Source organism: Mycobacterium gordonae, from assembly GCF_001417955.2.
Taxonomy (GTDB): domain Bacteria; phylum Actinomycetota; class Actinomycetes; order Mycobacteriales; family Mycobacteriaceae; genus Mycobacterium; species Mycobacterium gordonae_B.
The window spans coordinates 57,672-115,342 of sequence record NZ_LKTM01000002.1 but is presented as its reverse complement, the minus strand read 5'-3'; the positions used below and the strand labels follow the sequence as shown (position 1 = coordinate 115,342).

The following is a 57,671-nucleotide window of genomic DNA, read 5'->3' as shown; positions in this document are numbered from 1 at the left end:
CTGGCCGACCACGGGATCTGGCTGGCCATACCGGCGTTTCTGCCCGCGCTGATCGTCGTCGGGGTGGTGTTGTATGTCGCAATGCGAAACCGTCGCAGCTCTGACAAAAAGCAGGATTGACCAGCCCGGCATTTGGGCATTACAGGTTCGTCCTAGTCGGCATCGGCGGTGCGCAACGGGAGGCGATCGCGGTGGATTTGACAGTTGTTGCTGAGGCACCGGCGGCACGTGGGGCCGCCCTCAACCAGGTAATCGGGCTTTCCGTCGCCGCGCTGGTCATCACGCTAGCCATGCTGGCCATCGGCTGGGCGCACCGCACCCGCCGGATCATGTGGCTGGAGCGGTTCGCCGACTGGCTCGGGGTCAAGTTCAGGCGCCCGTCCTGGGTGGCGCTACCGGTGTTGGTGTACACCTCCTCGATCATCTGCGCGCTGTTCGGTTTTATCTGGGACGTCAGCTGGCATATCGGTGAAGGCCGCGACCCTGGTCCGCTGGCCAATCCGGCGCACTACTTCATCATCTTCGGGCTGTTCGGGATCTTCCTGGGCGGCATGACCGCGATCGTGCTGCCGTTCGACAGGCCCGGCCCGGCGCCGGTGCGCATCACCGACAACTGGCACGCTCCGGTCGGCGGGATCCTGATGGCCGGCTGCGGCATGTACGCCCTGTTCGGCTTCCCGCTCGACGACATCTGGCACCGCATCTTCGGCCAGGACGTGACGCTGTGGGGACCGACGCACCTGATGATGATCGGTGGTGCCGGTCTCTCGCTGTTCTCGGTGCTCATGCTGGAGTACGAAGGCGGCCGCGCGCTGCCGGACGCGCCGCCGGAGAAGCCGTTCGTGCGGCTCCTGCGCTACCTGTCCTGCGGCGGCCTGCTGATCGGCCTGTCCGTCTACCAGATCGAATACGACTTCGGCGTCCAACAGTTCCGCCTGGCATTTCACCCGATGATGATCGCCGGCGTCGCCGCACTGGCTCTGGTCGTCGCGCGCATGACGCTGGGCAAGGGTGCGGCGATCATCGCGGCCCTGTTCGCCATCGCGCTGCGCGGCGCGGTCGCGTTCATCGTCGGCCCCGTCTTGGGCGCCCCGATCAACTGGTTCCCGCTCTACCTCGGACCGGCGCTGATCGTCGAGTTGCTCGCCCTCAGTCCCCTGTTCAAGCGCCCGATCGCCTTCGGAGCGGTGTCCGGACTCTTGGTGGGAACGGTCGGTCTCTGGCTGAGTTCGCTGTGGGTAGGCGCGGTCTACCACTACCCGTGGCCGACCAGCATGTGGGGCGAGGCCCTGGCCATGTCGGTGCCCGTCGCGGTGTTGATGGGCATCTGCGGCGCGCTGACGGGCATGGTGCTGACCGGACAGCGGCTTCCGGCGCGTGCGGTCGGCATCTCGATCGTCGTGGCGACCGTCGTGGTGATCGGTGGCGCCGTGGCCAACGGCCTGCACATCAATGTCCCGAGCAAGAACACCGCGACCATCAAGCTCACCGAACTGCCCGGCGAGCCCGGCAAGCAGATGGTGTCGGCCGACGTTCAGATCAACCCTCCCGACCTGATCAAAGACGAGCCCGACTGGGTGTCGATCACCTCATGGCAGGGCAAGATGGAGAACCAGCGCGGTCTGGTCGTCGATCGACTGCAACGGGTCGGGCCAGGGCACTACCGCAGCACCCAGCCCATTCCCGTCTGGGGATCGTGGAAGACGCTGCTGAGGGTGCAAGACGGCTACACCATGACCGCCGTGCCGATCTACGCACCGGCCGATGAGGCGATTCCGGCTCCCGAGATCCCGGCCCAGCCCGTGATCACCCGGCCGTTCGTCCTGGAGAACACCATCCTGCAGCGCGAGCGCGACCCGAGTGCGCCGGAGTGGCTGTTCACCACGGGCTCGATTCTCGTGCTGATCTTCACGCTGATGGTGATCGCCGCCCTGACCTGGGGTGCGGGCCGGATCAACGGCGAGACGACCAAACCCCGACGGGTGGAGGAGGAAGAACATCCCCTCCCCAGGGCGGCCTGAGGCGATGACGGCACGCATTCTCGCCGCTGCGTGGGCGGCCGTGTTGGCCTGCGCACTGGTCGGTTGCGGGGGCAGCAAGCCGGGCAACACGTCCAGCAGCCCCGCGCCGGGGGCCGCGTCCACCAGCGCGCAGCCGGCCGGCCTGACGATCGAGGTCACGATCGCCAACGGCCAGGTGACACCGACCAACGCCACCCTGCAGGCCAGGGTGAAAGAGCAGATCACATTGCGGGTCACCAGCGACGTCACCGACGAGTTGCACGTGCATTCGGTGCCTGATCACAAGTTCGAGATCGCCGCGGCGCCCAACCAGACCTTCCAGTTCAGCGTCGACGTGCCCGGCAACGTCGACGTCGAGCTGCATCACCTCAAGCGCACGATCGCCACCATCCAAGTCCAGCCGTGACCAGTGCCGGCGCGGTGCTGGCGCACGGCCTCGGCGGGTCGAACGACCTCCCGGTTCCCTATACCTTCGCGCTGATCGGTGCGGCGTGGGCACTGACGTTCACGTTCGCGCTGGTCGCCCTGGCGTGGAAGCGGCCCCGGTTCGATCCGGCCAAGCCGGGACACGCCCTGCCGGACGTGGTGACGACGGTGGTTGACGCCCGCCTCACCCGCTGGTTGGTGGCGGGCCTGGCGTTGCTGTTCGCGGCGTGGGTGCTGCTGGCCGGGTTGTTCGGCCCGCAGACACAGGCCAACGGTCTGCTCGGCGCGTTCTACGTCCTGTTGTGGGTCGGGCTGGTGGCGCTGTCGCTGGTTTTCGGGCCGGTGTGGCGGGTCGTGTCCCCGGTACGGACGGTCTACGTCGTTTTGCGCCGGTGCCTGCCGGAGCGTTTTTCTCGGCCCCGGATCCGTTATCCCGAGAGCTGGGGTTACCGTCCGGCCGCTCTGGGTCTGTTCGCGTTCGTCTGGATGGAGCTGGCCAGTCCCGACTCGGCCTCGGTGTTCGCGGTGAAGGTCTGGCTACTGGTCTACGGCGTCGTGCTGTTCGCCGGCGCGTGGTTGTGCGGGCAGCGCTGGTTGGCGCGGGTGGACCCGTTCGGCGTCTACAGCATGGCCGTGTCCCGGTTGTCCCCGTTCTGGCGTAATCGCGAGACCGGCAAGATCGTCGTCGGCAACCCGTTCGACCACCTGCCGTCACTGCCGGTGCGGCCCGGTGTGGTGATGGTGCTGGCGGTGCTGCTCGGCTCCACGGCATTCGACAGTTTCTCGGCGTCGCCGACCTGGCGCAATTTCGCCGACGGGGTCGCGCGCGGAGCGCACGGGGTGCCGGAGACGGTGACGTCGTCGGCGCTGCGCACAGTCGGTCTGACGGTGTTCATTTCCATTGTGGCACTGACGTTTTCACTGGCAGCGCGGGCGACGGGCGGCGTAGACGCCGAGCAGCGGCGGGCCCTGCCCGGCCAGATGGCACATTCGCTGATCCCGATCGTGGTCGGCTACATCTTCGCGCATTACCTGACCTATCTGGTGGAGCGCGGCCAGCAGGCGGTGATCGCGCTGGCCGACCCGCTCAGCAGGGACTGGCAGGTCGCCTACATCCTGTCGATGCACCCCGCCGTCCTATCCACCATCAAGGTGACCTGCGTGGTCACCGGGCACATCGTGGCGGTCATCGCCGCGCACGACAAGGCGCTGCGGATGCTGCCATCGGCACATCAGCTGACCGGGCAGCTCACCATGATGCTGGTGATGGTCGGCTATACCTTCATGGGGTTGTACCTGCTGTTCGGGGGATGAACCGAAACACCGCATGACCGCGGGAGCGGGGCTACAGTTCGGTGTCTGAGTCCGCCTCGAAGCTACCGCGACGTATGGCTTCGTATGACCGCTTGGAGATTAGGGATGTCGTTGTTAAGCGCAGCGCCCGACGTGATGGCCGCGGTGGCGACAGATCTGACGAGCATCGAGTCGACGCTCAGCGCTGCTAACGCGGCAGCGACATCGTCGACGACAACGATCTTGACCGCGGCCGCCGACGAAGTATCGACGGCGATTACCGCAGCGTTCGGCGCGCACGCCCAGGAATACCAAAGAGTCAGCGCCCAAGCCGCAGCATTTCACGCGCAGTTCGCACGCACCCTGTTCGCCGGCGGCAACCTGTACGCCGCGGCCGAGGCCGCTAATGCCTCACCCCTGCAGGCCGCCCTGGATGTGGTCAACGCGCCGGCCCGGGCCCTGCTGGGCCGCCCATTGGTCGGTGACGGCAACAACGGCGCAACGCCGGGCCAGGCCGGTGAGGCAGGCGGGCTGCTCTTCGGCAACGGCGGTAATGGGGCGTCCGGCGGGGCTGGCCAGCGCGGCGGCAATGGCGGGGCCGCCGGACTCCTGGGCAATGGCGGTGCTGGGGGCGCTGGCGGAAGCAGTGCGCCGGGCGGCACCGGCGGCAACGGCGGGTTGTTCTACGGCAACGGCGGGGCCGGCGGCGCTGGCGGGGCCGCCACCGTGGCCGGGGGTTACGGCGGCAACGGCGGTGCGGGCGGCAATGCCGGCGTGTTGTTCGGCAACGGCGGGGCCGGCGGCGCCGGCGGCCAAGGCGCGACCGGTACGAGCGGCAACCCCCTGCCCGCTCTACCGGCCGGCCAAGCGGCGACTGGCGCCAACGGCACTAACAGCTCTACTGGCCCGGCGAGCAACGGGCAGGATGGCGCTGCGGGTAACGCGACCGGTGTAACCGGAGGCAAGGGCGGCGCAGGAGGCTATAGCGCTGAGGCGGGCATCGTCAACGCCTTCGCCGGCAATGGCGGTGCCGGCGGCCTCGGCGGACCCGGCGCACCCGGCGGCCAAGGCGGCGCAGGGGGCTTTGCGGAAGACTTGGCCGGTACCGGCACCGCGATCGCGGGTAACGGTGGTGCCGGCGGGTCCGGCGGCGCGGGCGCGACCGGCGGAGACGGCGGAAATGGCGGTGGGGGTTACTCCGCTAACCCATTGAGTTCCTCCGGCACCGGAGGCACCGGGGGCACCGGGGGCACGGGCGCCGCGGGCGGCAACGGAGGCATGGGCGGCCCGGGTGCGCTGTTCGATCCATTCGGGGATCCGAATCTCATCTTCGGTGGCGCGGGTGGCAGGGGCGGTACCGGCGGCGTCGGCGCGGCGGGTGGCACCGGTGGTTCCGGCGGGGCCGGCGGTGCTGGTGGTCATGGCGGGCTGTTGTTTGGCGACGGTGGTGGTGGCGGCGCCGGCGGACTAGCCGGCGACGGGGGCGCCGGCGCTTCTGGCGGCCACGGCGGTACCGGTGGGCAGGGCGGCGCTGACAGTGGCATCTTTCCCGGAGCCGGTGTCGGTGTCGGCGGCAGCGGCGGTGACGGCGGCAACGGCGGCGACGGCGGCGACGGCGGCAACGGCGGCAACGGCGGCAACGGCGGCGCGGGCGGCACCGGTGGACTGTTCGGGCACTCGGGCGGATTCGGCGCCGGCGGCGCTGCCGGCCACGGCGGTGGCGTAGGACTAGGCGGCGACGGAGGTGTAGCGGGCACGAAGGGCACCGGCGGCGCGGATGGACAGGCCGGCCAAAAGGGCGCCGACGGCTTACCGGGTGCGGTCGGCAAACCCGGCCAACCCGGCTGACGTCAGCCGAGCGGATACTCGACGCGCTGATCGCCGTCCCAGCGGCGCAACCCTGCGAGGCGGCCGTCGAACTGCGCCTGCCGGCCCGCAATGGCCAGCGCCGCAGCCAGATGCGCGGCCTCCATCCGGCGCGCCAGCGTGACATGTGCCGTCCACTGGCCGGGCAGGCTGTTGGCCATCGGCTCCGGCACCAGGTGCGGACCGCACAGCCGATGCACCTCGGCGTGCAGGTCCAGCAGTTCGCGCGAGGGCACGACCAACCGGGTGAGCACAACGTTGCCCCGGCCGAACAACACGGGTGCGCCGACCACGCAGCGCAACGGCAACTCGCGCGCCACCGGAGTCAGCAGTTCGTCGACCTCGGCGTCGATGCGCTGGGCCACCGCCACCGTCACATGCGGACGGCCGGGCGGGATCCGGATAGGCAGGCCCGCTTTTTTCAGCGCGCCCAAGTCGTCCCACATGCCCCGCAGCACGGCTTCGGTGTCGGGGTCGAAGAGCAGTTCGATGGAATGCGCCATCAGGACACCAGGGACCTCACCCAGTCACCGTCGAACGCCGCCGCACTGATTGCCGCGAAGTCACCTGCGGCGCCTGCGCCGGCCGGCAGCGCCGCCCGCACCGGGGCCAACCGTTCCAGCGCCGACCGGTTGGAGCTCTCGACCAGGCCCGGCCGATCCGGCCAGCTGCCGATCACCAAACCAGCGCATGAAATATTCTGTGCGGCAAGCGCTTCCAGGGTCAGCGCGGTGTGATTGAGGGTGCCCAGGCCGGCCCGGGCCACCACCAGCGCGGCCGCGTCGAGGTCCCTGGCCAGATCTCGCAGGGTGACGCCCGCCGCGGCGAGTTCCACCAGCAGCCCGCCGGCGCCCTCCACCAGCGTCAACCGCCCTGGCCGGTCCAGCCGGCGGATCAGCGCCAGCACCTCCTCGCGGCTGGGCAGCGACATGCCGGCTTGCCCGGCCGCGGCCACCGGCGACATGGGCAACGGATAGCGCGCCAGGCCGGCCAGCTCGGTGACGCCGGAGAGCCGGCCTACCTCGGCCAGGTCGTCGTCGCCGTCAGCGGTGCCGGTCTGGGCGGGTTTGCACACCGCCACGTCGACACCGAGTTGGCGGGCGCAGGACGCCAGCGCCGCGGTCGCGATCGTCTTTCCGACGCCGGTGTCGGTGCCGGTGACGACCAGGACCGTCAACGGCGGACGCTCGAGAGCACCTCGGCGAGCACGCGCCGCGCCAGGTCGAGTTCGTCGGCGCTCAGCGAGGCGCGCGCGGTCAGCCGCAGCCGGGATGTCCCCCTCGGGACGGTCGGCGGCCGGAAGCAGCCCACCTTGACACCCGCATCCAGGCAGGCGGTCGCCGCCGCCAGCGCGACCTCCGGGTCACCCAGAATGACCGACACCACCGCCGACTGCGGAACCTCGGCGACACCACAGACCCGGGCCAAATCGGCGGCATGGCCGAGCACCGCCGCGGGCCGCCACGGTTCGGCCTCCAGAATGTCCAGCGCGGCCAGCGCCGCGCCCACCGCGGCGGGGGCCAGGCCGGTGTCGAAGATGAACGGCCGCGCCGCGTCGATCAGGTGCGCCCGCACCTCGGCCGGGCCGAGGACCACGCCGCCCTGACTGCCCAGTGCCTTGGACAGCGTCGTCGTGACCACCACGTCGGATGAACCCGCCAGCCCGACCTCGTGCAACAGGCCGCGACCGCCGCCGCGCACACCGAGGCCGTGCGCTTCGTCGACGATCAGCAGCGCACGGTGCCGGCGGCACACCTCGTGCAGTTCGCGCAGCGGCGCCAGAGCCCCGTCGGCACTGAACACCGAGTCGGTGACGACGACGGCACGCTCCTCGGCACGCGACGCCAGGGCCGCATCGACAGCGGCCACATCGCGATTGGGCGTCACCACCACCCGCGCGCGCGACAGCCGGCAGGCGTCGACCAGCGAGGCGTGCGAGTAGGCGTCGGACACCAGCAGTGAGCCCGGGCCGGACAGGCTCACGACGGCACCCAGGTTGGCGGTGTAGCCCGAGGAGAACACCAGTCCCGCGGCGGCGCCGACGTAGTCGGCGAGCTCGGTCTCGAACTGGGCGTGCAGTTCGGTGTCGCCGGTGACCAGCCGCGAACCGGTGGCACCGGCACCCCAGACCCGCAGCGCCTGGACTCCGCCGTCGATGACGTCAGGGTGCTGTGACAGACCGAGGTAGTCGTTGGAGGCCAGGTCGAGTTCGGTGCTGACCGGGGGCCGTGGCCGCAGGGAACGGCGCAGCCCGGCCTCCCGGCGCTGCGCCTCCACCGCTTCCAGCCAGGCCAGCGGGGACGTCTCGGTTGACTTCATCGCTGATCAGACTACGAGCCGCGCAACCTGAACCATCGCCGAGGTGATCTGTGCGATCTCGCCGGGCGTGCAGATATAGGGCGGCATCGCGTAGACCAGGTTGCGGAACGGGCGCAGCCACACCCCACCGTCGAGTGCCGCGGGCGTGGCCACCGACAGATCGACCGGCCGGTCGCACTCGATGACGCCGATCCCCCCACACACCCGCACGTCGGTCACGCCCGGCAGCGCGCGGGCCGGTTCCAGTCCCTCGGTCAGCCCGGCGGCGATATCGGCCACGCGGGACCGCCAGTCCTGGCCCAGCAACACCTCGACGCTGGCCACCGACACCGCGCACGCCAGCGGGTTGGCCATGAACGTCGGCCCGTGCATCAGCGCACCGGCCGCACCTGTGCTGATGGTGTGGGCGATCTCCGTGCTGCACAGGGTGGCGGCCAGGCTGAGGTACCCGCCGGTGAGGGCCTTGCCGACGCACATGATGTCCGGGCTGACGCCGGCATGGTCGGCGGCGAACAGCTCACCGGTGCGACCGAATCCGGTGGCGATCTCGTCGAAGATCAGCAGCACCCGGTGCCGACGGCAGATATCGCGCAGATCGGCGAGGTAACGCGGGTCGTGAAAGCGCATCCCGCCCGCCCCCTGCACGACGGGCTCGAGGATGACGGCGGCCAACTCGGCGGCGTGTTCGGCAAGTTGGGCCTCGAATGCCGCGCTGTAGGCGGGGTCGTAGTCGCGCGGCACCTGCGGGGCGAAGACCTGCGGCACCAGCACGTCGGCCCACAGCGAGTGCATGCCGCCCTCGGGGTCGCAGACGCTCATCGGCGTGAAGGTGTCGCCGTGGTAGCCCCCGCGCCACGTCATCAGGCGATGCTTGCCCGGTTGGTCCAGGCTGCGCCAGTACTGCAGCGCCATCTTGACGGCGACCTCCACCGACACCGAGCCCGAGTCGCTGAAGAACACGGTGTCCAGCCCGGCCGGGGTGATCTGCACAAGCAGTTGGGCCAACCGGGCCGCCGGCTCGTGCGTCAGGCCACCGAACATGACGTGGTTCATGGTGCCCAGCTGAGCGGTCATCGCGGCATCCAGCACCGGGTGTCCGTGACCGTGAATGGCGGTCCACCAGGAGCTCATCGCATCCAGCACCTCGACCGGGTGGTCGTCGCGGACCAGCGTCAGCCAGGCCCCACGCGCCGCGACCGCCACCACCGGCGGTATCGCCTCGCTGCCGATCGTGCTGTACGGGTGCCACAGATGAGCGGCGTCGATCGCGCTGATCTGCGCGGGCGTCAACCCGGCTTTAGCTCGTCCGGCCGCTGCCACGAAAGCCGACCTTAGTCGGTTGCGGTCGCAGAAAACCTGTTCATCGGGAAGCATGCAGGGCATGACGGCACCGGATCAGTCCCAAGACTCGGACAAGGACCTGGAGGAGGCAGCCGGCCCGCGAGTCATCAGGCTGCGCCTGGTTCCCTGGGACGTCATCACCATGTTCGTGCTGTTGGGGTTGCTGATCGTCGTGGTCACCATGACCAGTTGGCCGACCCGCCTGTTTGCCTTCACCGACAACGTCTGCCAGGGCGATGACTGCCCGATGGTGCCATTCGGGTTGAACTACTACATCTACCCACTGGTGTGGGGCGGCATCGGTGCGGCCGGGACCGCCGCCCTGCTCGGCCCGTTCGTCTCGCTGGTGAAGGGCTGGTACATGTCCTTCTGGCCGATCGTCGCGGTCGGCGTGCTGAGCCTGGCTTCGGTGGCGGGCCATGCTCTGACCGATTTCAGCAACACTTTCGGGCGCTGACCCGGCTCGCGCAACATCACGCGGCAGCAACGTCTTTGAGATCGAAATCACAACTGCCGTCACGAGATTGACCCTCTCAATCACCGTCCGGTCACGTTCCTACAAATAATGTTTCGCCACTCTGGCGGTCACTTATCTCTGTTGTCAAAGTGTCTGTAGTGACTGGTGTGATTTCACCCGGGCTAACCCGGAGGGCTCACCCATCAAGTCCAGCGGCGCTCGGCCCCGAAGAGGCGGCCCTTCGCACCTGAACGGCGCGGATGCGCGCGGTCACCGCGCTGAGGCACAGAGGGGCCATCCGGCCCCAGGAAACGAGGGAACGAAATGAAACGCGTCTACGCCTTCGCGATCGGGCTGGTGATGTTCGTGGCGCCGATGGCGACTGTCGCGGGGATCGCCTCCGCAGATCCGTACACCCGAACCAACGACTACCAACAGATGGCCGACACCGTCATCGCGCGGGGACTCTCGCAGCGCGGCGTGCCGTTCTCCTGGGCCGGCGGCGGGGTCACCGGCCCCACCCGCGGCACCGGTTCGGGCATCAACACCGTCGGCTTCGACGCCTCGGGCCTGATGCAGTACGCCTACGCCGGCGCCGGGCTCAAGCTGCCGCGCTCCTCGGGTCAGATGTACCGGGTCGGCGAGCGGGTGTTGCCCCAGCAGGCCCGCAAGGCCGACTTGATCTTCTACGGGCCCGAAGGCACCCAGAGCGTGGCGATGTACCTCGGAAACGGCCAGATGCTCGAGGTCGGCGATGTGGTCCAGGTTTCGCCCGTGCGCGCCACCGGTATGTCGCCGTACCTGGTCCGGATCCTGGGCACCAATTCGTTGCAGACGGGACCGGTGCAGCCGGCGCCGCAGGCTCCGGCTCAGACGGTGCCGGGCCAACAGGCCCCGGCCCAGACCGTCCCCGGCCAGCAGGCCCCGGCCCAAGCGGTGCCCGGCCAACAGGCCCCGGCCCAGACCGTCCCCGGCCAACAGGCCCCGGCCCAGACGATCCCCGGCCAGCAAGCCCCGGCCCAGACGATCCCCGGCCAACAGGCCCCGGCCCAGACGATCCCCGGCCAGCAGGCACCGGTCCAGCAGGCACCATTGCAGCAACAGGCGCAGGTGCCACCACTGCAGCAGGTGATCCCCCAGCCGGCGGCCCCGCTGGTTCCGACGCCGCAGCCGCCGCTGCAGCTGATGCCGGCGCAACCGGCGCCCGCCGTCACCGCTCCGCGGTAAACGCCCGGGCTTTCCCGGGATCTCCCCAACCGCCGCTTGCTCCGCAAAGGAGCAGCGGCGGTTTTCGGTAAGTTAGCGATGACCATGCCGACACCGACGCTGCCCCGGACCCCGGCTGCCTCCGCGCAGTCCGGCGGCATGGGCACGCGCTCGTCGGGGTTCTACCGGCACGATCTCGACGGTCTGCGCGGCATCGCGATCGCCCTGGTCGCCGCCTTCCACATCTGGTTCGGCCGGGTGTCCGGTGGAGTCGACGTCTTCCTGGCCTTGTCCGGGTTCTTCTTCGGCGGCAAGGTGCTGCGCGCGGGGCTGGGGGCGAAGTTGTCCCCGGCAACCGAGGTGGTCCGGCTGATCCGCCGGTTGCTGCCGGCGCTGGTCGTGGTGCTGGCTGCCTGCGCTCTGCTCACCGTCCTGATCCAGCCGCAGACCCGCTGGGAGGCGTTCGCCGACCAGAGCCTGGCCAGCCTTGGCTACTACCAGAACTGGGAGCTGGCCAACTCAGCCGCGGACTACCTGCGCGCCGGCGAAGCTGTCAGTCCGTTGCAGCACATCTGGTCGATGTCGGTGCAGGGCCAGTTCTACCTGGCGTTCCTGCTGGTGATCGCCGCGGTCGCCTACTTGTTGCGCAAGCCCCTCGGCAGGCACCTGCGGACCGTCTTCGTGGTGCTGCTGAGCGCGCTGACCGTGGCGTCGTTCGTGTACGCGATCATCGCCCACCAGGCCTATCAGGCGACCGCCTACTACAACAGCTTCGCGCGGGCCTGGGAACTGCTGCTGGGCGCTCTGGTGGGTGCGGTGGTCCCGTACATCCGCTGGCCGATGTGGCTGCGGACGGTGGTCGCCACGGTGGCGCTGGCCGCGATCCTGTCGTGCGGCGCCCTGATCGACGGCGTGCAGGAGTTCCCCGGCCCCTGGGCGCTGGTGCCGGTAGGCGCGGCGATGCTGATGATCATGGCCGGGGCCAATATGGCCGCCGATCCTGCCACCCGAGGCCGGATGCCCCTGCCCAACCGGATGCTGGCGGTGGGACCGCTGGTGACCCTCGGCGCGATGGCCTACTCCCTGTATTTGTGGCATTGGCCGCTGCTGATCTTCTGGCTCTCCTACACCGGTCACCGGCAGGCCAACTTCTTCGAGGGGATGGGGGTGCTGCTGGTATCGGGGGCACTGGCGTACCTGACCACCCGCCACGTCGAAGACCCGTTGCGTTACCGCGCATCCACGGCACCGGCTGCGCCGGTTTCGTGGCAGTCGAGGTTGCGCCGGCCATCCATCGCTTTGGGATCGGTGGTGGCGCTGCTCGGCGTCACCTTGACCGCGACGTCGTTCACCTGGCGCGAACACCTGGTCGCCGAGCGCGCCGGCGGCAAGGAACTCAGTGGACTCAGCGCGGCCGACTACCCGGGCGCGCGCGCCCTGGTCAACCACGTGCGGGTGCCCAAACTGCGGATGCGGCCCACGGTGCTGGAAGTCAAGGAGGATCTTCCCGCCTCCACCAAAGACGGGTGCATCAGCGACTTCGTCAACCCGACGGTGGTCAACTGCACCTACGGCGACACCGATGCGCCCCGGACCATTGCGCTGGCGGGCGGATCGCATGCCGAGCACTGGCTGCCCGCGCTGGACCTGCTCGGGCGGTTACACCACTTCAAGGTGGTGACCTACCTCAAGATGGGCTGCGCGTTGTCGACCGAACAGGTCCCGCTGATCATGGGCAACAACGCGCCCTATCCGCAGTGCCGGGAGTGGGTCGAGACGACGATGGCCAAGCTGGTCACCGATCGTCCGGACTACGTGTTCACCACCTCGACCAGGCCCTGGAACATCAGGTCCGGTGACGTCATGCCCGCCACCTATATCGGGATCTGGCAAACGTTGTCCGACAACAACATTCCGATCCTCGGGGTACGCGACACGCCGTGGCTGGTAAAGGACGGGCAACCCTTCAACCCGGCGGACTGCCTGGCCAAGGCCGGCAACTCGGAATCCTGCGGGGTCAAGCGATCCGATCTGTTGTCCGATCACAACGGCACCCTCGACTTCGTGGCGCAGTTCCCGCTACTGAAACCGATCGACTTATCGGATGCGATCTGCCGGCCCGACACCTGTCGCGCGGTCGAGGGAAATGTGCTGATCTACCGGGATCCTCATCACCTGACGCCGACCTACATGCGGACGCTCGCGCCGGAACTGGGGCGGCAGATCGCGGCGATCACCGGTTGGTGGTGACAGGCGACCAAGGGCAGCCCACACGGATAAGGTCTAGTGATGTCGTCGACGGAGCGCGGGAACCAGGGTGCCTACGACGGTGCGGACGGCTCACCCGAATTGGCGACGGTGTGGCCCGGGGCGCCATTCCCGCTGGGCGCGACTTACGACGGTGCCGGTACCAACTTCTCGCTGTTCTCCGAAGTCGCCGACAAGGTCGAGTTGTGCCTGATCGCGCGCGACGGCAGCGAAACCCGGATCAATCTCGACGAAGTCGACGGTTACCTGTGGCACTGCTACCTGCCCACCGTTACTCCGGGACAGCGCTACGGGTTTCGGGTGCACGGGCCGTTCGATCCGGCCGCCGGTCACCGGTGCGATCCGAGCAAATTGTTGCTCGACCCGTACGGCAAATCCTTTGTCGGTGACTTCGATTTCACGCAGGCGCTGTTCTCCTACGACCTGGAAGTGGCGGCCGAGGACCCGTCTGAAACCGGTACTCCCCCGATGGTCGACTCGCTGGGCCACACCATGACCAGCGTGGTGATCAACCCGTTCTTCGACTGGGCATCCGACCGGGCACCCTGCACGCCCTATCACGAAACGATCATCTACGAGGCGCACGTCAAGGGCATGACCCAGACCCATCCGGGCATCCCGCACGAACTCCGCGGCACCTATGCCGGGCTGGCGCACCCGGTGATCATCGATCACCTGAAGTCGCTGAACGTCACCGCTATCGAACTGATGCCGGTCCACCAGTTCCTGCACGACCACCGGCTGGTCGATATGGGACTGCGAAACTACTGGGGCTACAACACATTCGGCTTCCTGGCTCCCCACTACCAATATGCGGCGACCCGCAAGCCGGGTGGTGCGGTCGCCGAGTTCAAGTCGATGGTGCGCACCTTCCACGAGGCCGGCATCGAGGTCATCCTGGACGTGGTCTACAACCACACCGCCGAGGGGAACCACCTCGGCCCGACGATCAACTTCCGCGGCATCGACAACGCCGCCTACTACCGTCTGGTCGACGGTGACCTTCGCCACTACAAGGATTTCACCGGCACCGGCAACAGTCTCAATGTGCGGCACCCGCACACCCTGCAACTCATCATGGATTCGCTGCGCTACTGGGTGCTCGAGATGCACGTCGACGGCTTCCGGTTCGACCTGGCAGCCACCCTGGCCCGCGAGTTTTATGACGTCGACCGGCTGTCAGCGTTTTTCGACCTGGTCCAGCAGGATCCGGTGGTCAGCCAGGTCAAGTTGATCGCCGAACCGTGGGATGTCGGCGAAGGTGGTTACCAGGTCGGGAATTTCCCAGGTTTGTGGACCGAGTGGAACGGGAAATACCGCGACACTGTGCGCGACTACTGGCGGGGCGAGCCCGCAACCCTCGGCGAGTTCGCTTCCCGGCTGACCGGGTCGTCGGACCTTTACGAAGCGACCGGCCGGCGGCCCGGCGCCAGCATCAACTTCGTCACCGCGCACGACGGCTTCACCATGCATGATCTGGTGTCCTACAACGAAAAACACAATGCGGCCAACGGCGAGGACAACCGCGACGGCGAAAGCCACAACCGGTCCTGGAACTGCGGCGTGGAAGGCCCCACCGACGACCCGGACATCATCGCGCTGCGCTGCCAGCAGATGCGCAACTTCTGGGCGACGTTGATGGTCAGCCAGGGCACCCCGATGATCTCCCACGGCGACGAGATCGGCCGCACTCAGCAGGGCAACAACAACGTCTATTGCCAGGACTCCGAGTTGTCTTGGATGGATTGGTCATTGGTCGAGAAGAACGCCGACCAACTGGCCTTTGCGAGCAAGGTGACGCGGTTGCGCAGGAAACATCCGGTGTTTCGCCGGCGCCGCTTCCTTCGGGGCCGGCCGATCCGCAGCGGTGAAGCCGACATTCACGACATCGCCTGGCTGACACCTTCCGGCCAGGAGATGACCGAGCAGGACTGGGACAACGACTTCGGCAAGAGCATCGCGGTGTTCCTCAATGGCCAGGCCCTGCCCGAACCGAATCGCCGTGGCGAACGCATCGTCGATGACTCGTTCCTGCTGTGTTTCAACGCCCACGACCAGGAAGTCACATTTGTCATGCCGCACGGCGACTATGCACAGCAGTGGACAGTGGAGCTGGACACCACCAGCCCGACCGGCGTCGCCGAACGGGTGGTCGATCAGGGTGACCAGGTGGCACTGCCCGGCCGCTCCGTGCTCATACTGCGTAAGACGCTGTGACATATGCCTTTTCCGGTCTCGGCAACCTACCGGTTGCAGCTACGCGGCGCGTCCAGTGGCTTCGCGTTCACCCTCGGCGACGCTGAAAACCTGCTGGACTACCTCGATGAGCTCGGGGTGTCCCATGTCTACCTGTCCCCCGTCCTGACCGCCGTCGGCGGATCGTCGCACGGTTACGACGTCACCGACCCGACGACGGTGTCCTCCGATCTCGGCGGGCCCGAGGGGCTGGCCCGGTTGTCGGCGGCGGCGCGCGCCCGCGGCATGGGCGTGGTGATCGACGTGGTGCCCAATCACGTCGGAATCGACCAGCCCCAGCAGAACGCGTGGTGGTGGGACGTACTGCGGCACGGGCGGGATTCGGAATACGCCGGCTTCTTCGACATCGACTGGACGTTGGACGATGCGGGCCGAATCGTGTTGCCGTTGCTGGGTTCCGATGACGACGCGGCCGATCTGACGGTGGACGGCGACCTGTTGCGACTGGGGGATCTGGCGCTTCCGATCGCCCCTGGCACCGGCGACGGCACCGGGCCTGAGGTGCACGAACGTCAGCACTACCGGCTGGTGGGCTGGCGCAACGGCGTCGTGGGATATCGCCGGTTCTTCTCGATCACCTCGCTGGCCGGGTTGCGCCAGGAGGACCGTAGCGTTTTCGACGCCAGCCACGCCGAAGTCGCCCGCTGGTTCAGCGAGAGCATCGTCGACGGCGTGCGGATCGACCATCCCGACGGATTGGCCGACCCGGCAAGCTATTTGATCTGGCTGCGCGAGTTGGTCGGACCCGACGCGTGGATTGTGATCGAAAAGATCCTGGCCGTCGACGAGGCGCTGGAGCCCACCCTGCCGGTGGCCGGAACCACCGGCTACGACGTGCTGCGGGAGGTGGGCGGACTTTTCGTCGACCCGAGGGGTGAAGCCGCGCTCACCGAACTCCTGGAGTCCGCGGGTGTGGACTACGGCGCGATGCCGGATATGCTGGCGCAGCTCAAGATTCGTGCCGCGACCGACACCTTGGGCAGCGAGTTGGCCCGGTTGCGGCGCAGCATCGTAGCGACCGCGGGTGCCGATGATCCGCTGTTGCCCGACGCGGTGGCCGCACTGCTGACCCACATCGATGTCTACCGCAGCGACTACCAGTCACTGTCGGCGATCCTGTCCACCGCACTGGCGAAAACCCAGGCGGCGCAACCGGAATTGGGGCCCGCGCTGGCCGTGGTGGCCGCGGCGCTGGCCCACGGCGGTCAGCCCGCAACCCGCCTGCAGCAACTGTGCGGCGCGGTGACGGCCAAGGCGGTCGAAGACTGCCTGTTCTACCGCGACGCCCGCCTGGTGTCGCTCAACGAGGTCGGTGGTGAGCCGCACCGGTTCGGCGTCGGGGCCGCCGAATTCCATCAGAGTTCGGCCACCCGGGCACGGCTGTGGCCGGCCGCCATGACCACGCTGACCACACACGACACCAAGCGCGGCGAGGATGTGCGCGCCCGGATCGGAGTGCTGTCGCAGGTGCCGTCGCTGTGGGCGGAATTCGTCGGCAGGTGGGAGAACCATGCCCCCTCCCCCGATCCCGCGACCGGACAGTTCCTGTGGCAGAACATCTTCGGCGTCTGGCCGGTGAGCGGCGAGGTCACCGGGGAGTTGCGCGACCGGCTGCATTCCTACGCCGAGAAAGCGATCCGGGAGGCGGCCTGGCACACGTCGTGGAACGACCCGGACCAGGAGTTCGAAGGCGCCGTGCACGGCTGGCTGGACTCAGTGCTGGATGGGCCGGTGGCCGGTGAACTCACCAAACTCGTCGGCCAGCTCAACCCGCACGCCGCCAGCGACGCGCTGGGCCAGAAGCTGCTGGCTCTGACCGTGCCGGGCATCCCCGACGTGTACCAGGGCACCGAGTTGTGGGACGACAGCCTGGTCGACCCGGACAACCGCCGCGAGGTCGACTATGCGAGCCGGCGCAGCGCGCTGAAAGACCTGCAGCACCCCAAGATTCGGGTGGTCACCACGGCGCTTCGACTGCGGCGCTCGCGGCCGGACTGCTTCCTGCACGGCGACTCCGTGCCGGTGCTCGCCGCCGGTCAGGCCGCCGACCACATCGTCGCGTTCCGCCGCGGTCCCGGCATCCTGGTGGCGGTGACCCGCTGGACGGTAGCGCTTGCCGACACCGGCTGGGGTGACACCGTGTTGCCATTGCCGGACGGGTCGTGGACCGACCGGTTGACCGGCGCCATGGCCAGCGGGCCGACGTCGGCCGCCCAACTGTTCGGAGAGTTGCCCGTGGTGCTGCTGGAGCGTCTTGATGACTGAATTCAAAGTGTGGGCACCGAAACCCGGGCTGGTGCGGCTTGATGTCGACGGGGCGGTGCACGACATGATCCGCTCCGACGACGGCTGGTGGCACGCCGATGTCGACGCACCGGCGGATGCCCGCTACGGCTTCCTGCTCGACGACGACTCCACCGTGCTGCCCGACCCGCGGTCCCCCCGGCAGCCCGACGGCGTGCACGAACGCTCCCAGCTCTGGGACCCGTCGGCAGCGGCCTGGACCGATGGCGACTGGGCCGGTCGGTCCGTCGAGGGCGCGGTCATCTACGAACTGCACGTCGGCACCTTCACAGCCGAGGGCACTTTCGACTCCGCCATCGAAAAACTGGACTACCTGGTGGATCTCGGCGTCGACTTCGTCGAGTTGATGCCGGTGAACTCCTTTGCCGGCACCTACGGCTGGGGCTACGACGGCGTCCTGTGGTACAGCGTGCACGAGCCCTACGGCGGTCCCGACGGGCTGGTCAGGCTGGTCGACGCCTGCCACGCCCGCGGTCTGGGGGTGCTGATCGACGCGGTGTTCAACCACCTCGGCCCGTCCGGCAACTATCTGCCGAAATTCGCGCCGTATCTGTCCTTGGCCAGCAACCCGTGGGGCGAAGGCATCAACATCGCCGACGCAGACTCCGACGAGGTGCGCCGCTACATCATCGGATGTGCGCTGCGGTGGATGCGCGACTTCCACGCCGACGGCCTGCGCCTGGACGCGGTGCACGCGCTGGTGGACCTGACCGCGGTACACCTGCTCGAGGAACTCGCCACCGAAACAGACTGGTTGTCAAGGCAGTTGGGCCGCCCGCTGGCTCTGATCGCCGAAAGTGACCTGAACGATCCGCGCCTGATCACCCCGCGGGACCACGGCGGTTACGGCCTCACCGCGCAGTGGGCCGACGACATCCATCACGCGATCCACACCGCGGTGTCAGGCGAGCGGCAGGGCTATTACGGCGACTTCGGCTCCGTGGGCACGCTGGCTCAGACGTTGCGGCACGGCTTCTTCCATGCCGGCACGTATTCGTCGTTCCGGCGGCGCAGGCACGGGCGACCGCTGGACACCACCGAGGAAACCGGGATTCCGGCGACCAGGCTACTGGCCTACACGTGCACGCACGACCAGGTCGGCAATCGCGCGCTCGGGGACCGTCCGTCGCAGAACCTGACCCCGGGTCAGTTGGCGGTGAAAGCCGCACTGGTGATTGGATCTCCCTATACGGCAATGCTTTTCATGGGCGAGGAATGGGGAGCATCCACCCCGTTCCAGTTCTTCAGTTCTCACCCAGAACCCGAGCTGGCCCAGGCCACCCGGGATGGGCGCAAAGCCGAATTCGCCGAGCACGGCTGGGACGCCGACGAGATCCCGGACCCCCAGGACCCGCAGACGTTCGAGCGTTCCAAGCTGAGATGGGATGAGATCCTGGGCGGCGAGCACGCCCGGCTGCTGGCGGTGTACCGGGAGCTGATCCAGCTGCGGCACAACGAGCCCGACTTCGCCGACCCGTGGCTGGACCACCTCGTCGTCGACTACGACGAGGATCAACGCTGGATCGTGCTGCGCCGCGGGAGTCTGGCGATCGCGTGCAATCTCGGCGCCGACGCGGTATCCGTGCCGATCACCGGTGAGCTGGTGCTGCCCTGGGACGCGCCGGAGGTGGGTAAAGCGACCCAGCTCCCCGGCCACTCGTTTACGATCCTCCGTGTTGCGCGAGCAGACGCGAACTCGCACTAATCCGGCCCGTTTTGGGTGAGTTTGCGTCTGCTCAGCGGGTCAGCTGCCGCGGAAACGACGACGGTCAGATCATTTCCGGCGCGCTCAATCCGCAGACCGGCCCTGCGGGCGACGGCAGCGACCGCGGCCGCATCGGCGGGCTCCGCGCGGGTGACAGCGAGAGCACGGGCCAGCCGACCCTTGTGCGCCTTGTTGAAATGGGTGACCACCGACCGCCGGCCATCGGGGTACTCGGCGAGCACATTGACGCCGACGGCGCCGGGGGCTCCGCCCAGCCCGACGTACGAACCCGAGCGGAGATCGACGATCAGGTGATTTTCGGCCAGTTCTGCGAGCAACGGCTCCAGTAGGGGACGCCAGCGCGCGGCCAGCGTGGGTCTGCCGGGGAGTTTCGATGTCGCGGAGAGGCGATACGCGGGCACCTGATCGTCGGCGCGAAGCAGCCCGAACAGGGCCGACGCGACGAACAACCGCGCCGAAGCGCGCCTGGCCTCCGCCCCGCGCAGCGAGTCGATATCCAGCGCGTCATAGAGGACCCCGGTGTAGCGGCGGATGGCCGGCAGTGTGGGTGCCACTTGCAGTGCCGCATTGCGCTCGATCTCGGCGACCTGCTTGGCCGACACGCCCAGTGCCGACATGCTCGCCAGCGGGTCCGCCGCAAGATCGACGAGCTCCCCCACCAGCGCTGACCGCAGTGGATTCAGTTCCGGGAAGTTCAGGACGCTGAGTTGCAGGGATGGGCCGTCGCCTCCCGCGCGCTTCGTCTCCGACGGCGGTAGCAGCACGATCACGGATCCAGACGATAGTCGGCGGGCCTCACCTCCCCCGCGCGAGCAGACGCAAAATCACCCGGGAGCGTACGCTCCGAGGTGATTTTGCGTCTGCTCACCAGCCGCTCGCCATCCGAAGGCTCCAAGAATCCTTCAAGCGCCATGCCCGACGCTGTGCACATGACGACGATCGCCCCGCAGTTGGCAGCCCCCACCCTCGCAGTCAAGCGTGCTACCGGCCCCAAGATCAGCGGCCTCGCGGTGATGAGCGCGGTATTGGGCGTCCTGCAGTACGTCGTTGTCTTCATCCCGTGCTGGCTCGTCACGATCCCGTTCGGAATTCACGCGCTGCATCAGACCGACAAGGCCAACGTCCCCGGTCGGGTGACGGCGATCGCCGGCCTGGCGCTGTCGGTCATCCATTTCGCCATCTACACGTTCGTCTTCATCTGGTTGCTCACCACCAGCTAGCTCACACGCTGGCGGGCCCGGTGCCATGGATGGCCTCCGCGACGGCCTCGGCCAATGGTTCGATCTCGTCGTCCTGCAGATCGGCAATCGTGATCCGCATGCCCGGCGGAGTGTCCATCCGGAACCGCGTTCCCGGCGCAGCCGCCCAGCCCGCGTTGAGCAGTCGGGTGATGGCGACCGTCTCGTCGGGCACCGGAACCCAGACGTTCAGCCCGGACCGGCCGTGCGCGACCACGTCCCGCTCAGCAAGCGCGTCACGCAACGCCTTGCGGTTCTTCGCATAGCGCCCTCGGGCCTGGTGGACCAGTTCGGTCGCCGCATCGTCGGACCACATCCGCACGGCGAGATCCTGCAGCATCCGGCTGACCCACCCCGGCCCCAGCCGCAATCGTCCATGCACCCGCTCGACGGTCCGGCGATCTCCGGCCAGCACGGCCAGCCGCAGATCCGGACCGTAGGCCTTGGACACCGACCGGACGAAAGCCCAGCGTCGCGTCGCCCCGGCCAGGGTGTGCAGCGGCACACCGGAGATCCTCGCGCAGTGGTCGTCCTCGATGACCAGCACGTCGCTCGTCTTGCCGGCCAACAGGCTGCGCAGCGCCTTGGCGCGGTCCTTGGACAACGCCGCCCCGGTCGGGTTCTGCGCGCGCGTGGTGACGATGACGGCCTTCACTCCGCGCCGCAGCGCCCGCGCCATGCTGAGCACCACCGGCCCGTCGTCGTCGACCTTCACCGGTTCCGGCGAAAGGCCCAGCGCCGCAACCAGATCGAGCAGGTTAGCCCAACCCGGATCCTCGACCGCGACGCGGTCGCCCGGTCGCAGGTGGGCACTGAGCACTCGCTCGATTCCGTCGAGCGCACCGCTGGTCACCGCGAGATGCTCAGCAGGCACCCCGTCGGCACCCAGGTCCGCGCGGGCGCGCTCGACCAACTCGGCCGACATCGCGGACTGCCCGTAAAGCAGCGGCCGGTCCTGCCGGGCCGGGGCCAACTGCGCGGTGGCGATGGGCAACAGCGCGGGATCCGGATTACCCGTCGACAAGTCGCGGGCTCCCTCGGGAACTGCGACCCCGAGCAACGACCGCGGGGTGGTCGCCGGCCGGTTGCGCACCCTGGTACCGCGTCGGCCCGCCGTCTCGACCGCTCCGCGATCGCGCAACAAACGGTACGCGGCGGCCACCGTGTTGGCGTTGACCCCGAGTTGGGCCGCAACCTCCCGGATCGACGGCAGTGGATCACCCGGCGCCAGGGCTCCTTGGGAGATGCCCTCCTCGACGCTGGCGGCTATTGACTCGGCACCGGTGCCGGATATGTTGTATTGTACTGGCACGGTTTCAATTATGTACTAGAACAATAGTGAAGGCAAGCTGATGAACACGGCGTACCAGCCCACCGAACGCACCACGCCGACCCGCTACCGGGAACGGGCGCACTACGACCGCGAGACCGTCCACCGGATCCTGGACGAGTCGTTGATCTGCCATCTCGGCTTCGTCCGTGACGGCCGGCCGGTGGTGCTACCGACCATCCACACCCGCATCGACGAGACGCTCTACATCCACGGGTCGTCGGGCAGCGGACCCATGTTGGCGGCCCGGTTATCCGGCATGCCGATCTGCGTCACCGTCACCCTGGTCGACGGACTGGTGCTGGCCCGATCGGCGATGCACCACTCGATGAACTACCGCTCCGTCGTCGCCGTCGGCACCGCTCGCATTGTGGAGGACGCCGCCGAGAAGCAGCGGGCGCTGCATGCGGTGGTGGACCACATCCGGGCCGGGCGGGCCGACGACTGCCGAGCGCCGAATGCGCGCGAACTCGCCGCCACTGCTGTGCTGGCGCTGGACCTGAACGAAGTCTCGGCGAAGGTCCGCGAAGGCGGGGTGGCCGATGACGCCGAAGACCTGTCGCTGCCGTACTGGGCCGGCGTGGTGCCGCTGCGGTTGACCGCCGGCGCGGCGGTTGCGGATTCCGATCTGGATCCCGCTACCCCGCTGCCGTCATACCTACGCTAAGCGTGGCCGAACGTGCGCCCCGGTACAGCGACACGCCGCTGGCACCGGCATTATGCGCACACTCGCGGCCCAGGCGAACCCCCGACAATCGCCGAGCGTGCACTCGCGTACAGCGACACGCCGCTGGCACCGGCATTACGCGCACACTCGCGGCCGACAGAACTCAGAGCAGCAGGTAGCGGTAGGCCGGCGACCCGGGCAGCAGCGTCTCGACGTGCATCTCGGTCGCCCGCATCCGGGCCAGCAGCCCGTCCAGGTCCGCGGCCGATCCCAGTTGAATCCCGACGAGCGCCTCTCCGGTCTCCCGGTTGTTGCGCTTGACGTACTCGAACAGGGTGATGTCGTCGTTGGGACCGAGCACCTCGTCGAGGAACCGCCGCAGCGCACCCGGCTCCTGCGGAAAGTCGACCAGAAAATAGTGCTTGAGGCCCAAATGGACCAGCGAACGCTCCAGCACCTCGCCGTAGCGGGACACGTCGTTGTTGCCGCCGGAAATCAGGCACACCACGGTGGAGCCGGGTTCGACATCGGCTTCCAGCAAACCCGCCACGGACAACGCGCCGGCGGGTTCGGCGATGATGCCCTCGTTCTGGTAGAGGTCGAGCATCGCGGTGCACACCGCGCCCTCGTCGACCGTGGTGATCGACACCATGTCACCGGCGGCGGCCAGCGCGGCATAGGGCAGCGTTCCCGCCCGCGCCACGGCGGCGCCGTCGACGAACTGATCCACGTGCTCCAGAGTCACCGGTTCGCCGGCTGCCAGCGCGGCCATCATCGCGGCGGCCCCGGCCGGCTCGATACCCAGCACGGCGGTATTCGATGTCTGTTCGGCCAGGTAGCTGGTGATGCCCGCGATGCAGCCGCCGCCGCCGACGGGCACCACCACCAGGTCCGGTTCGTCACCCAGGGCGTCCAGTATTTCGACGGCGATGGTGCCCTGACCGGCCATGGTGCGCAGGTCGTCGTAGGGCGGCACCAGGGTGGCGCCGGTGCGCTCGACGTCATCGCGGGCAGCGGCGGCGGCCAGGTCGTACGTCGAACCGCCCACGATCAGCTCGATGAACTCACGGCCGTGATAGCGGATGCGGTCGCGCTTCTGCTTGGGGGTCTTGGCCGGCACATAGACGCGGCCGTGCACGCCCAGCGAACGGCACGCGTAGGCGAAGCCCTGGGCATGATTGCCCGCCGAGGAACACACCACGCCGGCGGCCAGCTCCTCATCGGAAAGCTGGACCAGCAGGTTGTAGGCGCCGCGCAGCTTGTAGGACCGCACCACCTGCAGGTCCTCGCGCTTGAGGTAGACGTTCGCGCCGGTGATCTCCGACAGCCGGTCGCTGTACTGCAGGGGCGTCGGGGTGACCACCGGAGCAATTCGCTTGGCCGCACCGTCGATGTCAGCCGCGCACAGCGGCAACTCGCGAGGGTTCTGGCTCAGTTCGGCGGACACCGGTTAATGGTGCCATGCCGCCGGGAGCAGCGTCTCAGCTGCTATTCCTGGCGCCGCGCCAGCTCCGCGATCACATTGACCCGCCGGGACGCCGTCGCGATCTCGTCAGCGAACTCCCGGCGCCGCTTCGCAATGTCGGCCTGGTCGGCACCGTCGACGAGCTCGCGGTGCCGGGCGAGCCGCAGCGCGGTCTTGAACAGCTCCATCGACCGTGACTCGGCGTTGGCGATCCGGCGCTGCAGTTCCCACTGCTTGCCCACCTCCAGACACTCGGTGAGAAACGCGTCCTCGTCCAGCGCCTCGTCCTCGAGAGCCGCCAGCCGGTCGGCCACGATGTGGTAGGCGTCCAGGAACGGCCGCAGCACCAGATGCGCCAGCAGCAGATCCGCCGACTCCAGCAGTTTCCGGACGTCGGCCGCGATGACCTCCTTGGACGTGTCCTCCACCGGCCCGATCAGCTTGACCTCGTCGGCGAGCTCCCGCTCGAACTGGGCGCGCGCCGAGAACAGGAACTCGAATTTCAGCAATTCGCGCAGGCCGAGCGCCTCGTCCCGGACGGCCGCCGGGGACACGAAGCCGTCCCCGGAGCTCTCGGCGCTCTCCGAGGCCGCCAGCAACGCCAGCTCCGCAATGGCCCGATCGACCAGGATGTGGATGGCGGTGTTGCGGTAGAACGCCGCGACCAGATGCTGATCGGCGCCGATCCCCCAGACCGCTTCGGTGCCGGCGTCGTAGACGCTCACCACCCCGGAGTTCACCATCTGGTGCAGGGTCCAGCGGATCGTCGAGCGGTTCGTCAGATCCGCCGCCCCGGCCACCGCCCAGTTACGGGCGTTGATGTATCTGGCCAGCGGGCTGACAGTCGACAGCACCTCGCTGATTGACAACGAGCGGTCGGCTCCCAGCAACGCCAGGCTCACCACCGCGGTCGGCGTCACCGGGGTGGCGCGGTTGATCCGGTGCTCGACGTCCAAAGCGATGCGTTCGACCACCGTCTCGGTTCCCGACGGGTCGGCCCGCAATTCCTCCAGGCGTTTGCGCAGCGGAAGTGGCTCACCGAAATCGAGGTAAGCCCGGCCCAGCCGCTCCCCCTGCTGCCGGGACAGCCGGACCAGGAACCGCAGGTCCTCCGGTCGTTTGGTCGCCCCGTAGGCCTCGGTGGTCATCGCCTCCACCTCGTGCAGCTGGTCGTAGACGATCGATGTCGGCACCAAATACACTTCGGGCCCGTCGATTTCGTCGACGGCATCGGTGAGGTAGCGCAGGATGCCGAACACCGGCGGACGCAGTTTTCCGGTGCGGGTGCGCCCACCTTCGATCGACCAGGTGAGGTTGGTGTGGTTCTGCACCAGTTGAGCGGTGTAGGCGCGCAACACGAACCGGTAGACGGGAATGTCCTTGGTCTGCCGACGGATGAAGATCGTCCCGGTGCGCTTGGCCAAGCCACCCATCGGGAAGAAGTTCAGATTGGCCCCGCCGAAGGTGAATGCCGACGACAGGCGGTTGGCGGCGATCTCCTCGGGTAACAGCATCCCGTCCAGATAGGACCGGTGCGAGAACGCGAACGCCAGCGTTGCCTTGCGGTCCAGCGACCGCAACTGCGCGATCTGGTCCTCGTCGACCAGCACGTCATACGCCCGCATCAGCCACCGGCTGAATCCCCGCCAGGCCTGAACCGCGCGTTCGTCCAGCGACGCCGCAATCTCGCGCAGATAACCCGCGGCCTCCACCCGCACGCTCTCGGGGTCGCGCCCGAGTTCCCCGGCCAGCGCCTCGAGCCGCTCACCGAACCAGTCCGCATCCAGCAGCTGGGTCACCGCTTGCGGATCGGTGCCCAACGCCGTCGTCGACTCGTCAACTAATCCGGTGCGCTGCAAGAGCTTTCGGACTCCGCTGCGACCGACCTCCCGTGCCGTCATCGCCCCTCCCTATGCCGGCTGCGGCGCCGGTGCGGCGCTCGGCTCGTAGGCGCGTGGTTCGTGGACGTGCGGTCCGGGTTCACTCACGTAGAGCTCCTCAATATCGGCGGCATACTTGGCGTGGATCGGCTTGCGTTTGAGCTTCATGGTCAGCGTGATCTCGTCACCGCCGGGCTCCCACAACGCCGGCAGGATGCGAAACCGCTTGATCTGCTCCACCCGCGACAACTTGCGGTTCCCCTCGGCCACGCCCGCCGCGATCTCCGCGATCACGTCAGGATGCGACGCCAGGGCCTCCGGGGAGGGATCGAGCCCTCGCTGGGCCGCATACGGGCCGACCGAGTCCGCGTCGAAGACCATCAGCGCGGTGTTATAGGGCCGGCCGTCGCCGATGGCGATCATGACGCCGACCATCCGGCAGGCGGCGACGATGGTGTTCTCGATGTTGGCCGGGGACATGTTCTTTCCGGCCGCGTTGATGATCAACTCCTTCTTGCGGTCGACCACCCGCAGGTAACCCTCGTCGTCGACGTCGAAGATGTCGCCGGTGTGCAGCCAGCCGTCCTCGTCGATCGCTTCCGCGGTCTTGGCCGGCTCTTTGCGGTAGCCCTTCATCACCAGTGGCCCGCGGACCAGGTATTCGCCGTCGTCGGCGATCCGGCCCTCGAGTCCAGGCAGCAGCTTGCCGACGGTGCCCAGCTTGACGTCGCGCGGATGACTCGCGGTGGCAACGCAGCTCAGCTCGGACATCCCCCACACCTCCGAGATCGGGATGCCGATGCCCAGGAAGAACGCCAGCGTCTCCCTGGGGATCGGCGCCGCGCCCGAGACCGCCCAGCGCAGCTCGCCGAACCCCATCCGTTCACGCAGCTTGGACAACACCAACTCATCCGCCGTGGCCCATTCTTCCGCCAGTTCGCCGGACATCGGCTGCCTGGCCAACTCTGCGGCCGCGCGCTTGGCCGCCACCGACATCGCCCACTGCAGGGCCTGCCGCTTGGCTTCATCGGGCTCGTGGCTTACTGCGAATTCGATTCCTGCTCTGAGCTTTTCCCACACGCGCGGCACCGCGCCCCAGACCGTGGGCCGGACGTCGGGCAGCACGGCTGCGATCGTGCGGACATCGGGGACCACGGTGACCTGGATGCCGAACATCTCCTGGGAGTACAAGCCGGTCATCCGGTCGGCGATGTGGGCCGAAGGCAGAAATGAGGTGACGCGGTCGCCGCGCTCGACTCCCAGCACGCTGTCCAGCGCGTACCCCTCAAAGAGCAGGTTGTTGTGAGTCATCTCCACGCCCTTGGGGTTTCCAGTGGTACCGGAGGTGTAGATCAGCGTGACGACGTCGTCGGGTCGCACGGCCCGCCAGGTCGATTCGAAGTCGAAGTCCAGCGGCGCGGCCGCGTACAGGTCCTCGACCGACAGCGTGCCCGCGGGGTTGCCGTCGATACAGATGATGTGCTCGATCGCGGCGCCGCTGGCCAAAATCCGGTCCACATACTGTTCTTCACACATCACCACCCTGGTGCCGGCGTTGCCGAAGACGTAGGTCAGCTGCTCGGCCGGCAGGGTGTTGTACACCGAAAACGACGTGGCCCCAACATGTTGCGCGCCGATCTCAAGGGGGTAGAACTCGACGCGGTTGGCCATCATCAGCGAAACGGTGTCGCCGCGGCGAACCCCCAGGCCGGTGAGGCCGGCGGCGACCTTGCGCACCTGCTCGGCGTAGTCGCGCCACGTGAGCTCCCTGGCGCCCCCTGCGGTGCGCAGCGCCACCGCGTCCGGGTCGACGACCGCGGTGCGCTGAAAGGCCTCACACATGGTTCGCGGACGTTCGGTTGGGCTCATTTCCCGCTCCCGTTGGCATGTAGGAAGGCACCAGATCGCTTCTCATCGCTGAGCCTACGTCCGAACTCACGGCCCACGGAACACAGGACCGGGCGTACGTTGGCGCTTATGGGGCGGAACACGGGTATTGACGTCAGCAGTCTCTCGCCGCTGGAGCAGACGGCGCTCCTCACCGAATATGCGCGGGCGTTGGACAGTCGTTGGGCGCGGCCAATTCTCGGCGATGCGCTGGCCGACCGGGTGGTCGGCATGATCGACTACGACTTCGCCGGACTCGGAGTGACCGCCAGCGTGGTGTGCCAATCGGCGCTGCGCGCCAAGATGCTCGACGACCGGGTGCGGGCATTCACCGCCGAGCATCCCGACGCCGTGGTCGTCGACCTCGGCGCCGGAGTGGACTCGGGTCCGCTGCGGGTTAAGCCGCCCGCTACCGTCGACTGGTACAGCCTCGACCTGCCGGGCGTGATCGCGCTGCGCGACCGGGTGCTGCCACCCAGCAAACACGCGCATTCGGTCGCGGCGTCGGTGGCCGACCACGACTGGCCTGCGACCATCCCCACCGACCGGCCGACGATATTGATCGCCGACGGGCTGTTCGCTTTCTTGACCGAGTCGGTGATTGTCGGCGTCTTCCGACGAATTTCCGAGTATTTCGAGTCGGGTGAAATCGCGTTCAACGACTACGGCCGGATTGGCTGGTTCAGTCGACTCGCCGTAAAGCTGGCACCGCAGAAAATGTTCAGCAGCGTCGGGAATCAATGGGGATATGCCGGCTTCAAGGATGCGCGGGTACCCGAGACGTGGAACCCCCGGTTGACGCTCGTCGAGGCGGCCAGCTTGGCGCACGCTCCCGAGGTGGAGCTCTTTCCGAAGTGGATCCGGGTTGCTACCAAGGCATCCGGGAAATTCGAGGCCGGTGCCCGCAAGGCCCGGATCCTGCGCTACCGGTTCTAGGGTTTGGCGGCGGGCAACGCCTGGTGAATGCCGCACGTGCACGCGTCAATTGACGGACAGGTGCAGCGCATCCCCCACTCGATGACCTCTCGCGCCCGCGCCAACGATGCCATGTGTGCGTCAATTTCGGCGAGCTTGGCCTGCGCGAGCGCGCGACTGGCGGGGCGCCCCGGCACATCGTCAGCGAACAGCAGCTGGATCTCCTCCAACGCGAATCCCGCGGACTTGCACAGCCGGATCACCTCCAGTCGAGCAAGCACCGCATCGTCATAGCGACGCTGGCCGCCTTGTCGGGCGGGCGCCGGGATCAGGCCGATCTGCTCGTAGTAGCGCAGCGTGGTTGCCGCGATCCCGGCTTGGCGGGCCACCTCTCCGATGGTCAGCCGCATTGGCACCTCCCAGTCTTGACTTCGAGTCAACTCTAAGTCGTTGACTGTGAGCCATGCACACACTCCAGAAACTGGGCACCTCGCGGTACGCACTGCTGAGGTCGTTCCGCCGCGACGGCACGCCTGCCGACACCCCGATCTGGTTCGCGTTCGACGGCGACGCGGTGGTGTTCCGAACCAAGGTCGGACCCAAGACCAAGCGCCTCAGTGCCCGCCCCGACGTCGAACTTGCCGTCTGCGACTATCGCGGCCGGGGTGCCACGGACTGGTCGCCCGGCCGCGCCACAGTTTTGACCGGCGCCGACGCACAGCGCGCCAACCGACTGCTGCACCGGCGTTACGGATGGCAGTGGAATATTGTGCCGCTACTGAAGATTCCGGGCGTGACGAATGTGCACCGCGACCTCGGGCTGCGGGAGAAGCTGCGGCGCGCCCGCGACCGCGGCGTCTGGGCCGACAGCGCCATCGTCCGGGTAGACCCGGCTTAGCGGTCTTATCGAGTGTGAGGCTGGCCGCACAGTCGCTGCCGAACGTGAAGCCAGCCGCACATTCAGCTGCCCAAACACCCCGGGCCGAGCAACTCCTTGAGATCGCCCATCAACGCCGGCGACGGCGTCACCCGCAGTGACTGATCCAGTTCCAGCGTGGTGATCCGGTCGCCGCTGATGAGTCGCAGATGCACCTGCGAGGTGCCCGGATGGCGCGCCAGCACCTGCTTGAGAGCGGTCACCTTGTCAATGGTGCACTGCCGGGTGGGCAGACTGACCGCCAGCGGCCGATTTGGCTGGGCGTTGGAGAAGTCCGGCACCACAAGCTCGTTGGCGATCAGGCTGATGCGGTCATCACGGATGGCAACCTTGGCGTTGACCAGCACGACCACGTCGTCAGCAATCTCGGCCCCGTAGTTCGAATACGTGTGGGGGAAGAACATCACCTCGATGCCACCGGTCAGGTCTTCCAATTGCGCTGAAGCCCAGGGCATTCCGTTCTTGTTGACCCGCCGGTTCACTGAGGCGAGGATGCCACCCACCCGCACCTGGGTCTCGTTGGCGACATCGCCGTCGAGGATCGCCGGGATCGCGGTGTCGACTTGTGTGGCCAGAAGGTGCGCCACCCCGTTGAGTGGATGCCCGGAGACGTAGAGACCCAGCATCTCGCGTTCCAGGGCGAGTTTGTGTTTGTCTTCCCACTCGTCGTCGGGCACCTTGATGGTGAAGACCGCTTCGGTGCACCCGTCGTCGCCGCCGAACAGGTCGAACTGGCCCATCGCTTCGGCCTTCTTGGTGCCCAGCACCGAATCGACGGCGTCGGTGTGCACCAGGAACAGGCCCTTGCGAGCGTGCTTGAGCGAGTCGAAAGCACCGGCCTTGATCAACGACTCGGTGACCTTCTTGTTGCAGGCCGAGATGTCGATCTTGTTCAGGTAATCCGAGAAGTCGGTGAACTTGCCCTTCTCGTTGCGGGTCTTGATCAGCGAGCCGACGACGTTGGCACCGACATTGCGTACCGCGCCCAACCCGAAGCGGATGTCCTTGCCGACCGAGGCGAAGTTCACCAGCGACTCGTTCACGTCGGGCGGCAGCACGGTGATCCCCAGCTTGCGGCAGTCGGCCAGATAGACCGCGGCCTTGTCCTTGTCGTCACCGACGGAGGTGAGCAGGCCCGCCATGTATTCGGCCGGATAGTTGGCCTTCAGGTACGCCGTCCAGTAGGAGACCAGGCCGTATCCGGCGGCGTGCGACTTGTTGAATGCGTAACCGGCGAACGGAAGAATGGTGTCCCACAACGCTTTCACGGCTTTTTCGGAGAAGCCGTTGGTGGTCATGCCCTCGTAGAAACCCTTGTACTCGGCTTCGAGCACCTCGAGCTTCTTCTTGCCCATGGCCTTGCGCAGCGCGTCGGCCTTGCCCATCGTGTAGGAGGCGACCTTCTGGGCGATGAACATGATCTGCTCTTGGTAGACGATCAGACCGTAAGTCTCCGAGAGGATCTCGCGCAGCGGCTCCTCGAGCTCCGGGTGGATCGGCTTGATCGCCTGCCGGCCGTTCTTGCGGTCGGCATAGTCGTTGTGGGCGTTCATGCCCATCGGCCCGGGGCGGTACAACGCCAACACAGCGACGATGTCGTTGAATTCGGTGGGCTGCATGCGGCGCAGCAGATCTCGCATCGGGCCACCGTCGAGCTGGAACACACCTAAGGTATCGCCGCGGCCCAGTAGCTCGTAGGTGGGTTTGTCGTCCAGCGGAACCGATTCCAGGTCGAGGTCGATTCCCCGGTTGGCTTTGATGTTCTCCAGCGCGTCGCCGATAATCGTCAGGTTGCGCAGCCCCAGGAAGTCCATCTTCAGCAGGCCGATGGCCTCACACGACGGGTAATCCCAGCCGGTGATGATGGCGCCGTCCTGCGGCCGCCTCCACAACGGGATGGCCTCGGTGAGCGGCTCGCTGCTCATGATGACCGCACACGCATGCACACCGGCGTTGCGGATCAGGCCCTCCAGGCCCCGCGCGGTCTGATAGATCGTGCGCACGTCGGGATCGGTTTCGATCAGGCCGCGCACTTCCGCGGCCTCCTTGAACCGCTCGTGGGCCGGGTCGGTGATGCCGGACAACGGAATGTCCTTGGCCATGATCGGCGGCGGCAACGCCTTGGTGATCCGGTCGGCGATCGCGAAGCCGGGCTGGCCGTAGTGGATGCGCGCCGAATCCTTCAGCGCGGCTTTCGTTTTGATCGTGCCGAAGGTGATGACCTGGGCAACCCGGTCCTGCCCCCACTTGTCGGCGGCGTAGCGCACCATTTCACCGCGGCGACGGTCGTCGAAGTCGATGTCGATGTCTGGGGCCGACGGGCGCTCGGGGTTGAGGAATCGCTCGAACAGCAGGCCGTGCGGAATGGGATCGATGTTGGTGATACCCATCGCGTAAGCCACCAGGGAGCCCGCAGCCGAGCCACGCCCCGGCCCCACCCGGATGTCGACCGAGCGTGCGTGGTTGATCAAATCGGCCACGATCAGGAAGTACGCCGGAAAACCCTTGTCGCAGATGACCTTGATCTCGTACTCGGCACGGTCGATGTAGTCCTGGCCGACGCCGTCGGGAAAGCGCCGCGCCAGGCCCGCCATCACCTCGTGGTGCAGCCACGACCCCTGGTCGTGCCCGTCGGGCACCGGGAAGATGGGCATCCGGTCGCGCGGGGTCCACACGTCGGCGTAGGACTGGACCCGCTCGCCGATCAGCAGGGTGGAGTCGCACGCTCCGGGAACCTGGCTGTCCCAGAGCTGACGCATCTCGGCGGCCGACTTGAGGTAGTAGCCGTCGCCGTCGAACTTGAACCGGTTGGGGTCCGAGAGCGTCTTGCCGGTCTGCACGCACAGCAGCGCCTCGTGGTTATGGGATGCGTCGCGGGTCACGTAGTGACAGTCGTTGGTGGCCAGCGGCGGGATGCTGAGTTTGCGGCCGATTTCCAGCAGGCCTTCGCGGACCCGGTGTTCGATGGAGATGCCGTGGTCCATCAGCTCGAGAAAGAAGTTCTCGGCGCCGAAGATCTCCCGCCATTTGGCGGCGGCCTCCAGCGCCTCGCGCTCGTGACCCAGCCGCAGCCGCGTCTGCACCTCCCCCGACGGGCAACCGGTGGTGGCGATGATGCCCTCGGCGTGTTCGGCGATGAGCTCGGCATCCATGCGCGACCACTTGCCGAGCTGGCCTTCGAAGGAAGCCAGCGACGACAGCTTGAACAGGTTGCGCAGGCCGGTCGCGTTCTCGGCCATCATCGTCATGTGCGTGTACGAGCCGCTGCCCGACACGTCGTCGGACTTCTGGCTGGGATCACCCCAGGTGATGCGACGGGTGTCGAATCGCGAGCCGGGAGCGATATACGCCTCGACGCCGATGATCGGCTTGATGCCGACCTTGGTGGCTGAGTTGTAGAACTCGCTGGCGCCGAACATGTTTCCGTGGTCGGTCATGCCGATTGCGGGCATCTCCAACCGTTGCGCCTCGGCCAGCATCGGCGAGATCTTCGCGGCACCGTCGAGCATCGAGTACTCAGTGTGGTTGTGCAGGTGCACGAACGACGATTGGTTCATAGGGCAGCCAGTCTATGACTGGGCACCGACGTCTTTCGGGCGTGTCGCGAAGTGTGTCTCGAAGGTGTTCAGGCGTAGCGCTCGACGAACAATTGCAACGACTTTTCTACGTCGCCTTTGACCGCCCGGGCCGCGGCCGAGCCGACCGGGCCGAACAAGGCACGCCCGCCCAGCTCAAGGCGCAGACCCATGGTCGAACCGTCCTCATGGGGCGCGACGGTGACGGTCACGCCGTACTTTGCTCCGCCTTTGCCCGACCCCGACATCGCGACCTCGTGGGGCGGGTCCCACTTGGTCACCGTCCACGTCACCCGGTTGCGCAATCCCTTCGATCGCGCCACGCCGATGATCTCGGTTCCCACCGTGATCTCGTCGGGGATGTCGCTGCGCCACCCCTCGTGCATGACGAGCCATTCGCCCAGCTCGGAGAGATCCGACACACGCTCCCACATGTCCTGCGGGGCCATCGGGACGTTTGAGGTCAACTCAACGGAAGCCATCGGTTGAGACTAGCGAGGGTCGCAAGGCCGGCGCAGCCGGCCGCCGCGGGCCCGAGCAATGCTCGCCGCGGGCCCGAGCAATGCTCCCGGCCGCCGCGGCATGGTTCGCGCTCCCGTTACGCTCAGCAACAGAGGAGGGGCGAGTGGTCGAGGATCGGGCGGGTTCGCAGTTCGGGCCGTATCGGTTGATCCGACTGTTGGGTAGCGGTGGGTTCGGCGAGGTCTACGAAGCCGAGGACACCGCCATGAACCGTGTCGTCGCGCTCAAGTTGCTGAGCAACACCTACTCGCAGGATCCGGTCTTCCGCGAGCGTCTGTTCCGGGAGGCCCGTACCGCCGGACGTCTTCGCGAGCCTCACGTGCTGCCGATTCACAGCTGTGGGGAGATCGACGGCCAGGTCTACATCGACATGCGGCTGGTCCGGGGCGTGGATTTGGAGACCCTGCTCAAGCGGGAGGGGCCGCTCGACCCGACCCGCGCGGTGAAGCTGATCCGCCAGGTCGCCGCCGCCCTGGATGCCGCGCACGCCGAAACGGTGCTGCACCGCGATGTCAAACCGGCAAACATCCTGCTGTCCGGTGACGACTTCGCCAGCCTGGTCGACTTCGGACTGGCCAGCGCGGCCGGCGACGCCCGCCTCACCAAGACCGGGAAGGCGGTCGGCACCTTCGATTACGTTGCCCCGGAACGACTTTCGGAAGCACCGGTGGATCACCGCTGCGATGTGTACGCGCTCGCGTGCGTTCTCTACGAACTGCTTACCGGCAAGGCGCCGTACGAGGAGCACCGTGACCTTTCCGCCCTCATGACCGCGCACCTGACCGCGCCCATACCGCGACCCAGCCAGCAGCGCCCCGGCATCCCGGCCGCGCTGGACGACGTCATTGCACGAGGTATGGCGAAGAATCCCGACGCGCGCTACCGCAGCGCCGGCGAATTGGCCCAGGCCGCCGAGAACGTGCTGAAACCCGCCGCCCCGACCCGCGAATGGGGCATCGAGGCACCGGCGCCGCCGATCCCCCATGCGCCGCCACCTCTCCCCCCGCCGTCCGCGCCCCGACCGCCGTGGGCCCAGCCACCCGACCGCAAGCGGCGCCATCGCGTTGTGTTTGTGGTGGCCGCCATCGCCCTGGTGGCCGTCGCGATCACCGTCGGGATTGTCGCGATCGTGCACCGACACGACGGCGCGCGCCCCGCGGCCGCCAGCACACCGAGGCCGTCCTCGACGGTGCCGACCGTGCTGAAGTTCCCCAACCTGGTGAAACCGCGCGGAGTGGCAGTCGATGAAGCCGGCAACGTCTACGTCGCCGAGTTGACCAACCACTCCCCGGAAGGCCGCGTGCTGAAACTGCCTGCCGCGCAGTCCTCTCCCACCGAATTGGCATTCGGGGAGGTCTACGGCTTGGACGTGGCGGCGGACAACGAAGGCAACGTCTACCTCGCCGACATTCACGCGCCCGGCGTATGGAAACTCGCCCCGGGCGCCCGCGGCCCGATCCTGCTGCCGTTCGGCCACGTCGGCAGGCCGGCGGGTCTGGCGGTGGGCAAGGACGGCAGCGTCTACTTGACCGACAACGCGCTCAAACAGGTGCTGAAGCTGGCCCCGGGGGCGACCAGCGCGACCCAGCTGATGCCCACCGTTCCGATGAGCGGGCCGGGAGGCGTCGCGGTGGACAAGGATGGCAACCTCTACATCGCCGACAGCGATGACCGCCGCGTGCTCAAGCTGCCCGTCGGCGCTGCAACTCCCACCGAGTTGCCGTTCGCCGGCCTCCAGGCGCCTTACGGTGTGGCGGTGGACCCGGGTGGGAACGTCTATGTCTCCGATCTCGAGGGGCACGGAATTTTCAGATTGGCCGCCGGCGCCACCAGCGCCACCCGCCTCGCCTTCCCGGGGCTCAACTACCCGCTCGGGATCGCGGTGGATAAGGACGGCGATCTGTTTGTCGTCGACTGCCATCGCACGGACGACTGCGCGACCGGCAAGGTGCTGGAACTGGGACCGCCCCGATGACCGACGATCCCACGATCCGACACTCCTCGCGCTCGCGCGTCGGCACCCGCTTCGGGCCTTACCTACTGCGGCGACTGCTCGGCACCGGCGGGTTCGGCGAAGTCTATGAGGCCGAAGACACCGTGATGCACCGAGTGGTGGCTCTGAAGCTGTTGTCCAGCAGCTACTCTCACAATCCGGCGTTCCGGGAACGGCTGTTCCGGGAGGCCCGTACTGCCGGGCGGCTGCACGACCCTCATGTGGTGCCCATTCACGGCTGTGGCGAGATCGACGGGCAGCTCTATATCGACATGCGGCTCATCGATGGCACCGACCTGCAAAGCACGCTGGAGCGCGACGGCGCGCTCGGCCCGGCGCGTTCGGTGAACATCGTGCGTCAGATCGCGGCCGCGCTGGATGCCGCGCACGCCGAAACGGTGATCCACCGGGACGTCAAACCGGCCAATATCCTGCTCGGCAAAGACGATTTCGCCTGCCTGGTCGACTTCGGGTTGGCCAACGCCGCCACCGACACCAAACTCACCAGCGAAGGCACCACCATCGGTTCGTTCGCCTATCTGGCTCCGGAACGTCTTGCCTCGGGAGAGGTCACACCCGGCGCCGACATCTACGCACTGGCCTGTGTGCTCCACGAATGCCTGACCGGAGCCTCGCCCTTCGAAAACCGCACCGAGATACCGGCATTGGTCGCCGCCCACCTGACCTCGCCGCCGCCGCGTCCCAGTCAGCAACGGCCCGGGATCCCGGTCGGTTTCGACGAGGTGATCGCGCGCGGCATGGCCAAGGAACCCGAGCGTCGCTACCGGAGCGCCGGCGAACTCGGTGCCGCCGCCCAGCGCGCCCTGGGCACACCGGTGCCCAACCCGTCGTGGACGCCCCAGGCCGCCCCACCGACGCAACCCTGGAGCCCTCCGGCACCGACTGCGACGCCGACCCTGCAGCGGCCCCCGCCCGTCCGGCGAAAGTCCGGCCGCCGCGTCGCGCTCATCGTCGCGGCCATGGGCGCCGTTGCCGTCATCACCGCCGTCGGGGTGGCGGTCTCGGGCACACCGAACTCATCTCAGCCCTCCCGCAGCACCACGACCGGCCCAGCTACGCCGACCGCCCCGATCGCAAACGCCGCGCCACCACTCAACGCCACCCCGTTGACGACAATCGGATACGGCGATCTGAGCGGCGTGACAGTCGACGGCGCCGGCAACGTATTCGTCGTCGACACAGGCGGCAAGAAGGTGTTCAAACTCGCCGCGAACTCGAACGCACCCACCGAGATCCCAATTCGCGGGCTCACCAAGCCCAAGGCCGTGGCCGTGGACTCCACCGGCAACCTCTACATCACCGACTGGTCCACCCCCGGGACCGGCCAGGTGTGGAAACTTCCCCCAGGTGCCACGTCACCCGTCGAACTGCCCTTCGGGGCGATTCTTCCCTCGGGTCTAACAGTCGACGGCGCCGGCAATGTGTACGTGACCGCGCGGGACCAGGTGCTTCGGCTCGCGGTCGACGCGCCCGCCCCCACGGTGCTTCCGTTCGGGGCCGGCTTGTTCGAGAGCGTCGCGCTGGACGGCGCCGGCAATGTCTATGGCCTGCAGATGGGCCGCGTCCTGAAACTGGCACCCGGCGCAACCAGCCCCACGCAGCTGCCCTTCTCTCAGCTCGGCCGGGCACAAGGCATTGCCGTCGACGCCAAGTCGACCGTCTACGTGATCGACAACTCCGACAACCTGGGCAAACTCCTGAAGCTCCCCGCCGGTGCCATGACGTCGACAACACCCACCGTGCCCGAGAACCAGTCTTTCGGCGGCATTGCCGTCGATGCGGCGGGCGCCGTCTACCTGACCGAGAACAACCGACTGCTCAACGTGGGGGCCGGTTGATGAGCGACCTGAAAACCCAACTGGCGCAACATGGCCCCCTGAATCCGGGTCATGCGGTCGAGGTGGTGCGCCGTATCGCCGCGGTGATCGACGACAGCCATGCTCAAAAGACCGTCCACCGCGACGTCACGACGGCCACCATCCTGCTGGGCGACGGCGGGTCGGCATATCTGGCGGATGCAACCGGCGCCACTCCGTCCACGGAGCGCACCCGCGCACTGGTCACCAACACGGAAGCCAGCTACCGCGCCGACATCACCGCGTTGGCCGCGGTCCTGTACGAGTGCCTGACCGGGCGCCCGCCGGACGCTGCGGCACCACCGCCGAGCCGGCAGCGGCCGGGCATCCCCGCCGGTCTGGACGCTGTCATTGCCAGGGGTCTGGCCGACAAGCCCGATGACCGGTACCGCACCGCCGCCGAACTCGCCGAAGCTGCGCAAGGTGCCCTCGCGGCGGCGGCCACGCAGACAATCCAGCTGCCCCCGCCACCCAACCCTTCACCGCCACAATGGAATACCGGACGAACGGTGTCCTACCCGCACACGCATCCGGTGATGCTGCCGTCGCCGCAGCCACGACGACGGCGGCTGGGCCCGGTGATTGCGGTCGTAGCGATCGTGGTGGCGGTGGCGGCGGCCGCCTTCGCGATTCCCAAACTCGTTCACCACCCGGGCAAATCCACATCGGCAGCGCCGACCACGACGACCACCCCGTCCAAGCGCAGCTACACCGCACTGCCCACCGCGCTGCCGTTTCCCGGATTGGGCGTGACGAAAAGCGTTGGCGTCGACGGGGCCGGCAACGTCTACGCGCTGGCTTCTCTGATCGGCGAGGGGTCATTCGATTCCTTGCCAACGATGCTGTTCAAGCTGGCGCCCGGCGCCGGGGACGCTGTCGCCGTTGACATTCCGGGTGTCAATGTGCGCTCGGCAACGGACCTGGCGGTCGACCAGACCGGCAACATTTATTACAGCGAGGGCAGCCAGGTCTGGTTCCTGGAGGCCGGCAAAACCAGCCCGATGCGGTTGCAGTTCCGCGGCTTCTCGCGGATCGATGCCATCACCTTCGATGGAGCGGGCAACGTCTATGCGGTCGGCGGCATCATGTCGTCCGACCTCAAACTCAAATACGGGGTGAAGAAACTCGCCCGCGGCGAAAACCGGCCGACCGACCTGTCCTTCAGCGACCTGTACGTGCCCAAAGGCATCGCGGTCGACAAAGCCGGCAATGTGTACGTCAGTTCCGGCATCGAAAACACCGGCCACGGCAAGGTGTTGAAACTGGCCCCCGGCGCCACCACTGCCACCGCGTTGCCCATTCCCGATGTCTTGGAGCCTCGCCAGATCGCTTTCGACAGCGCCGGCAATATCTTCGTTGCCGACGGTTTCGGCAGACGATTCTTCGAATTGCCGGCTGGGGGCGGCAGTGCCATCTCGCTACCGATTCCCGCAAGCTCGCACGGTGTCGCTGTCGACTCGGCCGACAATCTCTACGTACTGACCGGCGCGGTGGCCAACCAATCAGACAAGACGGTGCAACCGGGTCAGGTGCTCAAGGTCGTCCCGGAGAAGTAGCCCGCCCGAAACCGGATCAGTGGCTGGGACCGCCGCGCAGCTTGTTTCCGATCCGGATCGCCGGCAGCAGCACACTGCGCGGTAACAGCCGGCCGCTGGTGCTGGCGACCTTGGGCACCAATCCCGGTACCACGCCACGCTTACCGGACAGCATGCCCCGGATGGCCTGTTCGGCGACTTCTTCCGGTGAGACCTGCGCGAGCGGGACGCTGAACCGCTCGGCACTGGCGATCTCAGCCCACTCGGTGGGAACCGGCCCGGGACACAGCGCCGTAACCGACACTCCCGTCCCGTGCAACTCCTCTTGAACCGCCTCCGAGAAGGTCAGCACGAACGCCTTGCTGGCCGAATACACCGCCATGAACGGAAGGGGCTGGAACCCGGCGATCGACGCGATGTTCAGCACGGCGCCTGCGCCCCGCTCCACCATGCCGGGCAGCACGGCCCGGGTGAGCTCCATCAATGCCAGCGCGTTGAGGGTGACCTCCTCGCTCTCGCGTTCGGCCGGTAGCTCATAGAAGCGCCCGCTGGTACCGAATCCCGCGCTGTTGCACAGTCCGGCAATCGGATCGGTGCTCAGCCGCTGCGCGAGCTCGGCCCGCGAATCGGCGTCGGAAAGGTCCAGCGGCAGCACCTCGACTGCGATCTTGTCGCTGTCGCGCAACCGGTCGGCCAGCTCGTCGAGGCGCTCGCGGCGCCGGGCCACCAGCATCAGCGGATACCCGCGCCGCGCAAGGCCTTTCGCGAGTTCGGTGCCGATCCCCGACGAGGCGCCCGTGATGACTACAGTGGTCCGCCCGGTGGGTTTGGGGAGACTCACCAGTGGATCCCTCGGGTCGCCTGCAGGAAGGTCTCGCTCCGCTTGTCGAGATCTGTTTGCTCGCTTGGCTTTTCGCTCCCCTTTGCGGCCGAGGAGTCGTCAAACATGCCGAACGCCCGGTTACGCACCCGGTCCATCACCGCCGGGTTGACGGCATCGGCGACCGCGGCGAACTGGCCGAACGGCGAACTCGCCCGACGGGGCCGGTGGATCAGCGCGTCGGTGATCACCCCGGCCGCCTGATCGGGCGTCAGCGTCGGGAAATGGTCGTACATCGTCGTCGGGCTGATCATCGGCGTGCGCACCAGCGCCATGTGCACGGTGGTGAACCGGACGTTGTCGCTCACGGTCTCCGCCTGCAGCGCGTCGCACAGGCTGTCCAGCGCGGCCTTGCTGGCGATGTATGCGCCGAACCGCGGCGCGCGCGTCTGCACGCCGACCGAGGACACGTTGACGATGTGCCCGAAGCCGCGTTCGCGCATACCGGGGATGAACTTGAGAATCAGCTGGACCGCGCCCAGGTAGTTCAGCTGAATAGTGCGTTGGTAGTCGTGGATCCGGTCGTAGGACAGTGCCAGCGAACGCCGGATCGAGCGGCCCGCGTTGTTGATCAGGATGTCGACCCCACCGAGGTCCTCGAGCACCTTGTCGGCCATCGCCGCAATCGCGTCGGTGTCGGACAGATCGCACGGGTACACGTGTGCGGTGCCGCCATTGGCTCGGATGTCGTCGGCAACCTTCTCGAGGTTTTCCAGGGTGCGCGCGATCAGCACCACTGTGCCGCCCGCCTCGGCGATCTTGTGAGCAGCGGCTTCTCCGATGCCTGACGACCCGCCCGTGATGAGCACTACCCTGCCCTGGACCGCGTCGCTGAGCTTGCGGCCCTGGACGGCGTCGAGCAGATTCCTCAGGTAGAAAGGCCGGTACCGACCCGCGGAGTTCGGCGTGTTGATCATGTTCGACATCGCCGCGAAAGGCTTTTCGACCAGATGCGTGAGGTCACCGAGATTCATCGACAGTTGCTCCTGATGGCGGTGTGGAAGGTGTGACGGACGGTCATGAAGCCAACCTAGGACATCGGCCGGTGAATAGATACACAGCTCAGGACAAGATGACGCGCCGCCGTGCGCCGGGCTGCCCGCCCCGGCGAGCGCCCGCATGTCGCCAACGACACGCCGCCACGCCCGACACTTTGCGGCCCCTCGCCAACGACGGCGCCGCCCGCAACAACAGCGGCGGCGAAAGTATGACCGCCGTCCACGGCGTGTCGCGGCGCCGCTGCCGTCCACGACCCGGTAGTCAGCAGGTATGAGACTGCTGGTCGCCATCCTGGCCGTACTGCTCGTCAGCGCCTGCGACGGCGGCGGGTCCGGCGCGTCCCGGTCCGCGGCGTCCTCCAGTACCACGTCCTCTTCGACCACCACCCAGCCTGCCGCCCCGGCGATGACGTTCGACTGCGCCAAACCGGCGAACAAGGCACAGCAATTGGTTTGCGACGAGCCACAATTGAGCGACCTCGACCGTCGGCTGCAGGCGGCCTACCAACAGGCGCTGGCACGGCCGGGTGCCGATCAGGCCACTCTGACCACCGCCCAGAGCGCGTTCGCGACGACCCGCGACGGCTGCGCCGATCTCGTCGAGGTGCGGACCTGCGTGCTGGAGGCTTATCAGACGCGGCTTGTGGAGCTGGCCATCGCCGACCCGGCCACCGTCGCGCCACCGGTCGTCAGCTACGACTGCCCCGCCGATGCCGGCACGTTGACCGCGCAGTTCTACAACCAGCTCGATCCCAAGACGGCGGTTCTGGACTGGAAGGGTGTACGCGTCATCCTGTTCCTCCTGCCCTCAGGCAGCGGCGCCCGATATGGCCGTCAAGGTTCGGAATACTGGGAGCACCAGGGCGAGGTGACGCTCGACCTCGGCGGAACCAAGTTCGTCTGCCACACCCGGTGACTGATCAGTCGAACACAACCACTGCCCTGCCCACGATGTCGCCGCGACCCAGCGCCTCGAGGTTGTCGTTGATGTCGTCGAGGTCGACCGGGACCACGCGATGCTTGATCAGACCCTGGCCGGCCAGCGACAGCACCTCTCGAAGGTCGTTGTAGTTGCCCCAGAACGAGCCGAAGTAGGACTTCTCTCCGCTGACGAACGGGAACAACGGCAGCTCGACGCGTTCGCCCATGAGGCCGACCTGGGACAGCGCGCCTTCGGTCTCCAGGATGGCGGCCGCCAACCCCAGCGACTCCGGCGACCCGGCGCAGTCCAGCACCGCATCGACCGTGCGCCGACCGGTCAGGTCCGCCAGTTCGTTCTGGACGTCCTCGGTTGACTTGTCCCGCACGTTGATCGTGTGGTCGGCGCCGTGTTCCCTTGCGACATCGAGCTTTTCATCACTTCTGGCAAATCCGAACACGGTGGCACCGGCGCCGAGAAGTCGTGCGTACTGCACGCCGTAACTGCCGAGCCCGCCGATGCCGTTGACCACGACGGTGCGTCCGGCGCCGAGCTTGCCCGCGTCGCGCAACTTCTTCATGCCGCGGTAGGGGGTCAGACCGGCGTCGGTCAGCGGGGCAAGGTACCGGGGCTCTTGATCTGGTTGGTCGCCAAAGGAAATGACGTGGTCGTACGGGGCGACCATGTATTCGGCGAAACCGCCGTTAGGCCCGAAACCGACGAGTTGTCCATTGGCACAGAGTTGTTGGTTGCCCTCATGGCATTGCCGACAGGTACCGTCGCCCCAGTTCGGGTCGACAACGACGAGATCGCCTTCGGAGATGCCGGCCGACTCCGGAACGTCAGGACCCACCTCGGTGACAGTGCCGGACACTTCGTGTCCCGGGATGAAGGGGAACTCGACGGGAAGGCCGTCCCGGAAATAGCCGTCCACCAGCTGATAGTCGCTGCGGCACATGCCGGTCGCGGCGACCTTGATCAGTACCTGGTTGCGCCCCACGTCGGGCACCGGAACTTCATCGATCTCAAGAGGCCGGTTGTAGCCGTGCATGCGCGCTGCCCGCATTTTCATGATTTTCCTTCGATCGCTGAAGCATGGGGAAGATGATGCGTGCCCGATAGTCACAGCAAACCGGATCGACGACTGTCGCGGTAGCAGATTCCTGCTCGATGTCTGTCTCATTCCGAGACGACCGGGACCCACGGACACAGCGGGTGACCACGCGGTCAGATACCTTTTTCTACAGAGCAATTCGAAACTCGTCGCTGTCGATGCTCGAGGAGGTGCCGATTTGACCGCCACCGAGTACGTCGAGCAGCGCGCGACATCGAGTGAACTCGTCGCCGAACTGACCACCCGTGCGACCCAGGACGGCCCGAACGCCGGGCTGTGGCCGGGGCTGACGATCTACCGCTTCAGCCGGCCGACGCAACCCGAGTGGCAGGAGATCCGGGGGCTCTCGATCGGGATCGTCGCCCAGGGCCGCAAGGCGGTGACGGAGAAGGGCAGAAGCCACGTCTACGACCAGTTCAATTACCTCGTCATCAACGGCGATCTGCAGTTCCAGAGCGAGGTTCTCGAGGCATCACCGCACCATCCTTGCCTGTGCCTCGTGTTGGAGGTCGATCCTTCCACGGTGCGCGGCATCTCCGAGAAGATGCCGGGCCGCAATCCCGTCGAAGCGGCATCGGTATGCGAGCTCGCGGACAGCTGCATGGTCTCCGCGCTCGACGACGAGGTGATGAGTTCCGTGCTGAGATTCGTCCGGTCGCTGGGCACCGATGTCGATCGGCGCGTCCTGGCGCCGCTCTATCTGCGTGAACTGGTCTACCGGGTGCTGCAACGTGAACAATTCGCGCGCCTGCTGCACTTCGCCGCGCAGCAGGCGGCGGGCAATCCCATCGGTGCGGCCCTGACCTACATCAATTCGCATCTGAGCGAACCGATCACGGTCACCACCCTGGCCGCCCAGGTGGGGCTGAGCCCGTCGGCGTTCACCCGGGCGTTTCGGGAGCTGACGGGTTCGTCACCGTACCAGTACGTCAAGCAAGTACGACTGAACCGGGCGCGGGAACTGATCCTGGACCGACACGTCGGCGTCGCCGACGTCGCGCATCAGGTCGGCTACACCAGCGCCTCGCACTTCATCAAGGAATTCCGCACCCGGTTCGGCGCCACACCCCGCGAATACGTCAGTGGTCGACCCGGGACGTCGGCATAACAAAGCGGCGGTCCCGGGCTGGAAGCGAATTCATTCACACCTGATCGTCAGCCAGCGCGTCGAGCCGTCGGGTCAGATACCTGACGACGCCGGCGTCTGTGGTGAGCTCGATGGCCCGACGGTACGCCTGCGCCGCGGCCTCGAATTCGCCCGCAGCCGCCAGCAGGTGGGCGCGGGCGGTCCAGGCCGGCTGAAATCGTTCCGTGGCGGCCACCGCGTCCAGCGCCCGCAGGCCCGCTCGCGGCCCATCGATGTCGGCATCGATCACCGCCAGGGCGACCGCTGCGCCCAGCGACGGCGCGAGCCGAAACAGTGCGCGATGCAGCGTTCGCAGCGCAACCTTGTCTACGTAGCCGTCCCCGGCGCGGGCGCAGTGCGCCGACTGGATCGCCGCCTCATATTGGTAGCGGCCCGGGCGACCCATGTCGTAGGCGCGATGCAACAGGTCTTCGCCGCGCGCGATCAGCGTCCGATCCCACAACCTGCAGTCCTGCTCGTCCAGCGGCACGAACTCGCCGTCACCGGTGCGCCGCGCGGCTCGACGGGCTTCCGACAGGTACATCAGTGCGGCCAACCCGAGCACCTCGGGATTACCGGGCAAGAGCTCGACCAGGACCAGTGCGAGATGCAGCGCTTCGGCCACCAATGACTCGATCGGGTCGCCCTGCGGCTCCAGTTGCCAATCGATCGCGAAGGCGCCGTAGACCGCCTCCAGAACGGCGGGCAAACGGACGTCGAGATCCGCACGTCCCGGCAGCGCAAACGGGATTGCCGCGTCCCGGATTCGGCGCTTGGCGCGCACCAGCCGTTGCGCCATGGTGGCAGCCGGTACCGAGAATGCGCGCCCGATAGCGGCAGCGTCGACGCCGAGCACCGTCTGCAGCATCAACGGTGTTCGGCAGTTCGCGGCGATCGCTGGATGCGCGCACACCAGCATCAGCTCCAGCCGGCGATCTGGAATGGTGGCCAGGTCTTCACTGAATTCTGTTGCCGTGAAATCTGTTTCGGGCATCGGTCCGGTCATACGGTAGGCATGCGATTTCCAGCGGTCCCGCAGCCGATTGCGGGCCACCGTCAGGATCCAGGCCTCCGGATTGGCCGGTATCCCATCCAGCGGCCATCGGGTCAGCGCCCGTTCCATCGCGTCGGCGATGGCATCCTCGGCCGCCGGGATGTCGCCGGTGGGTGCGGCCAGCAGCGCCAGATGCCGACCATAGGAGGTGCGAACGAAGGCGCCCAATCGGGTCCCTACCTCACTCGGGTTGATACCAGCCCCTTCCGCTCGCATACGTCACGCCCACCGGCCGGATTTCGATGGTTCCCCACGCCGCGGCCGGGCATCGTTTCGCCCACTCCAGTGCGGCATCCAGATCGGGCACCCTGATGACGAAGACCCCACCGAGACGTTCCTTGGTGTCGGCGAACGGACCGTCCTGAATCTCAGGCGCTCCGTTGCGTGCCGTGAACGTGGTGGACACGGCAGCTGATTCCAGCACCTGTGTGCCGATCAGGACGCCCGCCGCGTCCAGGTCGTCGGCGTATTGAGCGAATGCCGCGCGCGCGGGTGCCATGTCTTCGTCGGACAACCCGATCTCGCCACCCTCCTGATAGTGCATGAGCAGGCAGTACTGCATACGTGGTCCCCAATCTGTTGGAAGATGTCAACGGTATGACGACCGACACCGCGCCCGATCGACATCGGGGCCGCCTACCAGACGAGAATGCCTGAGATGGGCGGGACTTTCGAAGAATTGGTGGCAGAAGCAGATTCGGCGTCGGTCGACGGTTGGGACTTCTCCTGGCTGGACGGCCGGGCGACCGAACAGCGGCCGTCCTGGGGTTATCAGCGGTTGATGAGCGACCGGCTGGCGAAAGTCGGGGCGGCACTGGACATTCAGACCGGCGGCGGTGAGGTACTGGCCGGGGCCCCGCGATTTCCGCCGACCATGGCGGCCGTGGAACCGTGGCCGCCGAACGCCGCGCTGGCCACCCGACGCTTGCACCCGCGCGGCGTCGTGGTGGTGTCCGTGCCCGAAGAGAAGGCACTGCCGTTCGCCGGTGACGTGTTCGACCTGGTGACCAGCCGGCACCCCAACAGCGTGCCGTGGGCTGAGATCGCCCGGGTGTTGCGGCCCGGCGGAACATATCTGGCCCAACACATCGGCCCGGCCACCGTCGCCGAGTTGACCGAATTCTTCATCGGCCCCCAGCCGCAGGCATGGGCCAGGCGGGACCCGAAAGCTGAGCGCGCGCAGGCAGAGTCCGCCGGCCTGCAGATCGTGGAGATGCGACTCGAGCGCCTGCGCCAGGAGTTCTTCGACGTCGGCGCCGTCGTCTATTTCCTGCGCAAGGTGATCTGGACCGTGCCCGGCTTCACCGTCGAGCGTTATCGCGAGCGGCTGCGCGAACTCCACGAGCGCATCGAAGCCGAGGGACCGTTCGTCGCGCATGCGGCGCGGGTTCTCGTCGAGGCCCGCAAGCCTGAGTGACAATGCTGGGTATGCGCTCGTTTGAGGACCTGGTCGCCGAAGCGGTGGCCGCGCCGGTGGAGGGTTGGGATTTCTCCTGGCTGGACGGCCGCGCAACGGAGCAGCGGCCGTCCTGGGGGTATCAGCGGCTGATGAGTGGGCGATTGGCGGGTGCGTCGGCGGCGCTGGACATCCACACCGGCGGCGGCGAGGTACTGGCCGGGGCCGAGAAGTTCCCGCCGACCATGGCGGCCACCGAATCATGGCCTCCCAATGCGGCATTGGCCAGTAGGCGACTGAATCCCCGCGGGGTGGTGGTGGTTGCCACCGGCGACGAACCACCGTTACCGTTCGCCGACGAAGCCTTCGATCTGGTGATCAGCCGCCATCCGATTGCCGTGTGGTGGAGCGAGATCGCGCGGCTGCTGCAGCCCGGCGGCACCTACTTCGCGCAGCATCCCGGTCCGGCGACGGTGTCGGAGTTGGTGACCCACGTCGTCGGGCCGCAACCGCAGCTGTGGGCACTCTACGAGCCGGCCACCCAGCAGGCGGGCGCGCAGGCCGCCGGACTGCAGGTGGTGGACATGCGCATGGAACGGCTCCGGGCGGAGTTCTTCGACATCGGCGCGGTGATCTACTTCCTGCGCAAGCTGATCTGGACGGTGCCCGATTTCACCGCCGAGCCGTATTACTCGCGGCTGCGCGAACTGCACGATCTGATCACCGCCGAAGGCCGCTTCGTCACCCATCCGACGCGGGTGCTGGTGGAGGCGCGAAAACCCGGGCGGTCAGCCCTCGGCGCGTAACACGTCCAGGGCGTGCTGCAGATCCGCCGGATAGGGACTGACGATCTCGATCCGCCGGCCGTCGGCCGGATGCGCGAAGGCCAGAGATCGCGCGTGCAGCCATTGACGTTCCAGCCCAAGTCTTTTCGCGAGCTTCGGGTCAGCACCATAGACGAGGTCGCCACAGCACGGATGGTGCAGCGCGGAGAAGTGCACCCGAATCTGATGAGTACGACCGGTTTCCAGGTGCACGTCGAGAAGGCTGGCGGCGACGAACGCCTCCATGGTGTCGTAGTGGGTGATGCTGTGCCGGCCATCCCGGGTGACCGCGAACTTCCACTCCGGGCCGGGGTGGCGGCCGATCGGGGCGTCGATGGTTCCGCTGGACGGGTCCGGATGGCCCTGCACCAAGGCGTGATACCGCTTTTCCACGGTGCGCTGTTTGAACGCCCGCTTGAGCACGGTGTAGGCGCGTTCGGAGATGGCCACCACCATCACCCCGGAGGTTCCGACGTCAAGGCGATGCACGATCCCCTGGCGCTCATGCACACCCGAGGTGGTGATCCGGTAGCCGGCGGCCGCCAGGCCGCCCAGCACCGTGGGGCCGGTCCAGCCCACCGAGGCGTGCGCGGCCACCGCGGCCGGCTTGTCGACCGCGACAATGTCGTCGTCGGAGTAGAGGATCGTCATGCCCTCGATGTCGACGGGGGTGTTCTCCGGGGGCTTGGGCGGCTCCGGCAGTCGCACCTGCAACCAGGCCCCGGCGTTCAGGCGGTCGGACTTGCCCGCCGTCACCCCGTCGAGTTCGACACCGCCGTCTTCGGCGATGGCCGCCGCGGCGCTGCGGGACAGCCCCAACAGGCGGGCCAGACCGGCGTCCACGCGCATGCCCGCCAATCCGTCTGGGACCGGCATCGAGCGCTCAGTCAACTGCGCCCTGATCCTCGTTGTCGCCGTTGGACTTCCGGCGGCCGACGGCGTCGAAATCAAAGCCGAAGATGGACAGGACGACCAGCAGGATGGCGCCGCCCACCACCGAAGGGTCGGCGACGTTGAACACCGGCCACCATCCGACCGACAGGAAGTCGACGACGTGACCGCGTAGCGGGCCGGGCGCCCGGAAGAAGCGATCGACCAGGTTGCCCATCGCGCCGCCCAGGATCATGCCAAGGCCCAGCGCCCACCAGGGCGATACCAGCCGCCGACCCATCCAGAAGATGCCGACCACGACACCCGTGGCGATCAGGGTGAGCACCCATGTGTATCCCGTCGCCATCGAGAACGCGGCGCCGGAATTGCGCACCAGCGTCCAGGTCACGGTGTCGCCGATGATGGAGACCGGCTGGCCGGGGGGCAGCAGTTTGACCGCCAGAACCTTGGTGATGATGTCGAGCGCAAGCACCACTGCGGCAACCGAGAGGAGCAGGCGCAAACGCCGGTGCGGCGCCTGCGCTGCCGAAGCCGGGGCTTCTTCGGCGTCACCGGCTGAAGTCAGCGGATCAGCGGATCCCGTTGGTTCGTCAGGCACCCCACCATCATCCACTAATAGGTGTTTATGCCCGGCACGCGGATGGGCTGACCCGCGTGCGGGATGATCCCCTGATGGGCCGCATCACCGTCATCACCACCGGAGGGACGATCTCGACCACCACCGGCGCCGACGGCGTCCGTCGGCCCGCCTACAGTGGCGCCCAACTCACCAGCGGTCTCAGCCCGGCCTTCGACGTCGACGTCGTGGATCTGATGGCGGTCGACAGCTCCGAGCTGATCACGGCCGATTGGGACCGGATCCGCGCCGCGGTCCGCACCGCAATCGACGACGGCGCCGCAGGAGTCGTCATCGCCCACGGCACCGACACGATGGAAGAAACCGCGCTGTGGTTGGAGCTGGGGTACGCGGGCCCGGTGCCGGTGGTGCTGACCGGGGCGATGCGCAGCGCGGACGCACCCGACGCGGACGGTCCGGCCAACCTGCGCGACGCCCTCACGGTCGCGGGCAGCCGGGACGCGCGTGACCTCGGGGTGCTGTTGTGTTTCGCCGGCCGGGTGTTGCAGCCTCTGGGCCTGCGAAAGGCGGCGACCCAGGATCTGACTGGTTTCGCCGGGCACCTGCTTGGGACGGTCGCCGGCGACGTGACACTGACCGGCGCCAAGGTGCGGCCGTTCCTCGGCGACCTCGACGCCGCCGCCGCACCGCGCGTCGATATCGCGGCGGTATACCTGGGCAGCGACGCGGTGGCATTGGACGCGTTCGCGGCGGCCGGTGCCCGCGGCGTGGTGCTCGAAGCGTTGGGATCGGGCAATGCCGGGGTTGCCGTTGTCGAAGGCGTGCGCCGCCTCTGCCGCGACGGCGTGGTGGTCGCCGTGTCGACCCGGGTCCCGACTGGCCGGGTCAGCGCGGGTTACGGGCCCGGGCACGACCTGGTGGAGGCTGGCGCGGTGCTGGTGCCACGACTGGCGCCACCGCAGGCCAGAGTGCTGGTGATGGCGGCGCTGACGGCAGGACTACCGGTTGCCGACGTCGTCGGCCGCTGGGGCTGACGGCGCCGGCACCGATTCCGGTTCCTGCTGGCGCAACTCGCCCACATAGTCGGGCCAGTCCAGGCTGTCGACCGGGTTGGCCGCGCTGATGTCAGCGGTATCGATGGGAAACGTGCGGGCCGGGCCCGGGCCCGAACCGCGGGTCTCGAAGCGGACGGTGACGACGCCGTGACCCGCCCCCTGCACCCACCCGTGACCGAACTCCGGATGCGTGACGTCGTCGCCGATCCGCCATGACGTCCCGTCCTGTCCGGTGAGCAGTGCGGCGCGCATCGTCTCGAAATCCTGATGCGCCTCCGTCTCGGGCGACAGGTCCAACTCGGGAAACAGCGATTCCTGGCGCACATCGCTGAGACCCGAAAAACCCACGCCCAGCAGGCGGATCGGACCGATCTGCAACGGATCCAGCAGCAGCCGGCGGGCCACCGCCGTCAGGGCACTCGCTTCGGCCGTCGCGTAGGGCAGCGTCGCCGAACGGGTCAGGGTGCTCATGTCGGATTTCTTCAGCTTCACCGTCACCGTGCGCGCGCCACGCCCGTCTTTGAGCAGCCGCCGGTGCGCGTGCTCGGCGATCGGTTCAATCGCCTCCCGCAACTGGTCCAGGGTGGTCAGGTCCGCCGCGAAGGTGGACTCGGCGCTGATCTGTTTGGCTTCGGCGCGTTCGGCGACCGGGCGGTCGTCGATGCCGCGCGCCAGGCGGTGCAACGCGGGCCCGATGGTCGCGCCCAGGATGTTGGCCACCTCCGCGTCGCTCAACGCGGCCAGTTGCCCGATGGTCTCGATGCCGAGCCGGTGCAACTTCTCCTCGGCGACCGGGCCGATGCCCCACAGCCGCCGCACCGGCAGACCATCGAGCAGCAGCCTCTCCTCGGTGCGGCCGACCACGCGAATGCCGTCGGGTTTGGCCAGACCCGAGGCGATCTTCGCGATCTGCTTGCCCGAGCCCGCGCCGACCGACGCGATCAACCCGGTCTCGTCGCGAACCCGCCGTCGCAGCAGTTCGCAGAACTCCTCGGCGTCCGACGCCGACGCCCCGACCAACTGCGACGGCTCCCCGAACGCCTCGTCGAACGACAATTGCTCCACTACGGGCACCAGGCTGCGGACCGTGTCGAAGACGCGGCGGCTGGCCACGCCGTAGACCACCCCCCGCGGCGGCAACACCACCGCGCTGACGCCTACCAGCCGGCGCGCCTGGTGCATCGGCATCGCCGAACGGGCGCCGAACACCCGCGATTCGTAGCTGGCGCCGGCGACCACCCCACGGCCACCCAGGCCGCCCACCAACACCGGACGACCCCGCAGGGTCGGCCGGGTGAGTTGCTCCACGGACGCGAAGAACGCGTCCATGTCCAGGTGCAGCACCCAACGGGACTCCACGGCTAACGATGGTATGGGGCGGGCTGCGGTGCGGTGCCCCGAAGGCGCCCCGACCGTAGGTTCCGTTTCGCGGACATCGGCTTCGCAATCGGGCCCGGAAAGTCTTATTGCGAAGTGCAAATCCAATGTAAGACGTAAACACTGCGTGTCCCGGATGAAAACCCATCGTTATGCGCATGTTTAAGAGCGCTGATTTCGGGTCACTTGCAAATAGGCGAAGCGCTTGGCCGATAACAAGGGTCGAGGGGGTCAATGGTGTCCGTCTTTGTCGCTCCTGAATGGGTCGAAAATGCAGCCCAGGAATTGTCCGGACTCAGATCGGCGATTGCGCAGGCTTCGGAATCCATCGCTGGTTCCACCACCGCCATTGCCCCTGCCGCCGCGGACGAGGTCTCCTCCGCGATAGCCGCGATGTTCGGTGACCTCGGCCGAGAATTTCAAGCACTGAGCGCACAGACGCAGGCCTTCCACGCCGAGTTCGTCAGGACGCTGAACTCAAGCGTCGGCGCGTATCTCGGCGCCGAGATCGCCAACGCCGAAAGGGTTTTCGCTGGCATCGTACCCTCGTCGGCGGTCGCCCCGGCGGCCTCGATCCTGGACAGTCTCCCCGGACTCGGGAACCTCGGCGGATTGCTGGGCGGCTTCGGCGGCATCTTGAACGGCGTGGGAGTTTTCCCGTCCTTGCAATCACTATTGCCCGGCATAGTCGGCGCGGCGCCCGGGCCCACACCCCCCAGTCTGGCGGCCATCACCGGACCCTACGAAAGGTTGGCATCTAACACCATCACCAACCTGCAGAGCCTCGGTAATGGTCTGGCGGCGAACCCATTTCCATTCCTGCGGCAGATCATTACCAACCAGTCGAACTACGGCCACATCATCTCTGCGGCATTCACCAGTGCGGGCGAACACTTGAACAGCGGGGCCGCCGCAACTCAGATACTGGCCGACCTGGCCCCGATCGCGTCGATACCGGGCCGGATCGGTCAGAACGCGGTGAATGTGCTGGCCACCCTCACCGATTTCTCGTACTCATTCGGCGTCAATTACGCCGATCCGCTGGAAATCGGGTCCGCGTTCTTCGGGCTCCCGATAGCGCTCGGCATCGACGCCATCGGTTCGCCCATCACGACCGCGAACGCGATAGCCTCCGTGGGCGCGGCCTTCAGCCATGCGGTTCAGAGCGGCGACGGGTTCGGGGCTGCCGTCGCGGTGCTCACCGCTCCCGCTGTCGTCACGGACGGCTTTCTCAACGGCCAGTACACCTGGGGAGTGACGCTGCCGGCGGTGCCCCTGCCCGTGCTCGGCGGACTGCCTGCCCTCACCGTGCCGCTGCACGCCAGCATTCCGTTCGGCGGGATACTCACTCCCCTGTCGACGGTCACGGTGAACGTCGATCCGCTACCGGGGAGCCCCGTCGTCAGCGTCCCGATGGGCGGCACGCCCACCGGCGGAATTCTGCCCGGGCTGCTGCTCTACGCCCCGCAACAACTCGCCCAGGCGATCGGCGCCCCGCCGCTCCCCAGCCCGCTTCTTCCGCTGCCGCAGATCACCGTGCCGGGTCTGCCGTCGCTGGGATCTCTGCTACCGGGACTCAGCCTGCCGTCCCTGCCCGGGCTGACGGGTTCACCGCTTCCGCCGTTGCTGGGCGGCTTGCTCTGACCGCTCCCGATCAGGTCGCGGCTAGCTGAATCTCGTTGTCGGACTCGTTCATTGCCCATTCCACGTAGCGGTCGATACCCGCCCAGATTTCGACCTGCGGCGCGAAGCCGATGCTGCGCGCCATCTCGATGTTCGCCGGATAGCGCGCGACCTCTCCGGGACGCGCGGGTCGTTTGACGACGCGCACGCCGAACTTGCCTGCGATGTGCTCGGCGATGTCGCGCACGCTGGTGTTGATGCCGCTGGCGAAATTGATCGCGCGACCCTTGAGGCCCGGATTGGCCAGGACCAACAGGTAGGCACGTATCACGTCGCTGACATGGAGGTAGTCGCGCGTCGCGGTGCCCTCACCGAAGACCGTGAGATCCTCACCCGCCATTGCCTGCCGTACGAGTATCGGAATCAACGCACCGAACGCACCGCTCTTCTGCCGCTCTCCGAAGATGTTGAACGGCCGGACCACACTGACGTCCATGTCATAGGAACGGAAGTAGGAGTAGCACAACCGGTCTGCCGCGGCTTTCGACGCGCCATACGGGCTGTTCGGCATCAGCTCGGCGGTTTCGTCGAGAAGCTGGTCCTCACCCAGGTTCTGGCCGTCGCCGTACACCTCGCAGGTCGAGGCGTAGATGACGCGCGATCCGCTGCGGCGGGCCGCCTCGAGGATGTTGTAGGTGCCCATCACGTTCGTGTCCAGAAAGCTTTTCGGATCGCTGAGTGACTTGTCGACGTTGACGTTCGCGGCCAAGTGGAAGACGACGTCGTGCTCCGGCACCGTCTTGGCGGTCAGTTCAGCATCGGTCACCGAGCCGAACACCACATCGGCCCGCCCGTCGGCCCGCAATCGACGGGTGTTCCTCTTGGCGGCGCTCGACAGGGTATTCAGCACGGTCACGTGATGCCCTGTGGCCAGCAGCGCCTCGGCGAGGTGGCTTCCCTGGAAACCAGCTCCCCCAGTGACGAGAATCCTCACCGCACAAAGCCCCCCACGTTCCGTGCCGTTCTTCGTTGAACCGGCTCATAGCTTACTGGCCCGTCGTGGCGCGCCGGGTTAAGCGGCCCCGACACGTACGGTGGCCGTAGAGACTGAGAGGGGGGTTGCTCGGTGTGTCCGTCGAATACCGGATCCGCTGACGTCGCGACCGAAGTTCGCCGGGAGATCCAGGCCTGGGCCACCCATCCGGCTCTGAGCGAGTTGGTGGAGATGTTCGGCGGAGCCGTCCCGCCCGGCCTCGGTCTTGCGGCGCGGTTGGCGTGGCTCGACGAGTTCAGCACGGTGTGGGATTACCGGGCACGGGCGCGGGCGGGCGCGGGCCGGGTGCACAGCCAGGACGCTGCCGGTGCGGTCCGGTGGCTAATCCCCCGGCTGACTATGCCCGCTGCACAGCTGGACAAGATATCGGCGCTCGCGGACGAGCTGGGGCTCATCGGTGAATCACAGCCCAGTGCAGACGATTTCGATTACCTGCTGGTGATCGGCGGCGGCCGGTACACCAACCGGCTGCGGGTGGCCTACGCACGCGAGGTGGCGACCGGGCGGCGCATCGGCCACGTGGTGTTGGCCGCGGCCTCGCGCGAACTCATGGATTCCGAACGAGACGCCGTCGCCCTCATCGCACCGCAGGCCCGCACCGAGTTCGACCTGTTGGCCGCGGCCGCCGGCGAAGCGCTCGGGCTTGACACCCGCGAGGTTCAGGAGCACGCACAACAACGGATCGATCGGCCGCACCGCGACCGGGCCGTCTGGCGATTCCCGCCGGACAGCAACGACCTCGGCATCCCGGTCACACTGCTCGAAACACCATCGCCCGACCCGGACAACCGCCGGGCCAATTCCGGTGACACCTACACCTTCGCCGCGCAAACGGTGGATATGCACCGGTCGACGTGCCTGCTGGTGACCGGACAGCCGGTGGTTCCCTATCTGCACTTCGAGGCGCTGCGAACACTGGTGCTGCCGTTCGATATCCGTTTGGAGTCGGCGGGATTCGGGGTCGATCGCTACAACCGGCTGGGCGAGCTGGACGAGCAGCATCCAGCCAAGATCTTGCAGGAGGCGCGGTCGGCCATCCGGTCCGCGCGCGCCGTCGCCGAGCGGCTCACCCAGGAATGGTGATACTGCACGGCGTCACCGCCGGATAAGTACCCGACACCGGCCGGGGCCGCCCTCGCGGCGGCCACGGCAGCAGGCCCAGGTTGCCCAGGTACCGCAGCGGGCTGGTATGTCTGCCGTCGGCATGAACCTCGAAATGCAGGTAGCCGTCGGCCGATTCGGCTTCCGGGCCGACGACGCCGATTTGAGTGCCCGCGGCGATGTCGTCGCCCACCCGGTGCTCGCGGTCGGGGCGAAACACGTACACCATGTCGACCCCGGCGTTCGATACCACCACCCGCCGCAACCCATCGTCGTCGAGATCGGCTGTGCGACTGACGGTCCCGGATGAGACAGCGTGGATGGCGGTGCCCGGGGCGGCGGCGAGGTCGATACCGGGGTGGAAAGCGCCCGCGCGCGGACCGTAACCGGCTCCGATTGCGAGGTGCTCGCGCTCGATCGGCAGGCACGCACCCACTTCGGCCGGATCGAAATCGCCCTGGACACGCCTGCGGTAGTCGGCCTCGAGCAGGTCGACCTCGTCGCGGGCATAACCGAACAACAGCGCGCGGTCGTACGGGACACCGTAGTTCAGCCGGCAATCCGGATCGATTCTGCGGTAGTGATCGACCTTGGCGACTCGTTCGGCCAGCGTGGACCAACCGTGGTGCACCAGGCGAACGTCGTAAACCATTCCGATGCGACCGTGCTCGGTGATGTTCGCCGGCCAGTGCGGGTTGTGGATCATCCGTGTCCCGGCCCGCAGGCCCGGATGCCAGCGCCAGAACGGTCCGCGTACCGACTCCGCCGGCCCCATGACCGGGATCATCTCGGGAAACTCCGGGTCCTGCCACGTCGGGATCATCGGGCACATCAGCGCCGCCACGTCGGCCGGAACATCGGCCAGCATGCCGCGTACGTCGACGTCGGCCTCGACCACCTGGTCGGAGTCGATCATCGCGATCCAGTCGGGCCGGCAGAAATCGGCCATGCGGTAGAGCAATTCCAGCCCCGGCGGTTCCGGGATCAGCCACGGCGTCTGCGGCAGATCCGACCGGGCGCGAACGACGTTGGTCACCGCCGGATGCTGCGCCAGGATGTCGGCGGAGTTGTCGGTGCTGCGGTCGTCGATCGCGTAGATGTCGTCACACCAACCGGACAACGAGTCCAGGACCCGAGGCAGGATGTCCGCACCGTTGTGCACGCGGAACATTCCCAGCACCCGCATCGTCCCCTCCGTTCTGGCTGTGTACTAAGCCGATACGCGATGGATGGATACCCGTACGCCGTCACCGATCTCCGTTCCATCGGCGGGTTCCCCGAATTCGAAACTGGTGGCCAGGATTTCACCGGCGATGAGGTCGCGATGCGTCGCCGCCCACGCGGCACGCTCGCCGGGCACCGACATCACCACGGCGATGCGGTCGGAGACGTCCAGCCCGGTCGACTTGCGCAGCTCCTGCAGTTCCCGGATGCGGTCTTTGGCCCAGCCCTCTGCCTCCAGCTCCGGCGTCACGGTGCCGTCCAGAACCACGAGCCCGGCGCCACCCGGCAACGCCGCGGTGTATTCGGGGTCGGCGGCCACCAGTCGCGAGCTGTACTCCTCCGGTTGCAGCACCGCGGGTCCGGCGGACAGGGTTCCGTCCGGGTTGACCACGCCCTCCCCCGCTTTGACGGCCTTGATGGCCGCCTGCACGTCCTTGCCCAACCGCGGGCCCGCGACCCGCGCATTGACGGTGAGCTCGAATCGGCCGTAGGTGTCGATCGCGTCGGTCAACTCGACCTGCTTGACGTTGAGTTCGTCGCCGATCAATTCGGTGAACGGCTGGAGTTGATCCGGGTCCTCAACTGCCACAGTCAGTTTCAGCAGAGGTAAGCGCACCCGCAACTTCTTGGCCTTGCGCAGGGACGACGCCGCCGAGCACACGTCGCGCACCTGGTCCATGGCGGCCACCAGGGCGGCATCGGCCGGCACCTCACCCGCCCGCGGCCAGTCCGTCAGGTGCACCGAACGCCCGCCGGTCAGTCCACGCCAGATCATTTCGGTGATCAACGGCAGCAGTGGGGCGGCCAGTCGCGCGGTCACCTCCAGCACGGTGTGCAGGGTGTCGATCGCGTCCGCGTCTTCCACCCAGAACCGCGAACGGGACCGTCGCACATACCAGTTCGTCAGCGCCTCGGTGAACTGGCGCAGCTGTTCGCAGGCCCCGGAGATGTCACAGATGTCCAGCGACGCAGTCAGGTCGTCCCGCAGCACCGCCAGTTTGGCCAGGATGTAGCGGTCCAGCACGTGTGTCGAATCGGTGCGCCACACACCGACTTTCGGTGCGTACAAAGCCAGGAAGCTGTAAGCGTTCCAGAACGGCAGCAGCACCTGCCGGACTCCGTCCCGGATGCCCTGTTCGGTGACGATCAGGTTG

The 57,671-nt window shown here is 67.4% G+C and carries 47 protein-coding genes and 1 pseudogene (2 of these 48 cut by a window edge); 25 read left to right on the top strand and 23 right to left on the bottom strand.

Annotated features, from left to right (window positions below; all coding sequences use genetic code 11):
- From AO501_RS37655 to AO501_RS02540, 5 genes are all read left to right on the top strand, one after another.
- On the top strand, positions 1 to 120 hold the 3' portion of the coding sequence (locus AO501_RS37655) for a hypothetical protein (RefSeq protein ID WP_197419746.1). The gene continues 24 nt to the left of window position 1, outside the view; only the last 120 of its 144 coding nucleotides appear in the window; its start codon lies beyond the left edge, outside the window; its stop codon occupies positions 118 to 120.
- Between the two features lie 170 nt (positions 121 to 290).
- Positions 291 to 2,021, top strand: a complete 1,731-nt coding sequence (locus AO501_RS02555; protein ID WP_156452274.1) for a hypothetical protein — start codon at positions 291 to 293, stop codon at positions 2,019 to 2,021.
- Between the two features lie 4 nt (positions 2,022 to 2,025).
- On the top strand, positions 2,026 to 2,427 hold the full coding sequence (locus AO501_RS02550; RefSeq protein ID WP_055576232.1) for a hypothetical protein: 402 nt from the start codon (positions 2,026 to 2,028) through the stop codon (positions 2,425 to 2,427).
- Positions 2,424 to 3,761, top strand: a complete 1,338-nt coding sequence (locus AO501_RS02545) for a hypothetical protein (protein WP_055576231.1) — start codon at positions 2,424 to 2,426, stop codon at positions 3,759 to 3,761. The genes AO501_RS02550 and AO501_RS02545 overlap by 4 nt, the downstream gene beginning before the upstream one ends.
- Before the next feature lie 105 nt (positions 3,762 to 3,866).
- A complete protein-coding gene (locus AO501_RS02540) occupies positions 3,867 to 5,588 on the top strand; it encodes a PE family protein (protein ID WP_055576230.1) in 1,722 nt (573 codons plus the stop codon).
- 2 nt (positions 5,589 to 5,590) lie between these two features.
- Here the strand turns inward: AO501_RS02540 and AO501_RS02535 are convergent, their stop codons facing one another.
- The 4 genes from AO501_RS02535 to AO501_RS02520 are packed head-to-tail and all read right to left on the bottom strand — an operon-like array spanning position 5,591 to position 9,245.
- Positions 5,591 to 6,109 (bottom strand): 2'-5' RNA ligase family protein, encoded by a 519-nt coding sequence (locus AO501_RS02535; RefSeq protein WP_055576229.1) that lies wholly within the window; start codon positions 6,107 to 6,109, stop codon positions 5,591 to 5,593.
- A complete protein-coding gene (bioD, locus tag AO501_RS02530) occupies positions 6,109 to 6,783 on the bottom strand; it encodes a dethiobiotin synthase (protein ID WP_055576228.1) in 675 nt (224 codons plus the stop codon). Before bioD ends, AO501_RS02535 begins: the two co-directional genes overlap by 1 nt.
- Positions 6,780 to 7,925, bottom strand: coding sequence for an 8-amino-7-oxononanoate synthase (locus AO501_RS02525; RefSeq protein ID WP_055576227.1), 1,146 nt, complete (start codon positions 7,923 to 7,925; stop codon positions 6,780 to 6,782). The genes bioD and AO501_RS02525 overlap by 4 nt, the downstream gene beginning before the upstream one ends.
- A gap of 6 nt (positions 7,926 to 7,931) precedes the next feature.
- The gene (locus AO501_RS02520) at positions 7,932 to 9,245 is read right to left on the bottom strand and encodes an adenosylmethionine--8-amino-7-oxononanoate transaminase (RefSeq protein WP_055576249.1); all 1,314 of its coding nucleotides are present in this window, start codon (positions 9,243 to 9,245) and stop codon (positions 7,932 to 7,934) included.
- 61 nt (positions 9,246 to 9,306) lie between these two features.
- Between AO501_RS02520 and AO501_RS36770 the strand changes: the two genes are divergently transcribed.
- The 6 genes and pseudogenes from AO501_RS36770 to treZ all read left to right on the top strand — a co-directional run bounded on the left by AO501_RS36770 (position 9,307) and on the right by treZ (position 19,462).
- Positions 9,307 to 9,723: a hypothetical protein gene (locus tag AO501_RS36770; protein WP_231752308.1), complete on the top strand. Its 417-nt coding sequence runs from the start codon at positions 9,307 to 9,309 to the stop codon at positions 9,721 to 9,723.
- Positions 9,724 to 10,047: 324 nt separating this feature from the next.
- A pseudogene (gene ripD, locus AO501_RS02510) lies at positions 10,048 to 10,725 on the top strand (NlpC/P60 family peptidoglycan-binding protein RipD); the annotation flags it as partial.
- Positions 10,726 to 11,034: 309 nt separating this feature from the next.
- Positions 11,035 to 13,179 carry an acyltransferase family protein gene (locus AO501_RS02505; protein ID WP_055576247.1) on the top strand — a complete coding sequence of 715 codons (2,145 nt, stop codon included), beginning with the start codon at positions 11,035 to 11,037 and terminating at the stop codon, positions 13,177 to 13,179.
- 39 nt (positions 13,180 to 13,218) lie between these two features.
- Positions 13,219 to 15,414: a glycogen debranching protein GlgX gene (glgX, locus tag AO501_RS02500; protein WP_055576225.1), complete on the top strand. Its 2,196-nt coding sequence runs from the start codon at positions 13,219 to 13,221 to the stop codon at positions 15,412 to 15,414.
- Positions 15,415 to 15,417: 3 nt separating this feature from the next.
- Positions 15,418 to 17,718 carry a malto-oligosyltrehalose synthase gene (gene treY, locus AO501_RS02495; protein WP_055576224.1) on the top strand — a complete coding sequence of 767 codons (2,301 nt, stop codon included), beginning with the start codon at positions 15,418 to 15,420 and terminating at the stop codon, positions 17,716 to 17,718.
- Positions 17,711 to 19,462 (top strand): malto-oligosyltrehalose trehalohydrolase, encoded by a 1,752-nt coding sequence (gene treZ / locus AO501_RS02490; RefSeq protein ID WP_055576223.1) that lies wholly within the window; start codon positions 17,711 to 17,713, stop codon positions 19,460 to 19,462. Before treY ends, treZ begins: the two co-directional genes overlap by 8 nt.
- On the opposite strand, the gene yaaA is transcribed toward treZ, so the two are convergent.
- A complete protein-coding gene (gene yaaA, locus AO501_RS02485; RefSeq protein WP_055576222.1) occupies positions 19,459 to 20,253 on the bottom strand; it encodes a peroxide stress protein YaaA in 795 nt (264 codons plus the stop codon). The two genes, treZ and yaaA, sit on opposite strands and share 4 nt — an antisense overlap.
- Before the next feature lie 159 nt (positions 20,254 to 20,412).
- Between yaaA and AO501_RS02480 the strand changes: the two genes are divergently transcribed.
- On the top strand, positions 20,413 to 20,703 hold the full coding sequence (locus AO501_RS02480; protein ID WP_197419745.1) for a DUF4190 domain-containing protein: 291 nt from the start codon (positions 20,413 to 20,415) through the stop codon (positions 20,701 to 20,703).
- 1 nt (position 20,704) lies between these two features.
- On the opposite strand, the gene AO501_RS02475 is transcribed toward AO501_RS02480, so the two are convergent.
- On the bottom strand, positions 20,705 to 22,033 hold the full coding sequence (locus AO501_RS02475; RefSeq protein ID WP_055576220.1) for an aminotransferase class I/II-fold pyridoxal phosphate-dependent enzyme: 1,329 nt from the start codon (positions 22,031 to 22,033) through the stop codon (positions 20,705 to 20,707).
- Positions 22,034 to 22,073: 40 nt separating this feature from the next.
- Here AO501_RS02475 and AO501_RS02470 point away from each other — a divergent pair, with 40 nt between their 5' ends.
- Positions 22,074 to 22,718 (top strand): pyridoxamine 5'-phosphate oxidase family protein, encoded by a 645-nt coding sequence (locus tag AO501_RS02470; RefSeq protein ID WP_055576219.1) that lies wholly within the window; start codon positions 22,074 to 22,076, stop codon positions 22,716 to 22,718.
- A gap of 163 nt (positions 22,719 to 22,881) precedes the next feature.
- On the opposite strand, the gene ilvA is transcribed toward AO501_RS02470, so the two are convergent.
- The 3 genes from ilvA to fadD11 are packed head-to-tail and all read right to left on the bottom strand — an operon-like array spanning position 22,882 to position 27,932.
- The gene (gene ilvA, locus AO501_RS02465; protein ID WP_055576218.1) at positions 22,882 to 24,165 is read right to left on the bottom strand and encodes a threonine ammonia-lyase; all 1,284 of its coding nucleotides are present in this window, start codon (positions 24,163 to 24,165) and stop codon (positions 22,882 to 22,884) included.
- 41 nt (positions 24,166 to 24,206) lie between these two features.
- Complete coding sequence (locus AO501_RS02460; RefSeq protein ID WP_055576217.1) at positions 24,207 to 26,084, bottom strand: lysophospholipid acyltransferase; 1,878 nt, start codon at positions 26,082 to 26,084, stop codon at positions 24,207 to 24,209.
- 9 nt (positions 26,085 to 26,093) lie between these two features.
- Positions 26,094 to 27,932: a fatty acid--CoA ligase FadD11 gene (gene fadD11, locus AO501_RS02455; protein ID WP_055576216.1), complete on the bottom strand. Its 1,839-nt coding sequence runs from the start codon at positions 27,930 to 27,932 to the stop codon at positions 26,094 to 26,096.
- Positions 27,933 to 28,040: 108 nt separating this feature from the next.
- On the opposite strand from fadD11, the gene AO501_RS02450 reads away from it, so the two are divergent.
- Positions 28,041 to 28,886, top strand: a complete 846-nt coding sequence (locus AO501_RS02450; protein WP_055576215.1) for a class I SAM-dependent methyltransferase — start codon at positions 28,041 to 28,043, stop codon at positions 28,884 to 28,886.
- On the opposite strand, the gene AO501_RS02445 is transcribed toward AO501_RS02450, so the two are convergent.
- Positions 28,883 to 29,275 carry a MerR family transcriptional regulator gene (locus AO501_RS02445; protein WP_055576214.1) on the bottom strand — a complete coding sequence of 131 codons (393 nt, stop codon included), beginning with the start codon at positions 29,273 to 29,275 and terminating at the stop codon, positions 28,883 to 28,885. The two genes, AO501_RS02450 and AO501_RS02445, sit on opposite strands and share 4 nt — an antisense overlap.
- Before the next feature lie 53 nt (positions 29,276 to 29,328).
- On the opposite strand from AO501_RS02445, the gene AO501_RS02440 reads away from it, so the two are divergent.
- Positions 29,329 to 29,763 (top strand): PPOX class F420-dependent oxidoreductase, encoded by a 435-nt coding sequence (locus AO501_RS02440; RefSeq protein ID WP_055576213.1) that lies wholly within the window; start codon positions 29,329 to 29,331, stop codon positions 29,761 to 29,763.
- Between the two features lie 62 nt (positions 29,764 to 29,825).
- Here AO501_RS02440 and dnaE read toward each other — a convergent pair whose 3' ends face one another.
- Positions 29,826 to 33,359, bottom strand: coding sequence for a DNA polymerase III subunit alpha (gene dnaE, locus AO501_RS02435; protein ID WP_055576212.1), 3,534 nt, complete (start codon positions 33,357 to 33,359; stop codon positions 29,826 to 29,828).
- Positions 33,360 to 33,427: 68 nt separating this feature from the next.
- Positions 33,428 to 33,859, bottom strand: a complete 432-nt coding sequence (locus AO501_RS02430) for an SRPBCC family protein (protein WP_055576211.1) — start codon at positions 33,857 to 33,859, stop codon at positions 33,428 to 33,430.
- Positions 33,860 to 34,002: 143 nt separating this feature from the next.
- Here AO501_RS02430 and AO501_RS02425 point away from each other — a divergent pair, with 143 nt between their 5' ends.
- Genes AO501_RS02425 through AO501_RS02415 form a run of 3 tightly spaced genes read left to right on the top strand, consistent with a single transcriptional unit; the run spans position 34,003 to position 39,325 of the window.
- Entirely contained in the window at positions 34,003 to 35,874 is a 1,872-nt protein-coding gene (locus tag AO501_RS02425) for a serine/threonine-protein kinase PknD (protein WP_055576210.1), read from the top strand.
- Positions 35,871 to 37,751, top strand: coding sequence for a serine/threonine-protein kinase (locus AO501_RS39975; RefSeq protein ID WP_055576209.1), 1,881 nt, complete (start codon positions 35,871 to 35,873; stop codon positions 37,749 to 37,751). Before AO501_RS02425 ends, AO501_RS39975 begins: the two co-directional genes overlap by 4 nt.
- A complete protein-coding gene (locus AO501_RS02415) occupies positions 37,751 to 39,325 on the top strand; it encodes a hypothetical protein (RefSeq protein ID WP_055576208.1) in 1,575 nt (524 codons plus the stop codon). Before AO501_RS39975 ends, AO501_RS02415 begins: the two co-directional genes overlap by 1 nt.
- Positions 39,326 to 39,341: 16 nt before the next feature.
- On the opposite strand, the gene AO501_RS02410 is transcribed toward AO501_RS02415, so the two are convergent.
- The gene (locus AO501_RS02410) at positions 39,342 to 40,145 is read right to left on the bottom strand and encodes an SDR family NAD(P)-dependent oxidoreductase (protein ID WP_055576207.1); all 804 of its coding nucleotides are present in this window, start codon (positions 40,143 to 40,145) and stop codon (positions 39,342 to 39,344) included.
- Positions 40,142 to 41,158 carry an SDR family NAD(P)-dependent oxidoreductase gene (locus tag AO501_RS02405; RefSeq protein WP_055576206.1) on the bottom strand — a complete coding sequence of 339 codons (1,017 nt, stop codon included), beginning with the start codon at positions 41,156 to 41,158 and terminating at the stop codon, positions 40,142 to 40,144. The genes AO501_RS02410 and AO501_RS02405 overlap by 4 nt, the downstream gene beginning before the upstream one ends.
- Positions 41,159 to 41,453: 295 nt before the next feature.
- Here AO501_RS02405 and AO501_RS02400 point away from each other — a divergent pair, with 295 nt between their 5' ends.
- Positions 41,454 to 42,098: an MliC family protein gene (locus tag AO501_RS02400; protein WP_055576205.1), complete on the top strand. Its 645-nt coding sequence runs from the start codon at positions 41,454 to 41,456 to the stop codon at positions 42,096 to 42,098.
- 4 nt (positions 42,099 to 42,102) lie between these two features.
- On the opposite strand, the gene AO501_RS02395 is transcribed toward AO501_RS02400, so the two are convergent.
- Positions 42,103 to 43,173: an NAD(P)-dependent alcohol dehydrogenase gene (locus AO501_RS02395; protein ID WP_082658338.1), complete on the bottom strand. Its 1,071-nt coding sequence runs from the start codon at positions 43,171 to 43,173 to the stop codon at positions 42,103 to 42,105.
- A gap of 220 nt (positions 43,174 to 43,393) precedes the next feature.
- On the opposite strand from AO501_RS02395, the gene AO501_RS02390 reads away from it, so the two are divergent.
- On the top strand, positions 43,394 to 44,323 hold the full coding sequence (locus AO501_RS02390) for an AraC family transcriptional regulator (RefSeq protein WP_055576203.1): 930 nt from the start codon (positions 43,394 to 43,396) through the stop codon (positions 44,321 to 44,323).
- Positions 44,324 to 44,357: 34 nt separating this feature from the next.
- On the opposite strand, the gene AO501_RS02385 is transcribed toward AO501_RS02390, so the two are convergent.
- Positions 44,358 to 45,611, bottom strand: a complete 1,254-nt coding sequence (locus AO501_RS02385; RefSeq protein WP_082658336.1) for an RNA polymerase sigma factor — start codon at positions 45,609 to 45,611, stop codon at positions 44,358 to 44,360.
- Positions 45,577 to 45,957, bottom strand: a complete 381-nt coding sequence (locus tag AO501_RS02380) for a YciI family protein (RefSeq protein ID WP_055576202.1) — start codon at positions 45,955 to 45,957, stop codon at positions 45,577 to 45,579. The genes AO501_RS02385 and AO501_RS02380 overlap by 35 nt, the downstream gene beginning before the upstream one ends.
- A gap of 96 nt (positions 45,958 to 46,053) precedes the next feature.
- Between AO501_RS02380 and AO501_RS02375 the strand changes: the two genes are divergently transcribed.
- Both AO501_RS02375 and AO501_RS02370 read left to right on the top strand, forming a co-directional pair.
- Complete coding sequence (locus tag AO501_RS02375; RefSeq protein WP_055576201.1) at positions 46,054 to 46,812, top strand: class I SAM-dependent methyltransferase; 759 nt, start codon at positions 46,054 to 46,056, stop codon at positions 46,810 to 46,812.
- 2 nt (positions 46,813 to 46,814) lie between these two features.
- Positions 46,815 to 47,597 (top strand): class I SAM-dependent methyltransferase, encoded by a 783-nt coding sequence (locus AO501_RS02370; RefSeq protein ID WP_055576200.1) that lies wholly within the window; start codon positions 46,815 to 46,817, stop codon positions 47,595 to 47,597.
- Here the strand turns inward: AO501_RS02370 and AO501_RS02365 are convergent.
- Both AO501_RS02365 and lspA read right to left on the bottom strand, forming a co-directional pair.
- Positions 47,580 to 48,506, bottom strand: a complete 927-nt coding sequence (locus tag AO501_RS02365) for an RluA family pseudouridine synthase (protein ID WP_055576199.1) — start codon at positions 48,504 to 48,506, stop codon at positions 47,580 to 47,582. The genes AO501_RS02370 and AO501_RS02365 overlap by 18 nt on opposite strands.
- Positions 48,499 to 49,104, bottom strand: a complete 606-nt coding sequence (gene lspA, locus AO501_RS02360; RefSeq protein WP_082658335.1) for a signal peptidase II — start codon at positions 49,102 to 49,104, stop codon at positions 48,499 to 48,501. The genes AO501_RS02365 and lspA overlap by 8 nt, the downstream gene beginning before the upstream one ends.
- A 74-nt stretch (positions 49,105 to 49,178) precedes the next feature.
- Here lspA and AO501_RS02355 point away from each other — a divergent pair, with 74 nt between their 5' ends.
- On the top strand, positions 49,179 to 50,117 hold the full coding sequence (locus AO501_RS02355) for an asparaginase (RefSeq protein WP_055576198.1): 939 nt from the start codon (positions 49,179 to 49,181) through the stop codon (positions 50,115 to 50,117).
- Here AO501_RS02355 and AO501_RS02350 read toward each other — a convergent pair.
- Entirely contained in the window at positions 50,082 to 51,482 is a 1,401-nt protein-coding gene (locus AO501_RS02350; protein WP_156452272.1) for a DNA polymerase IV, read from the bottom strand. The two genes, AO501_RS02355 and AO501_RS02350, sit on opposite strands and share 36 nt — an antisense overlap.
- Positions 51,483 to 51,749: 267 nt before the next feature.
- On the opposite strand from AO501_RS02350, the gene AO501_RS02345 reads away from it, so the two are divergent.
- Complete coding sequence (locus AO501_RS02345; RefSeq protein ID WP_055576196.1) at positions 51,750 to 53,159, top strand: PE domain-containing protein; 1,410 nt, start codon at positions 51,750 to 51,752, stop codon at positions 53,157 to 53,159.
- Positions 53,160 to 53,169: 10 nt separating this feature from the next.
- On the opposite strand, the gene AO501_RS02340 is transcribed toward AO501_RS02345, so the two are convergent.
- Entirely contained in the window at positions 53,170 to 54,132 is a 963-nt protein-coding gene (locus tag AO501_RS02340) for a dTDP-glucose 4,6-dehydratase (protein ID WP_055576195.1), read from the bottom strand.
- 132 nt (positions 54,133 to 54,264) lie between these two features.
- Between AO501_RS02340 and AO501_RS02335 the strand changes: the two genes are divergently transcribed.
- On the top strand, positions 54,265 to 55,275 hold the full coding sequence (locus AO501_RS02335; RefSeq protein ID WP_055576194.1) for a hypothetical protein: 1,011 nt from the start codon (positions 54,265 to 54,267) through the stop codon (positions 55,273 to 55,275).
- Here the strand turns inward: AO501_RS02335 and AO501_RS02330 are convergent.
- On the bottom strand, positions 55,259 to 56,479 hold the full coding sequence (locus AO501_RS02330; RefSeq protein ID WP_055576193.1) for a peptidoglycan DD-metalloendopeptidase family protein: 1,221 nt from the start codon (positions 56,477 to 56,479) through the stop codon (positions 55,259 to 55,261). The two genes, AO501_RS02335 and AO501_RS02330, sit on opposite strands and share 17 nt — an antisense overlap.
- 24 nt (positions 56,480 to 56,503) lie before the next feature.
- A protein-coding gene (gene ileS / locus AO501_RS02325) for an isoleucine--tRNA ligase (protein WP_055576244.1) crosses the window boundary here: on the bottom strand, positions 56,504 to 57,671 show its 3' portion. Its footprint extends 2,024 nt past the window's final position; only the last 1,168 of its 3,192 coding nucleotides appear in the window; its start codon lies off the right edge, out of view; its stop codon occupies positions 56,504 to 56,506.

Excerpts from the sequence above, each read along its gene's own strand:
- AO501_RS02330 (WP_055576193.1), bottom strand. The coding sequence starts at position 56,479 with ATGCGGGTGCTGGGAATGTTCCGCGTGCACAACGGTGCGGACATCCTG.
- treZ (WP_055576223.1), top strand. The coding sequence starts at position 17,711 with ATGACTGAATTCAAAGTGTGGGCACCGAAACCCGGGCTGGTGCGGCTT.
- AO501_RS02400 (WP_055576205.1), top strand. The coding sequence starts at position 41,454 with ATGAGACTGCTGGTCGCCATCCTGGCCGTACTGCTCGTCAGCGCCTGC.
- AO501_RS39975 (WP_055576209.1), top strand. The coding sequence starts at position 35,871 with ATGACCGACGATCCCACGATCCGACACTCCTCGCGCTCGCGCGTCGGC.
- AO501_RS02405 (WP_055576206.1), bottom strand. The coding sequence starts at position 41,158 with ATGAATCTCGGTGACCTCACGCATCTGGTCGAAAAGCCTTTCGCGGCG.
- AO501_RS36770 (WP_231752308.1), top strand. The coding sequence starts at position 9,307 with ATGACGGCACCGGATCAGTCCCAAGACTCGGACAAGGACCTGGAGGAG.
- AO501_RS02415 (WP_055576208.1), top strand. The coding sequence starts at position 37,751 with ATGAGCGACCTGAAAACCCAACTGGCGCAACATGGCCCCCTGAATCCG.
- treY (WP_055576224.1), top strand. The coding sequence starts at position 15,418 with ATGCCTTTTCCGGTCTCGGCAACCTACCGGTTGCAGCTACGCGGCGCG.
- AO501_RS02540 (WP_055576230.1), top strand. The coding sequence starts at position 3,867 with ATGTCGTTGTTAAGCGCAGCGCCCGACGTGATGGCCGCGGTGGCGACA.
- AO501_RS02385 (WP_082658336.1), bottom strand. The coding sequence starts at position 45,611 with ATGCGAGCGGAAGGGGCTGGTATCAACCCGAGTGAGGTAGGGACCCGA.
- AO501_RS02345 (WP_055576196.1), top strand. The coding sequence starts at position 51,750 with ATGGTGTCCGTCTTTGTCGCTCCTGAATGGGTCGAAAATGCAGCCCAG.
- dnaE (WP_055576212.1), bottom strand. The coding sequence starts at position 33,359 with ATGAACCAATCGTCGTTCGTGCACCTGCACAACCACACTGAGTACTCG.
- AO501_RS02355 (WP_055576198.1), top strand. The coding sequence starts at position 49,179 with ATGGGCCGCATCACCGTCATCACCACCGGAGGGACGATCTCGACCACC.
- glgX (WP_055576225.1), top strand. The coding sequence starts at position 13,219 with ATGTCGTCGACGGAGCGCGGGAACCAGGGTGCCTACGACGGTGCGGAC.
- AO501_RS02505 (WP_055576247.1), top strand. The coding sequence starts at position 11,035 with ATGCCGACACCGACGCTGCCCCGGACCCCGGCTGCCTCCGCGCAGTCC.
- AO501_RS02430 (WP_055576211.1), bottom strand. The coding sequence starts at position 33,859 with ATGGCTTCCGTTGAGTTGACCTCAAACGTCCCGATGGCCCCGCAGGAC.
- AO501_RS02450 (WP_055576215.1), top strand. The coding sequence starts at position 28,041 with ATGGGGCGGAACACGGGTATTGACGTCAGCAGTCTCTCGCCGCTGGAG.
- AO501_RS02440 (WP_055576213.1), top strand. The coding sequence starts at position 29,329 with ATGCACACACTCCAGAAACTGGGCACCTCGCGGTACGCACTGCTGAGG.
- AO501_RS02380 (WP_055576202.1), bottom strand. The coding sequence starts at position 45,957 with ATGCAGTACTGCCTGCTCATGCACTATCAGGAGGGTGGCGAGATCGGG.
- AO501_RS02550 (WP_055576232.1), top strand. The coding sequence starts at position 2,026 with ATGACGGCACGCATTCTCGCCGCTGCGTGGGCGGCCGTGTTGGCCTGC.
- AO501_RS02375 (WP_055576201.1), top strand. The coding sequence starts at position 46,054 with ATGGGCGGGACTTTCGAAGAATTGGTGGCAGAAGCAGATTCGGCGTCG.
- AO501_RS02395 (WP_082658338.1), bottom strand. The coding sequence starts at position 43,173 with ATGAAAATGCGGGCAGCGCGCATGCACGGCTACAACCGGCCTCTTGAG.
- fadD11 (WP_055576216.1), bottom strand. The coding sequence starts at position 27,932 with ATGAGCCCAACCGAACGTCCGCGAACCATGTGTGAGGCCTTTCAGCGC.
- AO501_RS02445 (WP_055576214.1), bottom strand. The coding sequence starts at position 29,275 with ATGCGGCTGACCATCGGAGAGGTGGCCCGCCAAGCCGGGATCGCGGCA.
- AO501_RS02535 (WP_055576229.1), bottom strand. The coding sequence starts at position 6,109 with ATGGCGCATTCCATCGAACTGCTCTTCGACCCCGACACCGAAGCCGTG.
- AO501_RS02555 (WP_156452274.1), top strand. The coding sequence starts at position 291 with ATGCTGGCCATCGGCTGGGCGCACCGCACCCGCCGGATCATGTGGCTG.
- AO501_RS02460 (WP_055576217.1), bottom strand. The coding sequence starts at position 26,084 with ATGACGGCACGGGAGGTCGGTCGCAGCGGAGTCCGAAAGCTCTTGCAG.
- AO501_RS02370 (WP_055576200.1), top strand. The coding sequence starts at position 46,815 with ATGCTGGGTATGCGCTCGTTTGAGGACCTGGTCGCCGAAGCGGTGGCC.
- AO501_RS02480 (WP_197419745.1), top strand. The coding sequence starts at position 20,413 with ATGACGACGATCGCCCCGCAGTTGGCAGCCCCCACCCTCGCAGTCAAG.
- AO501_RS02470 (WP_055576219.1), top strand. The coding sequence starts at position 22,074 with ATGAACACGGCGTACCAGCCCACCGAACGCACCACGCCGACCCGCTAC.
- AO501_RS02525 (WP_055576227.1), bottom strand. The coding sequence starts at position 7,925 with ATGAAGTCAACCGAGACGTCCCCGCTGGCCTGGCTGGAAGCGGTGGAG.